Source organism: Paenibacillus rhizoplanae (assembly GCF_042684125.1).
Lineage (GTDB): Bacteria > Bacillota > Bacilli > Paenibacillales > Paenibacillaceae > Paenibacillus_AQ > Paenibacillus_AQ rhizoplanae.
This window is the reverse complement of the sequence record NZ_JBHUKY010000032.1, coordinates 1-57,671: the sequence shown is the minus strand read 5'-3', so window position 1 is coordinate 57,671 and position 57,671 is coordinate 1. Positions and strand designations below refer to the sequence as shown.

General features: G+C 51.6%; 42 protein-coding genes and 1 other annotated feature (1 of these 43 running past the window's edge). Of the genes, 9 read left to right on the top strand and 33 right to left on the bottom strand.

Annotated elements, in window-relative coordinates:
- The 3 genes in view from ACFSX3_RS18420 to ACFSX3_RS18410 are tightly spaced (at most 47 nt apart) and all read right to left on the bottom strand, a layout consistent with a single transcriptional unit that may run on beyond the window.
- Positions 1 to 4,032: the 5' portion of a hypothetical protein gene (locus ACFSX3_RS18420; protein WP_209993302.1), read on the bottom strand. 1,659 nt of this gene lie to the left of the window's left edge; 4,032 of the gene's 5,691 nt are visible here — the first part of the coding sequence; the start codon lies at positions 4,030 to 4,032; its stop codon lies beyond the left edge, outside the window.
- Between the two features lie 3 nt (positions 4,033 to 4,035).
- A complete protein-coding gene (locus tag ACFSX3_RS18415; RefSeq protein ID WP_209993301.1) occupies positions 4,036 to 10,854 on the bottom strand; it encodes a hypothetical protein in 6,819 nt (2,272 codons plus the stop codon).
- A gap of 47 nt (positions 10,855 to 10,901) precedes the next feature.
- Entirely contained in the window at positions 10,902 to 12,572 is a 1,671-nt protein-coding gene (locus ACFSX3_RS18410) for a clostripain-related cysteine peptidase (protein ID WP_379257744.1), read from the bottom strand.
- A gap of 422 nt (positions 12,573 to 12,994) precedes the next feature.
- On the opposite strand from ACFSX3_RS18410, the gene ACFSX3_RS18405 reads away from it, so the two are divergent.
- Positions 12,995 to 13,972 (top strand): tRNA dihydrouridine synthase, encoded by a 978-nt coding sequence (locus ACFSX3_RS18405; protein ID WP_209993299.1) that lies wholly within the window; start codon positions 12,995 to 12,997, stop codon positions 13,970 to 13,972.
- Positions 13,973 to 14,115: 143 nt separating this feature from the next.
- Here the strand turns inward: ACFSX3_RS18405 and groL are convergent, their stop codons facing one another.
- From groL to ACFSX3_RS18370, 7 genes are all read right to left on the bottom strand, one after another.
- Positions 14,116 to 15,750, bottom strand: coding sequence for a chaperonin GroEL (gene groL, locus ACFSX3_RS18400; protein ID WP_209993298.1), 1,635 nt, complete (start codon positions 15,748 to 15,750; stop codon positions 14,116 to 14,118).
- 68 nt (positions 15,751 to 15,818) lie between these two features.
- Complete coding sequence (gene groES, locus ACFSX3_RS18395; protein ID WP_036693725.1) at positions 15,819 to 16,100, bottom strand: co-chaperone GroES; 282 nt, start codon at positions 16,098 to 16,100, stop codon at positions 15,819 to 15,821.
- Between the two features lie 304 nt (positions 16,101 to 16,404).
- Positions 16,405 to 17,169 (bottom strand): twin-arginine translocase subunit TatC, encoded by a 765-nt coding sequence (gene tatC, locus ACFSX3_RS18390; RefSeq protein ID WP_209993297.1) that lies wholly within the window; start codon positions 17,167 to 17,169, stop codon positions 16,405 to 16,407.
- Positions 17,170 to 17,284: 115 nt separating this feature from the next.
- Entirely contained in the window at positions 17,285 to 17,527 is a 243-nt protein-coding gene (locus ACFSX3_RS18385; protein WP_209993296.1) for a twin-arginine translocase TatA/TatE family subunit, read from the bottom strand.
- Between the two features lie 131 nt (positions 17,528 to 17,658).
- Positions 17,659 to 18,144 carry a MogA/MoaB family molybdenum cofactor biosynthesis protein gene (locus ACFSX3_RS18380; RefSeq protein ID WP_209993295.1) on the bottom strand — a complete coding sequence of 162 codons (486 nt, stop codon included), beginning with the start codon at positions 18,142 to 18,144 and terminating at the stop codon, positions 17,659 to 17,661.
- A 91-nt stretch (positions 18,145 to 18,235) separates the two neighbouring features.
- Positions 18,236 to 18,673, bottom strand: coding sequence for a cyclic pyranopterin monophosphate synthase MoaC (moaC, locus tag ACFSX3_RS18375; RefSeq protein WP_339222602.1), 438 nt, complete (start codon positions 18,671 to 18,673; stop codon positions 18,236 to 18,238).
- Positions 18,582 to 19,364, bottom strand: a complete 783-nt coding sequence (locus ACFSX3_RS18370; RefSeq protein ID WP_379257747.1) for a 5-formyltetrahydrofolate cyclo-ligase — start codon at positions 19,362 to 19,364, stop codon at positions 18,582 to 18,584. Before ACFSX3_RS18370 ends, moaC begins: the two co-directional genes overlap by 92 nt.
- Positions 19,365 to 19,580: 216 nt before the next feature.
- On the opposite strand from ACFSX3_RS18370, the gene ACFSX3_RS18365 reads away from it, so the two are divergent.
- Positions 19,581 to 21,536: an ABC-F family ATP-binding cassette domain-containing protein gene (locus ACFSX3_RS18365; RefSeq protein ID WP_209993293.1), complete on the top strand. Its 1,956-nt coding sequence runs from the start codon at positions 19,581 to 19,583 to the stop codon at positions 21,534 to 21,536.
- Between the two features lie 467 nt (positions 21,537 to 22,003).
- On the opposite strand, the gene ACFSX3_RS18360 is transcribed toward ACFSX3_RS18365, so the two are convergent.
- The 9 genes from ACFSX3_RS18360 to ACFSX3_RS18320 form a co-directional block, all read right to left on the bottom strand.
- The gene (locus tag ACFSX3_RS18360) at positions 22,004 to 23,566 is read right to left on the bottom strand and encodes a 2-isopropylmalate synthase (protein ID WP_209993292.1); all 1,563 of its coding nucleotides are present in this window, start codon (positions 23,564 to 23,566) and stop codon (positions 22,004 to 22,006) included.
- Between the two features lie 75 nt (positions 23,567 to 23,641).
- Positions 23,642 to 23,934: a binding site (T-box leader), on the bottom strand.
- Positions 23,935 to 23,984: 50 nt separating this feature from the next.
- The gene (locus tag ACFSX3_RS18355; RefSeq protein ID WP_379257750.1) at positions 23,985 to 24,113 is read right to left on the bottom strand and encodes a hypothetical protein; all 129 of its coding nucleotides are present in this window, start codon (positions 24,111 to 24,113) and stop codon (positions 23,985 to 23,987) included.
- 269 nt (positions 24,114 to 24,382) lie between these two features.
- Positions 24,383 to 25,432 carry a tRNA (adenosine(37)-N6)-threonylcarbamoyltransferase complex transferase subunit TsaD gene (tsaD, locus tag ACFSX3_RS18350; RefSeq protein WP_209993291.1) on the bottom strand — a complete coding sequence of 350 codons (1,050 nt, stop codon included), beginning with the start codon at positions 25,430 to 25,432 and terminating at the stop codon, positions 24,383 to 24,385.
- A complete protein-coding gene (gene rimI, locus ACFSX3_RS18345; RefSeq protein WP_209993290.1) occupies positions 25,429 to 25,953 on the bottom strand; it encodes a ribosomal protein S18-alanine N-acetyltransferase in 525 nt (174 codons plus the stop codon). Before rimI ends, tsaD begins: the two co-directional genes overlap by 4 nt.
- Positions 25,950 to 26,747 (bottom strand): tRNA (adenosine(37)-N6)-threonylcarbamoyltransferase complex dimerization subunit type 1 TsaB, encoded by a 798-nt coding sequence (gene tsaB / locus ACFSX3_RS18340; RefSeq protein ID WP_209993289.1) that lies wholly within the window; start codon positions 26,745 to 26,747, stop codon positions 25,950 to 25,952. Before tsaB ends, rimI begins: the two co-directional genes overlap by 4 nt.
- Positions 26,744 to 27,235, bottom strand: a complete 492-nt coding sequence (gene tsaE, locus ACFSX3_RS18335) for a tRNA (adenosine(37)-N6)-threonylcarbamoyltransferase complex ATPase subunit type 1 TsaE (protein ID WP_209993288.1) — start codon at positions 27,233 to 27,235, stop codon at positions 26,744 to 26,746. The genes tsaB and tsaE overlap by 4 nt, the downstream gene beginning before the upstream one ends.
- 88 nt (positions 27,236 to 27,323) lie before the next feature.
- Positions 27,324 to 28,298 (bottom strand): DMT family transporter, encoded by a 975-nt coding sequence (locus ACFSX3_RS18330; RefSeq protein WP_209993374.1) that lies wholly within the window; start codon positions 28,296 to 28,298, stop codon positions 27,324 to 27,326.
- Between the two features lie 556 nt (positions 28,299 to 28,854).
- A complete protein-coding gene (locus ACFSX3_RS18325; protein ID WP_209993287.1) occupies positions 28,855 to 29,040 on the bottom strand; it encodes an H-type small acid-soluble spore protein in 186 nt (61 codons plus the stop codon).
- A 15-nt stretch (positions 29,041 to 29,055) separates the two neighbouring features.
- Positions 29,056 to 29,235: a hypothetical protein gene (locus ACFSX3_RS18320; RefSeq protein ID WP_209993286.1), complete on the bottom strand. Its 180-nt coding sequence runs from the start codon at positions 29,233 to 29,235 to the stop codon at positions 29,056 to 29,058.
- A 141-nt stretch (positions 29,236 to 29,376) separates the two neighbouring features.
- Here ACFSX3_RS18320 and ku point away from each other — a divergent pair, with 141 nt between their 5' ends.
- Positions 29,377 to 30,357, top strand: coding sequence for a non-homologous end joining protein Ku (ku, locus tag ACFSX3_RS18315; RefSeq protein ID WP_209993285.1), 981 nt, complete (start codon positions 29,377 to 29,379; stop codon positions 30,355 to 30,357).
- Entirely contained in the window at positions 30,350 to 31,348 is a 999-nt protein-coding gene (locus ACFSX3_RS18310) for an ATP-dependent DNA ligase (protein WP_379257755.1), read from the top strand. The genes ku and ACFSX3_RS18310 overlap by 8 nt, the downstream gene beginning before the upstream one ends.
- 4 nt (positions 31,349 to 31,352) lie before the next feature.
- Here the strand turns inward: ACFSX3_RS18310 and ACFSX3_RS18305 are convergent, their stop codons facing one another.
- From ACFSX3_RS18305 to ACFSX3_RS18295, 3 genes are read right to left on the bottom strand one after another with little or no spacing between them, the layout of a single operon-like run.
- Positions 31,353 to 32,180, bottom strand: coding sequence for a hypothetical protein (locus ACFSX3_RS18305; protein ID WP_209993284.1), 828 nt, complete (start codon positions 32,178 to 32,180; stop codon positions 31,353 to 31,355).
- A 37-nt stretch (positions 32,181 to 32,217) separates the two neighbouring features.
- The gene (locus tag ACFSX3_RS18300) at positions 32,218 to 33,414 is read right to left on the bottom strand and encodes a hypothetical protein (protein ID WP_209993283.1); all 1,197 of its coding nucleotides are present in this window, start codon (positions 33,412 to 33,414) and stop codon (positions 32,218 to 32,220) included.
- Complete coding sequence (locus ACFSX3_RS18295; protein WP_379313132.1) at positions 33,378 to 33,953, bottom strand: RNA polymerase sigma factor; 576 nt, start codon at positions 33,951 to 33,953, stop codon at positions 33,378 to 33,380. Before ACFSX3_RS18295 ends, ACFSX3_RS18300 begins: the two co-directional genes overlap by 37 nt.
- A gap of 397 nt (positions 33,954 to 34,350) precedes the next feature.
- On the opposite strand from ACFSX3_RS18295, the gene ligD reads away from it, so the two are divergent.
- A complete protein-coding gene (gene ligD / locus ACFSX3_RS18290; RefSeq protein ID WP_209993281.1) occupies positions 34,351 to 35,247 on the top strand; it encodes a non-homologous end-joining DNA ligase in 897 nt (298 codons plus the stop codon).
- A gap of 175 nt (positions 35,248 to 35,422) precedes the next feature.
- Here ligD and ACFSX3_RS18285 read toward each other — a convergent pair whose 3' ends face one another.
- Together ACFSX3_RS18285 and cls are read right to left on the bottom strand one after the other, a co-directional pair.
- Positions 35,423 to 36,331: a YitT family protein gene (locus ACFSX3_RS18285; RefSeq protein WP_379313114.1), complete on the bottom strand. Its 909-nt coding sequence runs from the start codon at positions 36,329 to 36,331 to the stop codon at positions 35,423 to 35,425.
- A 167-nt stretch (positions 36,332 to 36,498) separates the two neighbouring features.
- Positions 36,499 to 37,929, bottom strand: coding sequence for a cardiolipin synthase (gene cls / locus ACFSX3_RS18280; protein ID WP_209993280.1), 1,431 nt, complete (start codon positions 37,927 to 37,929; stop codon positions 36,499 to 36,501).
- A 277-nt stretch (positions 37,930 to 38,206) separates the two neighbouring features.
- Between cls and ACFSX3_RS18275 the strand changes: the two genes are divergently transcribed.
- Both ACFSX3_RS18275 and ACFSX3_RS18270 read left to right on the top strand, forming a co-directional pair.
- Positions 38,207 to 39,496 carry a M23 family metallopeptidase gene (locus ACFSX3_RS18275; protein ID WP_209993279.1) on the top strand — a complete coding sequence of 430 codons (1,290 nt, stop codon included), beginning with the start codon at positions 38,207 to 38,209 and terminating at the stop codon, positions 39,494 to 39,496.
- 28 nt (positions 39,497 to 39,524) lie between these two features.
- Positions 39,525 to 39,974 (top strand): bactofilin family protein, encoded by a 450-nt coding sequence (locus tag ACFSX3_RS18270; RefSeq protein ID WP_209993278.1) that lies wholly within the window; start codon positions 39,525 to 39,527, stop codon positions 39,972 to 39,974.
- Between the two features lie 51 nt (positions 39,975 to 40,025).
- Here ACFSX3_RS18270 and ACFSX3_RS18265 read toward each other — a convergent pair whose 3' ends face one another.
- The 5 genes from ACFSX3_RS18265 to ACFSX3_RS18245 all read right to left on the bottom strand — a co-directional run bounded on the left by ACFSX3_RS18265 (position 40,026) and on the right by ACFSX3_RS18245 (position 50,431).
- A complete protein-coding gene (locus ACFSX3_RS18265) occupies positions 40,026 to 40,814 on the bottom strand; it encodes an ABC transporter permease (RefSeq protein ID WP_209993277.1) in 789 nt (262 codons plus the stop codon).
- Positions 40,807 to 41,733, bottom strand: a complete 927-nt coding sequence (locus tag ACFSX3_RS18260; protein WP_209993276.1) for an ABC transporter ATP-binding protein — start codon at positions 41,731 to 41,733, stop codon at positions 40,807 to 40,809. The genes ACFSX3_RS18265 and ACFSX3_RS18260 overlap by 8 nt, the downstream gene beginning before the upstream one ends.
- Positions 41,734 to 42,299: 566 nt before the next feature.
- Complete coding sequence (gltB, locus tag ACFSX3_RS18255) at positions 42,300 to 46,895, bottom strand: glutamate synthase large subunit (RefSeq protein ID WP_209993275.1); 4,596 nt, start codon at positions 46,893 to 46,895, stop codon at positions 42,300 to 42,302.
- Positions 46,896 to 47,270: 375 nt separating this feature from the next.
- A complete protein-coding gene (locus ACFSX3_RS18250) occupies positions 47,271 to 49,625 on the bottom strand; it encodes a YhgE/Pip family protein (RefSeq protein ID WP_209993274.1) in 2,355 nt (784 codons plus the stop codon).
- A gap of 230 nt (positions 49,626 to 49,855) precedes the next feature.
- Positions 49,856 to 50,431, bottom strand: coding sequence for a TetR/AcrR family transcriptional regulator (locus ACFSX3_RS18245; protein WP_209993273.1), 576 nt, complete (start codon positions 50,429 to 50,431; stop codon positions 49,856 to 49,858).
- A gap of 296 nt (positions 50,432 to 50,727) precedes the next feature.
- On the opposite strand from ACFSX3_RS18245, the gene ACFSX3_RS18240 reads away from it, so the two are divergent.
- Positions 50,728 to 51,924 carry an MGDG synthase family glycosyltransferase gene (locus tag ACFSX3_RS18240; protein ID WP_209993272.1) on the top strand — a complete coding sequence of 399 codons (1,197 nt, stop codon included), beginning with the start codon at positions 50,728 to 50,730 and terminating at the stop codon, positions 51,922 to 51,924.
- A gap of 183 nt (positions 51,925 to 52,107) precedes the next feature.
- Here ACFSX3_RS18240 and ACFSX3_RS18235 read toward each other — a convergent pair whose 3' ends face one another.
- A complete protein-coding gene (locus tag ACFSX3_RS18235) occupies positions 52,108 to 53,010 on the bottom strand; it encodes a cell wall hydrolase (protein WP_209993271.1) in 903 nt (300 codons plus the stop codon).
- 76 nt (positions 53,011 to 53,086) lie between these two features.
- Positions 53,087 to 53,698, bottom strand: a complete 612-nt coding sequence (gene thpR, locus ACFSX3_RS18230) for an RNA 2',3'-cyclic phosphodiesterase (RefSeq protein ID WP_209993270.1) — start codon at positions 53,696 to 53,698, stop codon at positions 53,087 to 53,089.
- A 90-nt stretch (positions 53,699 to 53,788) separates the two neighbouring features.
- Here thpR and ACFSX3_RS18225 point away from each other — a divergent pair, with 90 nt between their 5' ends.
- Positions 53,789 to 54,745, top strand: a complete 957-nt coding sequence (locus ACFSX3_RS18225; RefSeq protein ID WP_209993269.1) for a D-2-hydroxyacid dehydrogenase — start codon at positions 53,789 to 53,791, stop codon at positions 54,743 to 54,745.
- Positions 54,746 to 55,051: 306 nt separating this feature from the next.
- On the opposite strand, the gene ACFSX3_RS18220 is transcribed toward ACFSX3_RS18225, so the two are convergent.
- Both ACFSX3_RS18220 and ACFSX3_RS18215 read right to left on the bottom strand, forming a co-directional pair.
- Entirely contained in the window at positions 55,052 to 55,294 is a 243-nt protein-coding gene (locus tag ACFSX3_RS18220) for a hypothetical protein (protein ID WP_209993268.1), read from the bottom strand.
- 413 nt (positions 55,295 to 55,707) lie between these two features.
- Positions 55,708 to 57,492: a methyl-accepting chemotaxis protein gene (locus ACFSX3_RS18215; RefSeq protein WP_209993267.1), complete on the bottom strand. Its 1,785-nt coding sequence runs from the start codon at positions 57,490 to 57,492 to the stop codon at positions 55,708 to 55,710.
- Between the last annotated feature and the right edge of the window lie 179 nt (positions 57,493 to 57,671).

Genomic DNA, 57,671 nt, shown 5'->3' with positions numbered 1-57,671 from the left:
CGCAGACACAGATTTAGGGTTTTGAGGGAGCAATGGATTTGTGAAAGTGAATGTTGAAGCAGTGATTTTCTTGCTCATTCCGCCTTGATGGTTAACAAGCATTGCCACCACATGATATTTCCCTTCAGGGAAGGACTCAGGAAGCGTGAATACGTGAGAACCTGATTCAATTTCATCTAACTCCAGGTTGCCGATACTAATTAAGGATGAAGTATCTTGAATGTTAGAGGATTCGATGGTTTTCATGATTGACGGGTCTTTCGTGACATAGACATTAAGTGCACCCGAATATTGGCCTTGCTTGTCCGTTGTCCAAGAAACGTTAAGTTCACGGCTTGTATTTGTGCTAGTAGAAGCACTAACTCCTGTAAGCTCTGGCATATAGTCAACACTGTTTACTGCAAAGTTGTCTATATAAACGTCAGGTGTTGAAACTGAAATGGACCAGTTCCCCCCAACAATCAGAGAGGGATCAGTGACTGAAATGTACAAATAATTAGTGCCATCTAAAGATTGAACAAGATAGTTTCCGTTGCCCTTATTATCGTCTTCAACCATGGTCAATCTTTTTCCATTTGGATTGGTGACAATGATTTCTGATGCAGAAGGCTTGATTAAACCACGAAGTGGAACTTCAAAGAGAAGTGCATCCTTTGTTGTCGGGTTAATCTCTTTTGTAACCCCATTCCCGGCCCTTGTCTTAGCGATGGCCTCCGTACTCAGTCTTCTCATATTCGTTCCATAGATCATGGTGGTTGGCACAAGGTTGCCGCTCTCGTCCAGCGCTTCCGAGTGGACATAGTGAACAGCTTCTCCTCTTGAAGAGAGGTCGATGGACCCGCCAAAGCTTAGATCACCGTTCCAATAATAGATAAAGCCAAGCTTCACCCCAATGACCTTAAAGTTTGCACCCACAAAGTCAGATGAGACTGCTGCCTCAACTCCTGCGATCTCCTTGCCCCCAAGCAGCGGGATGGAGTCTGGAATGAACAGCCCTGCATAAACATAACCATAAAAATAATCTTCCGTAATTTTAATCGTTATACCGCCACGAATGGCTCCGGCATGAATACTGATGCTGCCGAAGGCATTGAGCTGAAACGGCGAGATCCATTGAACATTCATTCCCGCTTGAATATTAAGAAGTCTTCCTTCTTCGTCTTTTTCTAACCGGCCAGTACCTTCAATGGCAAGACCCGATAGTTTTGCATCCAGCTTAAAGTCACCTACAATAATCGCATTAATTAAAAGCCTCGTTTGAAGATGTATGGTAAGGGGTGGAAGTTCACCTGCCGGTTCTCCGGCAACGGTGTCTGCAAGGTTCGAAATTCCTCCGCCAAGGCCTGTGATAAATACATAAGGTGCAACCACAGGAACCTTCATTGTAGTTGGCGCTAAAAAGAAGGTGAGCTTGTCCAGCATCATCTTGGGAACTTCGTTAATAGGAACCTTCTTCAGTGCCAGTGACCCTTCTACTTCCAGCATGGTAACGGAAACACCGGCATCAATGCTATAAATATCATCAATGGTGTTAATGGTTATATCCGCCTTAACACCGGCCTCGTTTCCTACTAATGGGCCTAATATATCTTTGGGCAGGGCTACAGATAGTGTTGTGTTAATACCAACAAAACCAATTTCGCTGTCTTTACTGCCATATAGAACATCTTGAACGTTCGCTGTTAGCGAGCCTTTATAATCATAATGCTCCTCACCCTTAGATGGATCAGCAGCTTTTAAAGGCATTGAAATTCTTCCGCCAAAGCTGATTCCGAAATCATCATCGTCCTGGGTCATCACACCATATTTAATATTGATCAAAAAACCTGCAATATTTTGCATCATAGAACCGGCATCTCCGAGCTGAAGTTCAAATGCTTGAGCAGTCTTCTCGGCAACAGCCTCCCGATCCAGGGTATATTTAGTTCCATTGCTCACTTCGAAATGCCACTTATTATGCCAAATATTAATCGAGTTGATCACTTTGACGGTGCCATCGCCTTCTAGCTTTGCACCCTTGTTGTCAACGGTCATCTTAAGAGCTTCGTTGCTGTCATAGGTCAGGATGCTGTTGATGGTAATATCGCCATCGGCTCTGCTGGCAGAGTAATATTTTTCTTTACCCGTATCCATAAGCCTGATTTTTCCGCGAAGGGTCAACAGAATTTCTGTTTTATTTTCTTCAAATGCTATTTCTTTGTGAAGAATGCCATCTTTTTTCACGCCGCCGGATATAAATTTCTTCATTACATCTTCGTTTGTAAAACTAATATAATCATATAACTGTCTGTTGTTTGCAGCGTCTGTGAATCGGACTAGCGAAACAATACCGTAGCTTGCACTTTTATCCGCTATTTTATTGGTGACGTCCACTTTAGTTGTTGCTTGGATTTTTGTACCGAAGGCATCGATCAGCTGTTGATTCGTAAATCTAAATTCAATGTCATACTTTCCAACCGCCAACGTCTGATTCGTTGAGAAGGCAAGCGTTTGACCTTCATCAATAAAACTTATTTTTCTTTTGTCAATCAGAACAGCCTCAGCGCTGGATGATGGAACAAGGTACAGACTCCATCCGTCACTTCCCGAAAGGGCCTCCATCAGAACCTTCATATCGCCAGAAACGGTAAGGTTTTTGTCACCTTCATAATAAACTGCCGCCGGGAAAACATGCTTCATTGAAACTTCCGGGAGCTTTCCTTCAACTGCTGGAATCAAAATGTTTGTGTTTGCACTATAGTCAACCACTTTATTTGTGCTAGCATCAATAATTTCTGTTGCGTTTAACGAAACGACCAGACGTTTTGATGTGATCATAGACTGTGTCTCTGCAATAATGTCAACATCCGGAATATCAAACACCGTTCCAATGTTAAGACCGCCCGAAATCTTCACCGTGTATTCTCGTGTATTCGTGGCTGCAAACACAAGTCCCTCTTCGAGGCTAAGCTTCACAATGGGTTCTATAAGTTCTTTTGCTCCTGAGACACTATTGTCAATGACTACATTTGCTTTAATAACACCATTGTTTTCATAAGCTTTTTTGTCGTTAGTAAGTAATACTTGTTCAGTGTGGATCCCTATGGATACATGCTCCTTTTTGGTTTGTTCAGCAAAGTTACCGATACCATAGAGCATTTCAGAAATTCTGACTTGACCCGGCTCAATTGATTTTTCATTCCAATAATAAGCCGTTGCAGTGTCAGGAACTAAATATTTGTTGGAGTAATTAGTAAAGTCAACACTAGGGTTTGGTGTATAATCGTATCTTGTGTTTGCAAGATTAATCCAGTGCCCGACAATCACCTTATCAACGTTCACATCCTTGTTGCCGCTCCAGCCGGACAAGAGGGCATAAGCCGTCTTGTTCGAAGCTGAAAGAGAATCAACATATCTAATTTGCTGCGGAAGGCTGTCACCGCTATATTCGGTTTCAACGATTGTCGGTTGCGACGGATTAACCAACACATAAGGTGCATCAATTTCTGAACCAAGCGCGTTGTCTAGAAGAAGCCGAATCCCCACCGTTCCGGCTGTGGCATTGTTATTTTTCACATCATATGAAATACCAATGTTACCAGTCCTTGAATTGTTAGGGTCTATCGAAATGGACACCTTTTGTGTAATGGTATAGCCCTTAATGTCCCATGCAATGGTTAAAAGTCTGTTTTGCTCTGAAACGACAGGTTCATGAAGCTTGGTATCGATCCCAAACCAGCCATATTCCTGGCCGAAAATAAAATCCTTTCCGTCGATACGAACGGTTGTGAAGGATGTTCCATTGCTCCTTGCCGTATCTTCCTTATAAAGAAGCGGAAGGTTGTTGTCAAACGCTTTTTGTGGATGACCATCAATGGTTTCGATGGAGAAACCACCTGTTTTTGAATTGATTGAATATTTCATAAATTCGTTCGCAATGGAATAATCCGCATTACTGGCGTCAGCATGAACAGGGAAACTTGCAAAAGTGAAAAGCATGGATAGAATAATAGCTGCAGCTATACTGCGTTTCATTGTTCTATAGAACGTCATTGCCTATTTCCCTCCTTGATTTGAGACATATACATGAATGTTGAAATAATCGCGTCTATCCGTTTGGATATATACGGTATACCAACCGTTCGTAACATTATCGAGGGTATACACTCCGCTTTTCTCCCGAAGGACCGTTCCTTTTGTCTTCATCTGACCTTGTGTTAAGACACCTTTTTCATAACGTGCATACGAGATCCCGGAAAAGTTCTTCAATGAAATTTCAACCTTGTTTCCAATAACGGACGCAGCATTTGAGCTGTCTGGCATAACGCCGTTCACAAGAGCTATGGTGTCATAAAGACCCACAAGGCGAACGGTCCGGCGAATGGTGGTTTGATTCCCTGCATCATCTCTTACGGTATAGTCGATATAATACGGGTTCGAGCGAACAAATTCATTTGCTAAGATGTTGTCAGGGTTAAACACCCGCCCGCCAGTTCCATAGCTTATGGTGACCCGGTTCGTCAGGTCGACCTTTTTACCCGCAACCATATCCCATGCTTCGAAGTCTAGAAGCTTAGACTTGTCATAGGCAATGGAGGCATCTTTTTTAGGCGTCATGCCTTCGATGAAGATTAGCTCTTCACCATTTTTAAGTTTTAGCACAGGGGGTGTTTTGTCGATTAGACCAATGTCAACACCATACGAGGTATAGGTCCCTGTTCTTCCTTCAAGGTTAAAATTGTAAAGTCCATTTTCTCTATAGTTCATTGACTTCTCTTGTTCCCAAGGATCGTTTCCGCCCACGAGTTTAGCATCTTTATCCGTGATTACCGTGACATTCACATTCTGGTTTGTTGCCGGGTTCTTGTCGATTCCCACAACATATCCTTCTTCTTTTCCAGAGGTGTCAACACCAACAACAATCTTGTTTTGATGATCCTTTTCCACCCACTCACCACTTTGGTTCTTTTCGAGATATTTGTATGTCCAGCGAACTTCTTTAACCCTTGGGCCGCCCACTTCAATTCCTTCAACCGTTACTAGAATTTTTTGCGTGATGCCTGTTTGGTCCCTAACTTGAAAGACGTGCTCTCCGTTAGTTTTAACATTGATTACTGCCTCTTTATAGGACAGGGCATCGCCGGACTCGTCCTTCACTTCAGTTAGAAGTGCATGTTCATATCCACGATAAGAAACGGTAAGCTCTGTTAGTTTTCTAAGAATGTCCAGCGGAACGCCGTCACTGTCACGGATTTGGTCAAAGGTTACATTCACGCTCAGCTTATCTTCAGCTAATGTTGCAGTGGCTTTGATTTGCGGCGGTGTGGACACAATATTCGATATGGTAATCACTTCCTGTCCTTCGTTGCCATAGTCGTCAACAAAGAACATGGACACTGTACCATTTTTTCTAAACCGAACAGCTTTTGTGCCGGGGATATGTACGATATCGTTGGCAGTTAGGCTTCCGGTAGGTTCTACACCGGTGACTGTAATCGTTTTGATATCCTTGCTGAACTGGGTCAACTCAACATTCACGCTTTGTGCAGTAATGGTGGTTGGTGGCGTGCTGTAAGTCCTTGCGATTGCAGTAGGCGTTACCTTGTTAATGTTTGAGACGGTGATCGGAGTCGTCCAACGGTTTCCAGCGTAGTCATAGGCTGTCACATTGTAAATTCCTGAGCTGTCCAGTTCAACGACATATTCATTCTCAAGCGGCTCCCCTTTGAAGGGATAAACCACATCGCCTTTCTTCACCTCTGCGAATGCTATTTCACCTGAATCATCCGTTAAAGTGATCGTTGCAAAGATATTTTGGTTCGTCTTGGCCGTATTGGATAACACATAGGATGTTCGGCCAATGGTATTATCAAACTGGTTATAGCTAACCGTATGAGAACCTGTGTTGCCCGATTGATCCCTAAACTCAAATGTGAAGGTATTATTATCCTCAGTTAGAGTCCTTGAGAAGGCTGCGTTGTTGTTTGTCATCGAAAGAGTTTTTCCGCCTCCGGTAAACTTGAGCGTTGCCATAACCCTTCTATAGGCTTTTCCTTCTGTGATTGGAACCCAGTTCCCAAGATAGTTCTCATAGCTGTATTCAACCTTGTAGTGTGTGTCTTGCGTGATTGGCGTTTTATCAATGTTTGACACGGTGACTGGCACGATCGTTTCTATTCCGGCTTTGTTTGTCACTTTGAAATATACCGTTGCATTCTGCTCGAAGGTTTCGGTATGCGAAACAATAGATTCAATGGGGCTAAAGCTTATGCCGTCATACGAACGCTCAAGTTTCAAAATCCCGCTTTCCGGGTCATATACAGAAAGTGTTGCGGTAACACTCTGGTTGGTTGACTCCGTCATCGAATAGTCCACCTTTGCAGCTGGTGCAGTTTCGTCAACCACTGTAATGGCAACATATTCATCTTCCATCCGGTCAGCTTCCATACCTTCTGCCGTGTATGACTCGAAATAAGCTGATTTTGTTGTTTTGCCGTCTCTTAGCGCTTCAAATACCAGCTTTGAATAAGCTGTTCTTCCTTCTGCTTCTGTAAATGATGGGTCAGGAACACTTAGCTCGGTATTGAGTTCTAATCCAGATAACACTGCATGTTCAACAAAGAAATATTGTCCGGAATACTTTGGTTCCGGAACGACAACATAGTAAAGCTTATCGCCCTGGTTATAGGATATGAACCCGCCGTTTTGGATCGTTTGACCATTTTTCTCTACATGACCTGAAATATCAAATCCTGTAACGAAATTAACATCAGGCGTGAATTCTAGAACGCTATCCCTTCCAACTTCATCCTGAATATAGAGGCTGATTTTATTATTGTTTTGAATTACAACCTCGTAGTCCATTACGTAGTCAGCCGATGTTGTTAAAAGTCCTGTATACAGAAGGTTCGACCTTGCCATTTCACCCACAACATCACCCTCTACAGGTGCGTTAGGCATCACGGTGACTGGAACGTTAAAATAAACGCTAACCGTTGCAGTGGTTTTTGTTGTTGCAGGGTTTGCGCTGACACTTACAATGGATGCCTCCGCGTCAACCAGGTCCAGTTTTGAGTCAAAGAACACTTTTTCAGTTACATTTCCTGCTGTGTCGACGGCTTTGACCCCAATGGCATAACTTCCACTAAGCCCCTTCAAGTCAATGGTGTAGGTTTTCTGTTTATTGCCTTCGCCATTAATGATTACCGGACTACTCTGCATTTCCACGGAATGGCTTGATTGAAACAACGCATAGTCCGTTTCGGTTAGAATATGGTTGTCTGCCGGGTCTTGAATAAGCGCGAATGAAACGGTTGTATCGTTCTTGTCTGAGACATCAACTGTAATCACACCATCTTGTCTTGCTCCTTTGGTCACGATGTTACTTGAAGCAAGCGCAGATGGAGCTGCCCGGTCAATGTTAGATACGGAAATAGGAACTAGAACACGATTCCCAAGCTCATCAGACAGGATCAGTTTTGTTGTGATGTTTTCGCTTACCGTTACTGTGAATGCACCGTCTGTATATGGAGAAACCGTGATTTTGTCTGCATCCTCTGGTGCAACTGTCAGTTTGCTAATCCCTGTGCCAGCATCACTTGCGATGATTGTTGCTGTCACGGATGCGTTTGTTGGCTGAATGGTGCTATAGTCCGGCAATTCAAAGGTTGGTGCCTGGCTATCATAAAGAATGGTAAGCGGTCTTGCTTCTGTTAAAAATTCAGGTTTGTCGTCAGCTGGAGCATTGATGAGTCCAAACTGGAAGTAGATGGTGTTGACACCTTCTTGAAGCGGAACCGGTGTGTCGAGTGTAAAGGCATAATTCCCACCGGAATTGTTGCTCGCTGTAAACTCAGAAACTAAAGCGCCGTTATCTGTTGGCATGCCGTCCGTTGTTGCATAATATACCGGTTTTTGATATTTCAATGCGCTATCAGAAGTCCATGCTGCATGCGGTTCATTCAAAACAGCATAGACACTATAGGTTCCATCCGTTGTTGTACCCATTCCGTTTAAAGTCTTTGGCTCCGTAAAGTTCAATGTGTCAATGATTGCAGCTTCTGACCTCATGCCAAAGTATGGGGAAACCTTTTTGCTTTCTCTGCCATGCGGGTCTTTGGCCACAACAACAATGCTGTACGCACCTGTTGGAAGTCCTGTCAGGGTCAAGGTCTGATTAACCTGGGCTATATTGTCACTGTCCATTGTCAGAGTCAGCGGATAGTTTGGCAACTCTTCAATTCTGATCTCTGAGTCTGGCTTAGATAAATAGTAATATGCACTTGCAATTCCACTGCGGTCTGTCACTTTCATGTTAAACTGTTGTGATGATTTGAAATGATCGTGCTGACTTCCTGCGGTATATTTAATCTCCGGGGAATAGGCGTCATACGTGTATACTTGTGAAAATTCGGCAGTGTTACCAGACTGTTTATTTTTCACACGATATTCCAGTATATATCTCCCGTCCATCAAAACTTTGGTTCCGCTAAGATTAGTTTTTTCAGCTGCACCAACATCATCGCTTGATTCGTATACTCTAAATTTTTGCGTAAAGCTTTTGTCATTGCCAGGATCAGAAATCCACCGATAACTCGTTTCAAGGTTTGAATTGCTTACGTCAAAGCTAATGTCAAAATACGGCTTTGGAAGACTTGAATCCTCCGTATGGAGGGTGTCGGCAACATTTCCATTGAAAATACTCACAGATTTTTTATAGTATCTTGATGCTTGCTCGTTTCTAGAATCGTTTCCAAGTGAGTCTACTGTGAAATAATAGAGAGTTCCCTCATAGTTGTCCCCTTTTGGAATGGATAGCATGGCAGTTGTGCTATCCCCTTCTGAGTCTACGAATGCCCACAGCCCTTGAGTTGAAGCAATTTCTGTGGAGGCAGGTTTAATTTGATTGATTGGCGTGTCAGGTGGCGCCGTAATTCCGTTCATAAAGGTATAATAAGTCCTTGACCAGCCGTTATTGCTTTGCTCAAGGTCGTTCATTTCAAAGCGATAGTCATTTCTTTTGCGAAGCTGTGCATCTTGCGGATGTACCGTTTCGTTTACGGTCACTCGCGGAGCCAGATTATCGATTTTGATATTTTCAATTTCTGCATATCCGGCATCTCCGCCAAGCGGATTGTCAGCTTGATCCCATCCATACAGCCGAAGCTTGAATTCGCCTTCCGCCCGATCGATTGGACTTAGTTTTAGGCTAACGCCATTGATAACCTGCGTGTTAATAGGTGCGGTAACTCTTGCTCTGTTTCCTGTACCGTCAAAGTTTGTGATTCGGGTCATGGCCGGTTCATAGGAATCACCAGTTTTCTTGTACAGCTCATAATTAAAATAGTTTTGATTCGACTCGCTGTGGGCGACATTTCCGTCTGGATAGAGTGTTTCGCTGGCAACCATATAAAATTCATGCAGCTTTTTGATGTTGTTTTGAATGGAATCTGCCCCCACCAGGTCATTTCCATTTTTATCGGTCACTCTTACAGTTGGTGTTTTTGTGTCCACTTTGTGAGTTGAGAAATAAAAACTTTGTGATGTTGCTGATTCTGGAGTTGGATTTTCCAAATGATAGGCCTGAGCCCGGCCTTTTTTCGTTAGATGGGTAGATACGTTGTCAAGCTGAAGCCTTATGCCCTCGCTTTCAACTGCACTAACATCCAGCGGCACTTGTCCGGTGAACTGAAGTTTGCCGTTTGGTTTGCCGTCATTGCCCTGCAGTTTGGTCATGGTTAGGTTGGCAAGCGGTGTTGTCGTATTGTTCCCAATATATAACAAAGGCGTGGCTTGGAAGTTGGTGATCAGCTCCGTTTTAATTTCTTGCGTCATGGCTTTTTTATGAATGGAAACCGCTTCAACTGTGATGTTAACATCTGTCAATTTCCGATTCAGATATCGGTTGTCCTGGCTCGGCGAATAGGTAACAGTCTGATTGATATCAGGGTTGCCGAGGTTATATATACTACGATAGAACGTATAAGTTACATCTTTATAATAGTAATCCGCTTGCCCTATCTTTGTTGTTAAATAGGTTTTAACTTCGGGATTTCCTGAGCTTGTATGGGCAAAGGTCCCCCCGAGACTTTCAGCATTGGTAGACTGGGCAAGCAGCGCCACCCTGTAGGTTAGCGAAATCTCTGCTTTGTTCTGTGCAACCATTTGATCGTGAAGCTTCTTGCGGTCAATATCTAACTGAAACGTTTTTGTTTTGGTTGGTTCCTGGAATGTTAACCAATCCCTGCCTACAGAGTCGTCCGAAACAGTATAGCTGAACACAGGAGCATCCTCATATTGCATGATGTCATAATAACCATATTGATCTCTGACATATTTGTTCCACTCTACACGTTCAGAGTCTGACGAATTCGCATCCAGATAGAACTCTCCTCCAAGCTCGTCAACATAGCCTATATCTGTGAATTTTCTTTTGGTTACGTCCGAAATGTCATGATACAGTCTGTCCTTGCCTTTTGTCCATGAGTGTATTGGAATGGTCATTACCTTCTCTGGATTGGTATTCCCCTCAAGATAGGGAAGATACAAATCCACAGATTCACCGTACCAGTCATTACTGCCCACCAGCCAAAAAACGAATTCATTCATTCTCCATGGTGGAATATTTTGCATTTTAAAGGTATGTTTTATATCAGACCAAGCGGGAGCTCCGCCAAGATTTGCTGCATGATCAGAGGGTAGTCCAGATTCATAGGTACTCACGCCCATGTGAATCTCATCACCTGTTCCGCCGTCATCGTTTCCTCCTGTTTTCACACCAAACATATAGGCGTACTCTGTTGCTACATTCGCATAAACAGGCGTTACTGATGCGAGAAGCGAAAGTACCAGCATCAAGCTTAAAATCTTCTTCATAAAATACCTCCTTGTTATAAGACCACATTCTGGATAACGATCAGCCTTTACAGCTTACCGTTGAAAATAGTTTCTATATACTTTGAGCTAAGGCCAATGGCTTGTAGTTCTTCTTTCATTTCATTTGTTTGTGCGATTTTTCTGTTAGGGAAATATAAAGCCACACCGTTGCGATGGTTATAGCCTGCTGAATTTCTTACTTCGAAGGCAAGTGCTTGGGCTGCAGCAGTGACTTCTGATGATTGGCCCATGAGCTCTATAAGATCATATTGATCAAATATCCCTTCGTTTTTGCCTAATAGCTCTGAGCGGTTTGCAAGGTCTGTTAGTGAGAGATCAAACTCTGCATGTTCTATGGCCTTAACCAAGGATTCCGCCTGAGAAAGCTTCATCATTGACATGGTTGTTTGCATCTTAGCTTCAATCCCCGAATGAAGGGTAAAGGAATCTAAAATTAAACGCCCTACTCTTTCAGTGCTAATCTGTGGGTTTCGCTCTATCGCACCTATCCATGTGGTATAGTACAAGCCTGCTGCGGGGGTTGAATCTTCAGAAGCTATGAGATATTTGCCCTGATCTCTAAGCGCATAGGCAGTTTCAACGGTGCCCATAAGACATGCATCAAAGACGATTAAGTCGAAATACATATCTGATGAACCGATTGCTTTGGAAAGCTCCGAAACCTTCATCGTTGTTCGTTCATTTAGCTCGTCTGCACCAAATCCGCCCATTGTACCATACCCATGATCCCATAGAATCAGGATATAACGCTCACTGGGTGCAACGGTTTTGCCCCATACAAGAAAATCCCTCAGTGTCCTAGGGTCTGATGCGGCGGTTTGGATGTGGCTTTCGTGCTTTTTAAGTTGTCCATGGCTAACTTCAAAGCGTTCGGACGCTCCATCGGCCATATATTTGTTGTGATATTTGAGCGTTCCGCCTGTTTGCATCAGGATTTTCGTATTTTGGTTTGGCTGACCTCGCAAAATTTCTTCCAAGTCATCGGTTAGCCGTCCTTGCTGTGATTCAAGGTCAGAACCCACTGCATATATTAAAATCGTCGCTCCATTAATATTTTTATCCTGCTCCAAAAGTGACCTTGCCTCGTTTAAAGCTTGCGTGGTGAAAACATCCGTTGCACTAAGGGTTTGACCAAGTGTTGCAATTTGATTTTTGGGTCTTGTGTTTAGAACATAACTGCTTATTTTTGCAAGCGTTCCCCGATTGAATCCACGTTCTTTTGTAAGATCTATTCCTAGAACTATTGAGGCGAAAGAAACCGCGGTTTCATAGGTAAAGTCGCCCTTTGTTTCTGAATATCCCAACACCCTTAATACCATTGAACAATATTGGTTAAGCGAGATAGGCCGGTTACCGCCAAAACGATATTCATTAATTCCGTTAACTACACCCTTGGCATAGGCATACGACACGTAGCGGCTTTCCCACCCCGTATCATTAAAAGGATTTTTGTAGGTGCTTTTCAGGGCCTCTTCTTCCTTCCCCCACAAACGCAGCATCATTACAAGGGATTCTGCTCTGGTAGGCACCCGCGACAGTTCATATCCATTCTCCGTTCCACTGAACAATCCTAAGTGATTAAGCGCTTCTGCATAGCTGGAGCTTTGTGCCGCTGCTGCTGATGGAGTTGTTGCAAGAAGAAAGATTAAAAAAATGATAAAACCTCGGGTTTTTGTCATCAAGTTCCGGCCTTTCAATTGGAATTCCCCTTCTTTGCTCCTAAATTAGCTGATTAACCCTATCAAGCTACAATTCTACATGGCGGATTAACCCCTGTGTGAAAGTTAAAGAAATCTTTAAGTTCGCGCTTGCCGCTCACTGCTGGCAAACAGCAAAAAGAGCCTGATCTCCAGGAGATCAGACTTTTACGGATACCTATTTTATTTCCATGGCATAAAAAAAGCTACTCACAAAGTTCAAATCGAACTTGTGAGTAGCTTTTTTTAAATCATGTGGGCAAAATTACATCTTGCCGCCGGGAACAGGTCGACAGGTTGCAGGATTGGAATCTATATCACTCTCACGTCAAACCACAACTATTCATACAAATTCAACAAAAATAATGATACTATGTATGATGGGTAAAAGACTTTGCTATGTTGCAACAGGAGAAGATAATATGAGTAACGAACCAAATTTTTGGCTGGATTTACCAAAACCGTTTTTTATATTAGCACCAATGGAAGACGTCACAGATATTGTATTTCGTCACGTCATTAGTGAAGCTGCAAAACCTGACGTATTTTTCACGGAATTCACAAGTACAGAAAATTATTGTCACCCTGTTGGAAAAGAAAATGTAGGTGGGCGATTAATGTTCACAGATGATGAGCAACCGATTGTCGCTCATATTTGGGGCAATAAACCTGCACTTTTTGAACAGATGAGTATTGATATGACAAAACTTGGTTTTCGTGGTATCGATATAAACATGGGATGCCCAGTACAAAACGCCGCAGCCAGTGGAAAAGGGGCTGGATTAATAAAGCATCCTGAAGTTGCAGCAGAAATTATTCAAGCAGCAAAAGCAGGTGGATTGCCGGTCAGTGTTAAAACAAGATTGGGTTACTCTAAAATTGACGAGTGGCGCGATTGGTTAGGACATATATTGAAACAAGATATTGCGAATCTTTCCATTCACCTTCGTACAAAAAAAGAGAAGAGCAAAGTAGCTGCACACTGGGAACTAATTCCTGAGATAAAAAAATTACGCGATGAAATCGCTCCAAATACGTTGTTAACTATTAATGGAGATATTCCGGACCGCGCAACAGGATTACAATTAGTAGAACAATACGGCGTTGATGGTGTCATGATTGGCCGTGGCATTTTCACTAATCCATTTGCTTTTGAAAAAGAACCTAAAGAACATAGCGCTAAGGATTTTCTCAATTTACTTCTTTTACAGTTGGAGCTTCACGATAAATATTCAACAGAAACCCTGCCACGTTCATTTAGACCACTTCTTCGCTATTTCAAAATCTATGTTCGTGGATTTAGAGGCGCAGACGAACTAAGAGAGCAATTAATGGATACAACGTCAACAGACGAAGTGCGTCGTTTAGTAAAACCTCTTTTAGATGAAGAATTAGATTGAAGAATATTAAAGATTTGAGCTATGAAAAAGAGACTTCCCACAAGTTCAATGAACTCATAGGAAGCCTCTTATTTTTGCATCATGTGGTCAAACGGTGTTTCCTTCTCAGGAAACCCTTGATGCATAAGGGTTTGTCACCCTTATTACATCATGCCACCCATACCGCCCATGCCGCCCATATCTGGCATTCCGCCACCAGCACCGGCTGGTTCTGGCTTGTCAGCGATAACCGCTTCGGTAGTCAGGAACATAGCCGCTACGGAAGCTGCGTTTTGCAGCGCATAACGGGTTACCTTGGCAGGGTCAACGATCCCTGCTTCGAACATGTTTACCCACTCATCGGTAGCAGCGTTGTAGCCGATGCCGATAGCTTCTTTTTTCAGGCGGTCCACGATAACGGAACCTTCTTGGCCTGCGTTAGCAGCGATGGTACGAACAGGCTCTTCCAGTGCGCGCAGCACGAGGTTAACGCCAGTTCTTTCGTCGCCTTCAGCTACAACAGCAGCTACAGCAGCATATACGTTCACAAGAGCCGTACCCCCACCGGATACGATACCTTCTTCAACCGCAGCGCGGGTTGCGTTCAGGGCATCTTCGATGCGGAGCTTACGCTCTTTGAGTTCAGTTTCAGTAGCAGCACCGACTTTGACAACGGCTACGCCGCCAGCCAATTTCGCCAGACGCTCCTGCAGTTTTTCTTTGTCGAACTCGGAAGTCGTTTCTTCCAGCTGGGAACGGATTTGGCTAACGCGTGCATTGATGTCCGCCTTGTCGCCGCTTCCGTCTACAATTGTAGTGTTTTCTTTGGTTACGCGCACTTGACGGGCGTTACCCAGTTGCTCAATGGAAGTGCTTTTCAGATCAAGTCCAAGCTTCTCAGTGATCACTTGGCCGCCTGTCAGAGCAGCGATATCCTGCAGCATAGCTTCACGGCGGTCGCCGAAGCCAGGAGCCTTAACCGCTACAGCATTGAATGTTCCGCGCAGCTTGTTCACGATCAGCATCGCCTGAGCTTCGCCTTCGATGTCTTCAGCGATGATTACCAGCGGACGCGCCTGTTGAACGATCTTCTCCAAGAGGGGAAGAATTTCTTGAGTGCTGCTGATCTTCTTGTCTGTGATCAGGATGTACGGGTTCTCCAGAACGGCTTCCATTTTGTCCGTATCCGTAATCATGTACGGGGAAATGTAACCACGGTCGAACTGCATACCTTCAACCACTTCAAGCTCAGTCAGGAATCCGCGGGATTCTTCAACGGTGATAACGCCGTCCTTGCCCACTTTTTCCATAGCTTCAGCAATCAGTTGGCCCACTTCTTCGTCAGCAGCGGAGATTGCAGCTACTTGAGCGATAGCTTGGGAATCCAGAATCGGCTTAGCGATATTCTGCAGTTCAGCAACAGCAGCCTTCACTGCTTTGTCGATCCCTTTACGCATAACCATCGGGTTAGCGCCTGCAGTTACGTTCTTCAGACCTTCGCGGATCATAGCCTGAGCCAGAACCGTTGCAGTTGTAGTACCGTCACCGGCTACATCGTTAGTCTTGGTAGCTACTTCTTTAACGAGCTGTGCGCCCATGTTCTCAAAAGCATCTTCCAGTTCGATTTCTTTGGCGATGGTTACACCGTCATTCGTGATCAGCGGGCTGCCGAATTTCTTCTCCAGTACCACGTTGCGGCCTTTAGGACCCAGTGTAACTTTTACTGCATTTGCCAAAGCGTCAACCCCGCGCAGCATTGCACGGCGAGCATCTTCACTGAACTTAATTTCTTTTGCCATTGTATAGTTAACCTCCTAATATAATTTGTGAATGTATTCTGAATCCGACTTATGAGAGACGCTTAAGACTAGTCAAGAATAGCGTGAATGTCGCTTTCTTTCATAATCAGATATTCTTTGCCTTCGTATTTGATTTCAGTTCCGGCATATTTCGAGAAAAGCACACGGTCGCCTTCTTTTACTTCCAGCGCTACACGGACTCCGTCTTTCAAAGTTCCGCTGCCTACAGCGATAATAGTACCTTCTTGCGGCTTCTCTTTGGAAGAGTCTGGAAGCACGATCCCGAAAGAAGTGGTTTCCTGTTGCTCGCTTGGTTCTACCAATACGCGTTCACCTAGTGGTTTAATCATGAAAAAATAGCCTCCTTTGAAATTATGTGATTTGCCTTGAAAACATAGATTGAGCTGCGGGGATCTGCGCCATCAGCATCCGTTACGGAATGCTGCTCCGGCCAATCCCGGTTTTTCAGCAGCGTTAGCACTCAACCCTCTGTAGTGCTAACAACAATTTTTATGATACTCAACTTGAAGACGGATTTCAAGTCCTTTTACGTAAAATCGTATTTGTTTTTGCCAAAATTATGGTTTCAGCGCTTGTCCGACACACACTTTACTCCATTCTATCCAACAAGGGGCATATTATGCCCCCATCCCTCTAATCTGCCTTCACATACCGCGCCTCCCGCTTAGCATCCTCAGCCAATTGCCTGCGGTAGACGAATGCGGACAGAAATACGCTGAATTCATACAGCACCAGCAGCGGAATCGTCACCAGAAAGTCCGAGATGAAATCAGGCGGCGTAATAACCACAGCAATGAACACAAGCGCGAAATAGGCATAACGGCGCATCTTGCGCAGACGCAGCGGGTTAAGCACCCTGAGCTTGGTCAGGAACATGACAATCAGCGGCAGCTCGAAGAGCAGGGCCAGCGGAATTACCAGGCTGAACAGAAACTCGAAGTATTCGGCGATGCCGTAGGTCTCCTCAAGCCCCATATTCCGCGTAATCGAGATCGTGAAGGATAAGGCCATAGGGAACACTATGTAATAGGCAAAAGCAATGCCGGCAATAAACAACACAAACACATATGGCACATAACGCAGGGCAGCGCTCCGCTCCACAGGCCGCAGGCCGGGGCTGATGAACGCCCATAGCTGGAAGACGATAAACGGCACAGAGAAGACCAGCGAGACTGCCATAGCGATCTTCATATACATCCCGATTCCGTCCCAGAAGGAGAACGCATGCAGAATGAAGCCTTGCGCAACATCGGCGCTTATAAGATACAAATAGATTGGTTTGGCGACGAATAAGCCGAGCACAAGTCCGGCCACGAACACGATCAGCACGTAGATAAGACGTCTGCGCAGCTCCGTCAGATGATCGACGAGGGACATTTCTTCCGCTTCCAGAGACATGACTGACACCACCCGGATTGATATGAATATGGTTATATACATTAGAGAAAAAAGGAGCGCCGCCCCGGTCTATAAGCAGACCTGGGAAAGACGCCCCTGCGTGGGAACCTTAAAATTATTCCGGCAGACGGCGGTCCTGCGGAAGTTCTGTTGCTACCGTCTGCGCAGCCACAGGAGCAGGTGTCTCGCTCCGCTTGGCCGGTTCCGGCTCGTTCACAATCTCCCGCGCGCCGTCCTTGAATTCACGGAAGGTACGCCCGACTGCCCGCCCCAGCTCAGGAAGCTTATTGGGACCAAAGAGCAGCAGCGCCAAGATAACCAACAAGATAATTCCGGGTGTGCCAATACCACCTAACATACCGGTTTCCTCCCATCCTTCTGTCCGTTCATGACAATAGTTAACGATAAAATAATAATACCATAACTTATATCACACATCCATCGTCTATCCTGAACGATTTAGACAAAAGTGAAGAGAGCAGAGTCCGATTACTGGCGGTATTGTCCCGTAACCATTAACAGAGCTTCCGGCAGCTGGTCCATAATCGCCGCCAGATTCTCATGTACCCCCTTCGGGGTACCGGGCAGATTGACAATCAGGGTTCTTCCGCGGATACCGCAGATTCCCCGGAACAGCATAGCTGCGCGGTTCTTCTGCATCACCGTACTGCGCATCGCCTCGGAGAGTCCAGGCACTTCGCGTTCAATGACCCGCCGCGTCGCCTCCGGCGTCACATCGCGGATGGCCAGATCGGTTCCGCCGGTTGTCAGCACCAGATCCGCCTTGAAATAATCCGTAAGCTCAATCAATGCAGCAATAATCTCATCCTGCTCATCAGGCACGATCCGGTATTCAATGATCTCGCCGCCCAGCTCCTCCTCCACCAGCTCCCGAATCACCTGGGCGCTCGTGTCTTCCCGTTCGCCCCTGGCCCCTTTATCGCTGGCCGTCAGGATTGCTGTTTTCCACGCCATAGGTTGTCCCTCCCTCTCTATGTACTATGTATGTCCGGCTGCTGAAGCAGCTGCCGCTGCGCCTTCGGCTGTATCATTCCCTGCTGCTGCTCTACTCTGCCTCCAGCGCGTAATCCCCATTCTTGCCGCCGCTCTTGGACACCAGCATCGTAGGTCCGATAATCATGTCCTTCTGCAGCGCCTTGCACATATCATATACGGTCAGCGCAGCTGCCGATACGGCAGTCAGCGCCTCCATCTCCACCCCGGTCTTGCCGGTAGTGCTGACGGTTGCTTCTATATATAGTTCATCTTTGTTGTTATCCATGAAGCGGATATCCACTCCGGTAAGCGGTAGCGGGTGGCACATGGGAATCCAGCTTGCGGTCTGCTTCGCCGCCATGATTCCTGCAACCTGAGCTACCGCTAGCACATCGCCCTTGCGGATCGTTCCCGCCTTAATGGCGCTCAGCGTCTCCGGGGCCATATGCACCTGGCTTCTGGCTGCTGCTGTCCGCTTCGTAACTTCCTTGTCGCTCACATCCACCATGCGGGCTCTGCCCTGCTCGTTGAAATGAGTTAATTCCATGTAGCCTCTCCTTCCGGCAATCCCAGATGCCGTTCTCCGTAATCAGCAGATCCATCAGGGCATCATGCTCTTCAAGCGGTACTTCGGGTACCAGCTGGAGGCCGTAGGCCAGACCAATCCACATAGGCTTGGCAGCCGTGCCGGAGACTCCGGCCTCCAGGGCAGTGCGCAAGCGGTCATAATAACCGCGTCCGTAGCCGAGGCGGCCGCCCCGCCGGTCAAAGGCCAGTCCGGGCACGAAGATGACCTCCGGCCAGCCGCTTCCCCGTCCTGCTTGCGCGATGGGGCCGGCAAGTGCAGCACTCCCGGCTGGCGGCTCCATGATCCCGTAGGTTCCAGGGACAAGCTCATCCCAGGAGCTTACCTGGTGAAGGCTTAAGTCCCCGCTCTCCCGGTTGACGCGGGGAAGCAGCACCTCATGCCCTTCCGCCCACGCCGCCGCAAGCAGCGGACGGCAGTCCAGCTCGGAGCGGAATGGCGCATAAGCAAGCAGGGAAGCTGCTCCTTCCTGTGAGAACCAGCTCCAGGCATGAGCGCTTACCCGGGCGGATAACAGCTCCCGCTGCTCCATGAGCAAGGCATCGCGGAGCGCGGTATTCCCGGCGCGAAGCTCGCGCTTCCGCCCGGCTAGCCGCATGCTGCTGTCCTGCATAGGCAGCCTCCTCCTTCACTTATTCCTAGCTTATCATAGTTTGTAAGCTCAGTTTACCACTCTTCTCACCGGTTCGCCAAGGTTGATTCATTCCCCTTGTTAGAAGAATGGACCTCGCACGGCTAAGCTTTTTCATGTAAACTGGAGAATAAGATTAGACAATCGCCGGGGCGCAAGCCGCCAAGGCCAATTTGCAAGGGCGGAGGTTTCATCAGAATGCTTCTTCAAGCGACAGGAATTACGAAATCATACGGTATACAAAGCGTGCTGGACGGCATCAGCCTCATGGTGAACGAGAGGGAGAGAGTCGGGCTGGTTGGCGTCAACGGAGCAGGCAAATCGACCTTTCTGCAGATTCTCGCGGGTGAGATGTCTTATGACAGCGGGCAAATTCATAAGTCCAAGGAAACTACGATAGGGTACTTAGCCCAGAACAGCGGCCTACAATCGGATAACACTATACAGGAAGAGATGCTCGCCGTATTTGCGCCTCTGCTGGAAGCGGAAGCCGAGCTGCGGCAGCTGGAGACGGACATTGCCGATCCGGCGCTTGCCGAAGATCCGAAGCGTTATGAGGATCTGCTGGAGCGTTATGCCAGACGCTCCGACTGGTTCAAGGATCACGGCGGCTATGAGATCAATACACGCATCCGCAGTGTGCTGCACGGGATGGGCTTCGGGGAGTTCGCACCGGATACTCCGATCTCAACGTTAAGCGGAGGCCAGAAGACACGACTGGCACTGGCCCGCATCCTGCTTCAAGCACCTGATCTGCTTATGCTCGATGAGCCGACCAACCATCTGGATATCGAGACGCTCACCTGGCTGGAGGATTATCTGCGCGGCTACGCCGGAGGCATCCTGGTCGTCTCCCATGACCGGTATTTCCTCGACCGCCTGGTAACGACCATCGTGGAGATTGAGCGCCATCAATCGCGCAGATACACAGGCAACTACAGCCGTTATATGGAGCTGAAGGCTGCGGAATACGAGATTCGTATGAAGCAGTATGAGAAGCAGCAGGACGAAATTTCGCGGATGGAGGATTTCGTGCAGCGCAACATTGTCCGGGCCTCCACCACCAAGCGGGCACAGAGCCGCCGCAAGGCGCTCGACAAGATGGAGCGCATCGACAAGCCGCTGGGCGACCTGAAGAAGGCCAGCTTCTCCTTCGAGCCTGACTTCATGTCCGGTAAGGAGGTACTACAGGTCCGTGAGGTCGCAGTCTCCTTCAGTCCTGAGGCTGCACCGCTCTTCCGCAATGCCTCCTTCGAGCTGCGGCGCGGCGAGACAGCGGCGCTGATCGGGCCGAACGGGATCGGGAAGTCCACACTGCTACAATGTATGACCGGCACCCGCGAGCCTTCCCGCGGAACCGTGAACTGGGGAACCAAGGTGAAGATCGCCTACTATGACCAGGAGCAGACCCGGCTGAATCCGCGCAATACTGTGCTGGAGGAGCTGTGGAGCGAATATCCGATGCTGGAGGAGGCCAGAATCCGCACGATTCTCGGCAACTTCCTGTTCAGCGGCGAGGATGTACTTAAGAAGGTAGCTGCGCTGAGCGGCGGCGAGAAGGCCCGGGTGGCCCTGTCCAAGCTGATGCTGCGCGGAGCCAATATGCTGATTCTCGATGAGCCTACCAACCATCTGGATCTCATTAGCCGCGAGGTGCTCGAATCGGCCCTGATCGATTTTGAAGGCACATTGCTGTTCATTTCCCATGACCGTTATTTCCTCAACAAGATGGCTGAACGGGTACTTGAGCTGCACCCGGACGGAATTGATCAGTATTTGGGCAATTATGACGACTATATTGAGAAAAAGCTTGAGCTCAAAGCAATTGCCGAAGAGGAAGCCGAGCTTGCCGCCGCCAAGTCCTCCCGCAGTGCCGACAGCGAAGTTACATCCGCAGAGAAAGGCGGCTCCCTCTCCTATGAGGCGGACAAGCAGGCCAAACGCGAGGAACGTAACCGCCTGCGCCGCATCTCTGAACTGGAGGAGAATATCGCGAAGCTGGAGGAAGCCATCTCGGGGATTGAGCATGAGATGACTAAACCTGAGGTGTATCAGGATTATATGGCACTGCAGGAGCATGAAAGTGAGCTGAAGGACAAAAAACGCGAGCTGGGAGATTTATTTAGCGAATGGGAGAAACTGGCTGAGGAATAATGTAAAGACGCTTCAAAAAAAATTTTAACAGTTTCCAATTTGTTCAAATGTAGTTATCCACAGCCCCATCCACAGTTTCCGTGCATAACTATCGTCTGAAAATAGCCCTTTGGGGCTTTTTTCATGCGTAAAATGGCTACTTTGCTTGTCAAGGACTTTTTATCCACCGAATTATCCACATTATCCACAATTCTCACAATTCTGTTTCATAGCATAACCTCCTGTTTATGGTGCTCGCAAAAAAGGCGTTATTGCTGATTTTACACGGTTTTTACACAAATCGTGCGGAATATGTGGATAACGTTGTCCACAGGTTGACAAATGCCGCATGGGGCAAAAATCTTGCTGGATAAAGCCCGCAAAAAAACGCATCTCCCAAGTCCGTAAAAAACGGCATTGGCAAGATGCGTTAAAGCAAAGGCGCTATAGCTGCTCCTGTTGCTGCTGATGCTTTGGGCTACCCCGCTCTAGCTGTTCACCGCTGAGCCGGGAGTGGGCACCTCCGATTCCGACAGCAGCGCCGCATTACAAGCGGCGATGTAAGCAATGCCTGCGGCCATCACAATATCGTGATGGATGGCCGTGCCCCGGAACTTGGTGTCCTTCCACTCCACCATGACGGCGGCCTCGGCCTGGGCATTCCCGCCGCTGCCGAGGGAATGCAGCTCCAGCCCGTCGAAGCGGATATCCTCGGCAATCCCTTGCCCTATAGCGGCAATGATTGCTTCCAGCGGACCGTCTCCGGTGCTGGTCTGGGTCGTCTCTGCGCCGCTTTGCAGATGGCGCACTGTCACTGCAGCCACGCGGCGCGGTGCGCTGCCGGCCAGGACCTGGACCTCGCCGAGCGCATAGACCTGCGCCTGCTGTCCTGTGGTGCTGCTGACCATCCGCAGTAGCTCATCATCGCTGACGGCCTTCTGGCGGTCGGCCGTCTCCTTGAAGGATTCGTAGAGCGCGTCCAGCTCCGCCGAATCCAGGGCAATACCGTACTTCGCGGCGCGGTCCTTCAGCGCATGCCTGCCGGAATGCTTGCCGAGGATAATCATGCTGCGCGGGATGCCCAGCCGTTCCGGGTCCATAATCTCGTAGGTGCTGCGGTCCTTCAGCAGACCGTCCTGATGGATGCCGGATTCATGCTGGAAGGCATTGCGCCCGACCACCGGCTTGTTGAAGGCAATCGGGAAATGCATCGCCCCGCTGATCATCCGCGAGGTGTCATACAGCTTATCCAGCACGATTCCAGTCTCGGCGCCGATAGAGTCTCCGCGTGTCTCCAGCGCCATTACCAGCTCCTCCAGCGCACAGTTGCCGGTGCGCTCGCCCACACCGTTGACCGTGACCTCAATCTGCGTGGCGCCGCCTTCAATGGCCGCCAGGCTGTTCGCTACGGCGAGGCCCAGATCGTTGTGGCAGTGGGCGCTGTAGATGACCTTGTCGCCGCCCCGGGCCCCAAGCCGCACACGCCGGAACATCTCTCCATATTCCTGCGGCAGCGCATAACCTACCGTGTCCGGCAGATTGATAATCGAAGCGCCCTCTTCAATCACCGCCTCGACCATCTCGATCAGATCGTCGATACCCGTCCGCGCAGCGTCCATTGCAGTGAACTCTACCACGTCGCAGAACTGGCGGGCATAAGCCGTCATCTCTCTGGCAACCGCTACAACCTCAGGACGGCTCATGCGCAGCTGATGGCGCAGGTGGATGTCGGAGGAGGAAATGAACAGATGAATCCGCCGCCGCGCAGCATCCCGGGTGGCCCGTACAGCAGCATCGATATCCCCCTTGACCGCACGTGCGAAGCCGCAGATCTCCACGCCCTGAATGTTGCGGGAGATCGTCTCCACCGCGGCGAAATCCCCCGGGCTGGATACAGGGAACCCCGGCTCCATGACATCCACTCCCAGGTCCGCCAGCTTGGCGGCCAGAATAATCTTTTGCTCAGGGGTAAGACTGGCCCCCGGGGCCTGCTCCCCATCGCGCAGCGTCGTGTCAAAAATCTGAATTCGTTTCTTTACCGGAATGATCATCTTAATTCCTCCTCAAATTAGGTTTATATAATGAAGGGCTGCCTCCTAAAAAGCACAAAGACCCCCCGTCTCTTATAAAGAGACGGGGGGTCAGCCCTCCGCGGTACCACTCTTTTTGACGCATAGGCTCCTGATGTATAGAAGTCCCGGCTGCGTCCAGCTTAGCATCAGATCTCCCTATCCTAGGTAAGAGGAAATTCGGGGGATCTGAATAGTCCGGTAACGGGGACATCCGTAGCAGCGTACCTGTAGCTCTTTCCGCTGCTCCGCTCACGGGCGAGATTCGCCAGCCTCTGGTGTCTGCGTCGCACCTCCCCGCAGCTCTCTGTTCACCTTAGCCGTCTACTACTCCCGATCCTTGCGTGTCATTCCTATTTATTTCCTTCTTATTTGTGCACAAAAAAGCCCGCCGTCTCATTCAAGAGACGACAGGCTGTTCACTGTCGCGGTACCACTCTTGTTGATATCCGAACCCGCTAACCTTCCAGCTGTTCTGCGATACCCACTCCATGTCTGCAAGGTTCCCGGAATGTTCCCACTCCGCCAAAGCCCTGACTGACCACCCTCTCACGGAGGTTAACCGTAACGATGTACCTAAGGTCGCCGGATTACATGCTGTACCGGCCAATGCCCCTGTTCAAAGAGCCCCTTGCTTCCACCGCTCCGCTCCCGGACGAGTTCAGGTCTCCATCGACTGCGTCGCACCTGCCCGCAGCTCTCTTATCCCGGAGTGACCTTACTGCTTCCGATCATTGTGTTTGTTCAAATATAAGATGATTGAATTGAACTGATTATACCCGGCGGCTTCTGCAAAAGTCAATAGGCAGATACCGACCACTTCTCCAGCGAATAGCCGGGATCGGCTACCATATCCAGCGGAATCCCGCCTTCATGTCTCCATTTCACGTAAGCTGCGGCACCAATCATCGCCGCATTATCCGTACAATACACGGGAGGAGGGATAATCAGCTCAATCCCTTCTGCCCCGCAGCGCCGGGTCAGGGCTTCACGCAGCCCCTTGTTCGCCGCTACCCCTCCGCAGAGCAGAAGCTGCTCCGCGTGGTATTCACGGACGGCACGGATCGCCTTCTCGACCAGCACTTCAACTACGGATTCCTGGAAGCCGCGAGCAATGCCCGCAACATCCGGCACAAGCCCCTTCATCTTGCTCTGATTCACCGCATTCAGCACCGCAGACTTCAGGCCACTGAAGCTGAAGTCATACGAACCCGGCTCCAGCCACACACGCGGCAGAGCGAAGGCTGCTTCCGCTTCATGCGCCAGCTTGTCCACATGCGGCCCTCCCGGATAAGGAAAGCCCAGGGCACGCGCTACTTTGTCGTACGCTTCGCCGACCGCATCGTCACGGGTGCGCCCGATGATCCGGAACCTGCCTTCCCGCTCCATATGCACCAGCTCCGTATGCCCCCCAGACACGACCAGCGTCATGCCCGGATACTTCAATTCCTTGACCAGCCGGTTGGCATAGATATGACCGGCAATATGATGCGTGCCGATGAGCGGCTTGCCCCAGGCCAGCGCCAGGCTTTTGGCAGCCACGACTCCCACCAGCAGCGCCCCCACCAGCCCCGGACCCTGCGTTACCGCCACAGCCGTCAGCTCCTGCGGACGTACGCCTGCCGTGCTTAAAGCTTCTTCAATGACCAGCGTAATCACCTCGACATGCTTGCGGGAGGCCACTTCAGGCACCACACCCCCGAATGCCCGGTGGGTCTCAATCTGGCTGGAAATGATATTGGACAACACCTCGCACCCATCCTTCACTACAGCTACAGAGGTCTCGTCACAGCTGGTTTCAATCGCCAGAATCAATACAGGCTCCCTTGCGCCCGTGTCTGTCTTCATTTCAAGTCCACGCTTCCTTCCGTTACAGCTTGCACCCCGTACTCCGGCAGATCGGCCCACATGATGAGCGCATCCTCGCGGTTGTCCGAATAATAGCCCTTGCGGGTACCGGCAGGCTTGAAGCCTTTTTTGCGGTATAAATTCTGGGCCACCTCATTGGAGACCCGTACTTCAAGCGTGATCGACTTCATACCGAGATAAGCCGCCGTCTTCATCAGCTCGTCCAGCAGCCGCTCACCCCATTTACGCCCCCGGTATGCCTCCAGCAGTGCAATATTAGTCACATGCGCCTCATCGACAATCGCCCACATTCCCGCGTAGCCGATAATATGCCCTGCCAGCTCCATTACCATATATTTAGCAAAATGATTGTGGGTCAGCTCGTTGCGGAAGGCTTCCTCTGTCCAAGGCATGGTGAAGGCCTCCCGTTCAATCACAAGAATCGCAGGCACATCCTCCAGCCGCATCAGGCGAAAAACAAGCTCAGTCCCCTGAGCTGGTCTACGTTCCGGTTCGATCATCGTGTATTCAGGCTCCCTTCGCTGCTGCGGCGCAGATTCGCCTCCGCCTCCGACAGCTGCGTATAATTGGGAATCAGCGTATGCAAATCTCCACTCTCTTCGTAGAGACCCGACTCCGCCAGGAATCCGGTCCAGCGTCCTTCCAGCTCATAAGGCAGTGCCTGGACGTTGGCGGCTTCCATCAGCGGAGCCAGCGTATCCGTACTTCCGTGCAGCGCCGTCTCGCCTACGAACCACAGGGTGTCCGGCAGATTGCCCTCAGCTGCGGCTTCCTTCAGGCGTACCGCCAGCTCTTGCACCCAGTCGGCCATCAGCCGGATGGCATCCGGCGCCAGCCGCCGGGGCGGCTTGTCCCCGTCCGCCGCGAATACAGCGGTGTACGCTTGTCCCCGCCGGGCATCGATAAGGGGAATGATCCAGTCTGTTCCTGCCGAACCAGATGCAGAAGCCGCATGATATCCGCCCCAGGCCAGCGCATGGAGGCTGGATACGCCGGTAACCGGAACGTTCCAGGCCCAGGCCAGCGTCTTGGCTGCGGTCACAGCGATCCGTGTTCCGGTATAGGAGCCCGGACCGATCCCGACCGAGATTCCGCCGATGGTATCGGCCGTAGTGGCAGACGCCTGGAGCGCCTGCTCAATAATAGGCAGCAGATGAACCGAATGGTTCCGCTCCCCGGAAGCATTGATCTCATGCAGCAGCTCCCCGCCGTTAGTAACGGCCACTCCCAGAACTGCCGTTGATGTATCCAGCGCCAAAAACCGCTTGCGCGGCTCATTATTCGAGTTCGTCATGTTTCTTTACCCCACTTCTGGATCAGCATCCGGCACACTTCGCCGTAAGACTCTCCGATTCCGGTCACCGTTATCTCCCGTTCATCCGGGCCGGCGGTCTTCAGCTCTATATGGAGATGCCGCGGCGGCATCAGGTCCTTAATAATCCGGCTCCACTCCACCAGACTCACACCATCGCCATAGAAATACTCTTCCAGCCCCAGCTCGTCCGCTTCCTGCAGCGATATCCGGTATACATCCATATGATACAGCGGCAGACGTCCTTCATACTCTTTGATAATGGTAAAAGTAGGACTATTCACAATGCCCTCCACCCCTAAATGGCGCGCATAGCACTGCGAGAACGCCGTTTTGCCTGCACCTAAATCTCCGTCAAGGCCGATGACCATCCCTTCCGATGACACGGCAGCAATGGCGGCGGCAAGTGCCTCCGTATCCTGAAGGCTGAATGAACGGTACGTAAACACCGTTTGTTTATTATTGTCCAAAGCTGCAACTACCACCTTTTTGAAGTCCCTAACGGTTAACAATATCCTTAATTATATCGGTATGCTACTTGCACCGCAACAGCCTCTGTCAGTCCCTTGAGACCGTTTGAGCCGCCGCAGGCTTCCCCGGATGCCGGGAGAACAGGCTATGCAGCACCATTCCGCCAATAATGATCGCAATCCCCGCCCATGAGAGGAAGGAAGGCAGCGGCGAAGCCAGCAGGAGCATCTCCCCCAGCAGAGCGAACAGTACCTCCAGTGACTGGGTCGCTTCCACAGCTGCCAGACTGCTCATGCTGCCTTGGACCAGATCGGTTGCCCGGAAAAATAGCACCGTCGCCACAATTCCCGAACTGAGTGCAACGATGACCGATTGTCCTACCTGAGAGGAGGAGGGCAGCCCTGTATCTGCCATGCCGTACAGGGCAATAGCCAGCCAGAAAGGCAGGCTGGCAAGCGTCATGCCGAGAATCCGCTGGAATACATCCAGCTGGCCGCCGCACAGCTCCATCATCTTGCGGTTGCCGAGCGGATAAGCGAAGGAAGCGATAAGTACCGGGACAATGCCCAGCAGGACCTGGGAAGGAGCGAGCTGCCGCGCCTGCTCTACTTGCAGCAGCGCTACTCCGGCGAGAATAATCAGGGAGAGGAGCAGCCCGCGCAGCGGGATTTTACCTCTTATGTATACTTGTCCTCCCGGTCCGCTGACCCATTCTCCGAAGAACGGAGCGAGCAGCGAACCGGAGATAATTGTGATCTGCCACGTTCCCGCGCTCAGCCAGCCCGGTGCATACGCAGCAGCGAAGCAGATGGGCGCGTAGAACAGGCCGAACCCGACAGTGCCCCACAGCAGCCAAGCCCCCGGACGCTCTCTCATCGCAGCCAGCAACGGCTTCAGCCTCCCTCTTCCGGCCACAATCGCCAGCAGCAGCGGCAGCGTGAACAAGTACCGCAGCGAGGCGCTCCAGGCCCAGCTTCCTCCCGCAAGCTCCATCCTCCGGTTCAGCACAAACGTCACCGCAAAAAACAGCGCCGAGCACACACCCAGCAATATCGGACGCACTTCCATCATCTCTTTTCGTCAAAATTCTTCTTCCAAATATAGGGGGTCACCACTCCCGGCGTCAATATCTGTGTCAGCTATAATTATGGACCGTTGCCAGTTGTAGCCATGGGAAGGTTGCTTAAGAAATTTACGCGAATAGGTTACTTAAGTACCTCTGAGTCCGCCTGATTACACATAACGAAATTTCTACCATTAAGAGCACTACAGTCCACAACACACCGCACCCACCTCGCTTCATGTACCCATAAGCCGCTCCACGCTCACTTTCACAAATTCAGGTGCACTTATACACCTTATTCGCGCTCTACGCCCACTTTCCACGAATTCAAGTGCACTTGTACACCTTATTCGCGCTCTACGCCCACTTTCCACAAATTCAGGTGCACTTTTACACCTCATTCGCGCTCTACGCCCGGCCCTGAGCATCACGGGTGTTGGCTGTCAGGCCACAAAAAAAGCAGGGTACTCCCCGCGATGGTCACACCGCCAAGAGAACCCCCTGCTCCAATGAGTATTTTACCTGGAAACCTACCGAACTTATTGTGCTAACCCGCTACTTCCCCTGCTCCTCCAACCGCTCAACACCAACAGTCTGCGTATTCGTCGGCCGGGAGCCTACCTGAACCGTTGCCATGCCGTTATCGGAATCGACATGCTCAATCCAGACCGGCTCACCGTCGAGATGCACCGCGATCTTGTCCTTGGAAGCGTAAATATCCTTCGCACGTGTTATATCCATTCTCTTCCTGCCTCCTTATTCCTCGTCATCTTCCGCCGGAAGCTCCCCTATCGTTGCATCGGCATCCAGCAGGCTTGCGTCCTCATCCAGTCCGGCATCCTCCGGGTCGGCAATAATATTGTCCCAATTGACTGCCTCTGCCGGAATATCCTGCTCGGATAACGCATCGCTCCAGTGATAGTGCTCCTTGTCCATAATGCCTCCTCTTCTCGCTATGTGCTTGTGCAAGCTGAGCAGCATTATTTTTTCCCATGACTCTCAAATAATGCATCCGGCTAGAAAAAGCTCTGCCGCCCCATACTAAGCCATACCACATCCCATCAGGAGGCGATTCTTATGCATACCGTTTGGAAAGGAGCCATCAGCTTCGGGCTTGTGCATGTTCCGGTCAAGATGTTCTCCGCCACGGAGGATAAAGACATCTCGCTGCGCTACATCCACAAAGAATGCGGCAGTCCGCTGTCTTATGTACGTAAATGTCCTGTCTGCGACAAGGAAGTCGCCTGGGAGGAGATCGGCAAGGGGTACGAATATGAGAAGGGCAAGTTTGTCCTGTTCGACAAGGAGGAGCTGGATCAGCTAAGCGAAGAGAGCAGCAAGAGCATCACCATACTGGATTTCGTGGATTTGACGGAGATCGACCCGATTTATTTCCAGAAGACCTATTATTTATCGCCCGATCAGGCAGGTGCCAATGCCTACCGTCTGCTGATGGAGGCGATGCGTCAGACCGGGAAGATCGGTATTGCCAAGATCTCCATCCGCTCCAAAAGCAGTCTGGCCGCCATCCGCGTCCTGGCCGATTGCCTGGCGATTGAGACGATCTATTACCCGGACGAGGTCCGTCCGGTATCACAGGTCCCGGGCCTGCCGGAGCCGGGCAGTGTGAACGACAAAGAGCTGGACATGGCCAAGCTGCTGATTTCACAGCTGTCCACCCCGTTCGAGCCTGCCAAATACACCGATGATTACCGCCAGCGGATGCTTGATCTGATCACGCATAAGATTGCAGGCGAAGAGTTCCATATTGCTCCCGCCCGCCAGGAGAATAATGTTATCGATCTAATGGCCGCCCTACAGGCCAGTATCGAGGCAGTGCAGCATATTCCTTCCGATCCCGGACCCGCCAAGGGGGGAAGCGGGGCTAAGCCGAAGACTGCTGCAGGAGCGAAGAAACGTCCGGCCAAGGCCACTGCCGCCACGACTACAACCGATACACCCGCCGCTCCGGTTGTAGATGAAGCCACCGGACCGATTCCGGTGATTGCCCCGAAGCCGAAGCGCAGAAGCGCGAAGAGCAAGGGCACCGGTGCCTAGCGGCCGGACGTCTGCACCCGCCGCCAAGCTGGACAGCTCCCTTCAGCTTCAGCCCGTCACTCCGTTTGAGCCTGTGTTAGCATCAGTGCTTCCAAGCGGGGACCAGTGGATCGCCCAGATCAAATGGGACGGCGTGCGGATGATCTCCTATTACGACGGGAGCCATGCCGAACTGATTAACCGCCGGGGCAACCGGCGCACGCTCCAGTATCCTGAGCTGGCCGGACCAGAGAGCTATTGCCGGGCCGGCTCCTTCATTCTGGATGGCGAGATCATTGCGCTCAGCGGCGGCAAGCCCTCCTTCCATGAGGTCATGCGGCGGGACAGCCTGAAGAACGAGGCTGCGATCCGGGCAGTGCAGCCGCAGGTTCCGGTGCTGTATATGGTATTTGATATGCTGTACTGTGACGGCATCTGGCTGCTGGACGAACCGCTTTACCGGCGGCAGGAGCTGCTGAAGGAGATGCTGCTGCCCCATTCCCATGTGCAGCAGGTGCCGAGCTACCCGGACCCCGCCCAGTTGCTCACCGCTGCGCGGCAAGGCAGTCTGGAAGGGATCGTCTGCAAGGATCTGGACAGCACCTATGCGCCCGGCGGCAAAGACAAGCGTTGGCAGAAGCTCAAGATTATCTCCGATGTCACCGCAGTCGCCGGTGGTGTCACCTTCCGGGACGGCATCGTGAATGCGCTGCTCTTCGGCCTGTATGATGATACAGGCGGGCTGCATTATATCGGACATGCCGGGGCGGGCAGAATGACTGTCCAGGACTGGCGGACGCTGACCGAACGGATTCCGGGGCTTGTCACAGAGCATATGCCGTTTGCCGCACTTCCGCAGCGAAGCTCAGGCTCCGTTTGGATTAAGCCTGAGCTGGTGTTTAAGCTGCATTTTCTGGAATGGAATCCCTCCGGCACCTTCCGCCAGCCTGTGATTCAGGCTCAGGTCGATCTGCCCGCCCATTCTTGTTCTTTAAGCCAGAGGGGGTTCTAGCTGCCTATTGCGGAGTAAGACTTCCGGCAATTTTCAGCAGTTCAGCCTTACTCTGCACAGTGTTCCGGGTATCCGTTAATGTGTACTCCCTGCTGCCGTCCGTGCTGCTCCACTGCAATTGAGATTTCAGCTTGTCATGATGCGGCCCGAACGAGGTGAACATCATCTCCTGCCCGTTAACCTGCACCTGCTCATCCTTGTCCCCCGGCAATAAGGCCAGTGTAACTCCAGCCGGAAGCTTGCTTGCAGGCTCGGCACGCAGGCTCAGCACCTCTCCCTTGCGGGTATACGTCAACGTAGTGACATGACCGCTCCATGGGAGCATTTTGGAGACGACCTTTTTACCGGCTGCTGTGGATTGTTGCTTGAGTTTCTCCCTGAGCTGCACATATTCTTCCTCATACGAAAAAGGAATGTCAGGGCTGATGACTGCCTCCTTCAGCACATAATTTTTCGGCAGCGAAGCCGGGGCCATTAATACACCTCCGCCCATCGACGATAATTTCTGCGCCGCTTTGCTTACAGACGTATAACTAAGAGGTACGTAACTGATATCCAGACTATCCAGCGTATTGATTTTGGCATCATTCACATACACGGCCCGGATTTCCCCTGCGTTCAAGGGAAGCTCGTTCGCCTTGGCCAGCAATGCATCGATTGGGGATAGCCCAGCGGGCTTACCCGGATTTTCGGTTTCTTCCCACAGAATGCCGTTGCTTTTATTTTTCAATTTATCAGGCAGCCTTCCCGCTGCTCCCACCGACCCCGCTACTGCGCTCAGCAGCATGGACAGGCATATTGCGGCAACAGCCGCTTTCTTATGCTGAATCATAATTCGATCCCTTCCTTCCAGTTCATTTGTTGTTCCCTCACCGCTGCACCATACCGGCGGCAATGCTCTCCCATTGCTCCCGGGTCAACCGCTTATCCGGCGGGTCCGTAATCAAAGCAAGCCCTCCGTAGGCGTTATCATACCAATACAGTATGCTTACTGAACTTCCGTTCTCTTCTCCAGCGCCTGCCCCCGGAATGAACAGCAGCTCCTTATCCTCGTAGGTCCATAGTTCAGCGGTTTGGCCGGGGGATACGTGAATTTGCGAAGGACCGGTTGTTGCTGCGTTATTCCAGAATAACTGAAGCTTCAGCTGCTGGCTGCCATCCTGATAGATCACCTCGGCGCTTGCGATATTCTCCAAGGGCCATAAAGTTGCAGCCAGCGGATTCCCGTCCGGAGCAGCTTCCGTTTTGGCCTTCAATGCCTCCAGTGCCAGCCTATACTCCGGCTCAAACGCAGAGGGGGTTTTGGCGAACAGCCGGCCCTCGGCAAACTGTAACCCGCCTATTCGCTCAGGCGGCAGTGCAAAGCTCCACTTGCCCGTTTGCTCCCGGGCGGCTGACAGCTTCGCGTAGTTGGTATACGTAACCGTTCTGCTAGTGAAAAATAGCGGTTTCCCATAACCCAGCCCGTTCATCAATGCAATCAATTCACTGTCATTGACATAATAAGCTGCTGTCTCTCCCGGCTGTAAATCCGCTTGCGCCTGTTGTTCATATTGCTCCCTTAGCTTAAAGAAACGTTCTCGGGCAGAGCTAGAGCCAATGTAGGCCGGCGTGTAGACCTTCAATTCTGCATTCTTCACCTGTGCCACAATTCTGCCGCCGTTATCCTTCAAGACCAGAGGCTGCCCCTCCGTCTGCCGGATGACCGCAAAGTCCGGGTGCAGCGTCCCCGTAGTTTCCTGGTCCGTCACATGGCGGAGAACGCTAAACCCAGCCAGCCCCAGCAGCGCAACTGCGCAGAGTCCGGCGGCCAGCCTTCTGCCCCGCTGTACCACAGGACGCTTCGCAGGCATTTGCTGCCTGGTTATCACAGGCCCCTGCCTAACCATTTCTGGCACCGCTTGCCCCGGTGAAGCTGGCGTTCCGCCGCCCTCTGATGCAAGACGCTGGTCATGGATGACCCGTACCCGCTCCATAACGGATGACTTAACATCAATGCTGCCCGCTGCCTCACCTGCGCCCATTCGTCTTATCCTTTTTTCTTCAGCAGTGAATTGCTCGTCCATGGTGATGCCTCCCCCTCTCTTTGCGATTGCAGCAGGTCGGTGAGCTTAACGATCGTACGCCGGTATCTTTTCTTGACCGCATCCTGATTCTTGCCCAGAATGACGGCGATTTCGGCAAAGCTCTGCTCTTCAAAAATCCGCAGCACCAGCAGGTTCCGCTCCTCCGGCTTCAGCCGGGATAGCGCTACAGCGAGCGGTTCATCGAACAGGAATCGGTCCATCTGCTGCTCCGGGCTTTCCGCATATTTCTGCGGCCGCAGCAGCAGCATCACCCGGCTCTGCCGCTGGCGCTGGCGGATAACCGCCAGGCAATGATGATAGGCGATTTTATACAGCCATGAAGAGAAGCTGACCAGCGGACGATACTTGCCGATATTTTGATAGGCTTTGACCAGAATCTCCTGCACGGCATCCTCCGCCTCTGCCCCGCTGCCTAGCAGACGGCTGCAATAACGGTACATCGGCTGCTGAAAAGCTTCAACGATCCGCCCGTACTGCTCCACTTCGCCGTTTTGAACCTTAACAACGAGGTGTTCCATTTCATCCAAAATCGTAAAACGCTCCTCTCTTCTAGCTAACACTCTTATAAGCGCCTGCTCGGGCCAAAAGGGACATTTTGCGTAAAAAAAGTACACTGGCTTGTCTTTGCCGGAATCCCGACTGAAAAACTAAAGTAAGGCAAATACTAAATAGATTGAACTTGGAATTTAAGTTAAGGGGAAAGTGGCGGAGGGGAATTTTGGAACTGGAGGAGCGGTAGCGACCGCCTTTGTCTGCGGATTTCAACCGTTAAAAACGGTATAAAATCATGAAATCTGCAGACAACAGCGGCCGGAAGTCCAAAACTTCTCTGGAGTCACGGATAACCCTTAAATATAAAAATCATTGGTTCAATCTATATAGGCAGACATAGACAAGCCTAAGGAGGGGTGTCCCATGCCAGCGGCCACTAAAGGAACTATTACCGTAGACGGGCAGCAAATCAGCATCACCAATCCCGACAAACCGCTTTGGCCCGAGATGGGCATCACTAAGCAGATCTATCTGCAAAAGCTTGCAGCCCTCTCGCCCTACCTGCTGCGCTATTGCAAGGACCGGCTGCTCACGGTGATCCGCTATCCCCACGGCGTCCCCGGGATGTCCTTCTATCAGAAGAACGCCCCGGAGCCGCTGCCGGAATTCGTCAGCACGGCGGTGCAGGATGATATTACCTACATTGTGCTGCAGGGCCTGCCGGAGCTGCTCTGGCTGGGCAATCTGGCCGCGCTCGAATTCCATCCCTCCCTCCATTATGCCGGCAGTACACTGCCCTGCGAATGGATGATCGATCTGGACCCTTCGCTTGAGGTCGAACCGCGGATTATGGAAGCTGCTGCTGTGGTAGGAGAGGTGCTGAGATCGCTCGGGCTGGCCTCGGTTCCCAAAACCTCGGGAGCCACCGGAGTGCAGATCATTGTTCCGGTTAAGCCGGGGGTCACCTTCGATGATCTGCGCCGGATCGGGCATTTCGTAGGCCGTTATGTTACCGAGAAGCGGCCCGATCTCTTCACCCTGGAGCGCCTGAAGAAGCATCGCGGGGACAAAATATACTTCGATTATCTCCAGCATTACGGCGGCAAAACACTCGCTGCCCCTTACACCCCGCGCGCCCGGCCGCTGGCTACTGTCTCCACTCCCCTCCTGTGGGAGGAGGTTGAACGGGGCGTCAAGCCTACAGATTTTAACCTGCTGAATATAGAAGAGCGGCTCAGCCGGTTAGGAGATCTGATTGCCAAGGTTCCTCCTCAGCCGGTCGAAGCAATTATTGCCAAGCTTCCCTCAGGACAGCAATAAGCCCGCAAATGCCATTCTCAGGCTGCGGGCTTACCCTGGCGTCCTTAATCAGGACGGAAGGTATTATTATATATGGGCATGCGGCGAAGCAAGTCAGGACCGCCGTATGGGTTACTCTGTCGTTCGTAAATATACCTTCCTTCGAAGCGTTCCGGCTGAACCGGTGACGCTAATGCTAATGAATTGCTTTTTTCTTGAATCGGCCGCCCTTAACATCATGGATATTGCCTATCGCGATGAATGCTTCGGTATCCCAATCCTCTACGATAGACTTCAGCTTCGCTTCTTCCAGACGGGTAATAACTACAAAGATCACTTTCTTGTTATCGCCGGAGAATCCGCCTTCACCATCAAGATAAGTCACTCCGCGTCCCAGACGCTCCGTCAGAGCTTCGCCGATATCACGGAATTTATCGCTGATAATCCATACCGATTTCGACTGATCCAGACCTTCAAGTGTAATATCTATCAGTTTAAAAGCAATGTAATAAGCAATTAATGAAAACATCGCATTGTTCCACCCGAACACAAAACCAGCGCCGGACAGAATAAACAGGTTGAAGAACATGACGACTTCCCCTACAGAGAACGGAAGCTTCTTGGACACAAGAATGGCTACAATCTCAGTTCCGTCAAGCGATCCGCCATAACGGACAACGAGTCCAACCCCCACTCCTAGGATTACCCCTCCGAATACTGCTGCCAGCAGCGGCTCAACCGTAATAGGATTCACAGGATGGAGCAGTTGGGTTCCAATGGACATCAGAACTACAGCGAATAGAGTAGATAAGGCAAACGTCTTGCCAATCTGCTTATAACCGATGACCAGAAACGGCAGGTTAAGCAGGGTTAACAAAATACCGAGCGGTATATTAAAAATATGGGACAACATAATGGAAATACCGGTGATTCCGCCATCAATCAACTTATTGGGAACAAGAAAAATTTCAAGGGCAACAGACATCATGGCCGCTCCGATGACAATCATCACAATCCGCTGGGCCAGTCTTGCCGTCTTGAACACTCCAGACTTCTGCGGCTTCTTCTGTTCTTCACTCGTAAAGATATGTTGGCTTACATTCATAGAACTCCCCCTATAAATAGTATATCTAAGAAGCTTACGAAAGCGAACGTACAGTCGTGCTTTCTCCCCTGTTCTTCTTATATTTCCATTATATCATAAAGGAACCTCAAATAACGCATGTAAATTGATATAACCTTCGATAAACGATGATTCCGCCATCTTTTCTCTCATAATAGCGGAGATAAGAGCTGACACAGACTTTCTATGCGTTTGACATTACGGCTGCGCTCCCGGAACTTTTTCGGATCAATGAATTCACTGTGCTTCAGGTCTCTGCTGAAGTCCTCAGCCAGCTCTGTAATAATCTCCGGACGGAGCAGCACCGCTGTCAGCTCGAAGTTGGAATAGAAGCTGCGCATGTCCAGATTGGCACTGCCGACGGTGGCCAGCAGGCTGTCAATAATCATTACCTTGGCATGCATGAACCCTGTGGTATAGCGGTAAAATTTCACGCCGGCGTCCTGCAGATTCTCCAGATACGACAGCGTGGCATAATAGACCAGCTTGTTATCCGGCTTCGCCGGGATAATGATCCTTACGTCCACTCCGCTAAGGACCGCATTCTTCAGCGCCCTGCTTATCGCAGGGTCAGGGATGAAATACGGCGAGGTCATCCAGATCCGCTGCCTTGCAGCACAAATAGAAGCGAAATACATCTCCTGGGTGGCATCTATCGCCGCATCCGGGCCGCTGGCGACAATCTGCACGGCATCCCTTCCGCTACAGTCATGATCCGGGAAGAAGCGCGGATGGCTGATAATATCACCGGCCGCCAGCCGCCAGTCCTTGAGAAACACATACTGCAGATGATAGACGGCATCCCCTTCCAGCCGCAGGTGCGTATCCCGCCAGTAGCCCATTTTCGGATTCTTGCCCAGGTAATCATCGCCTATGTTCATGCCTCCGGTGAATCCGGTTAGTCCGTCCACCACCAGGATCTTCCGGTGATTGCGGTAGTTGAACCGGCGGTCCGGCAGTGCAGTCAGCGGAGGCAGAAAAAAATAGACCTGCACCCCCGCGTTCTTCAGTGTATTCACAAAGCCCCGGCTTAGTTTATGGCTTCCCAGTCCATCGCACAGCAGGCGCACCCTCACCCCCTGGCGTACCTTGCGGATCATCAGCTCCTGAAACTGCTTGCCGATCCCGTCATCCCGGAAAATATAAAATTCCATGTGGATATGCTCCTGCGCACGCTCCATCGCCTCCAGCATGGACTTATACGCTTCCTGCGCGCCGGAGAGCACCTCACACCGGTTATGGCTTGTAACCGGATTGTCCGCCAGCCCCGAGAACAGGTGCAGCAGCTCAGAGCGGTGCTCAAAGCCGGGGTTTCCGGTGTCTTCCACCTGTTTGACCCTATGAATCTTACCGGCAACGTGAATGCGGATTTCCCGCAGCAGGGAGACGCACCGGTTGCCAAGCTTGCGGCTCTGCCAGTAATCACGGCCCAGGAAATAGTAGAACAGCAGGCCCAGCGGCGGGCAGCAGAAGGTGATACATATCCAGGCAAGTGCCCGCTGCGGACGGCGAAATTCGGAAGCGGTAATAATAGCAAGCTGCACAATAAAAAGACATAAGATAACGGCAAATATCCTCATTCCGGGCCTCCTGATCAACTGTAAGAACTATTACTATCTCTGCGGGCATAGACGGCGCTTGCTAACTTTCATGAGGAATCTGCCGCGGCAGAAGCCTGCGCTTACTACAGGTTTTGCCTTAACTCTCCTTCTTTATTCAAGTAAACCGTTGTCATGTTCACCTTAGTTATGGAATACATAGAGTAGTAGGACGAATCGGATAAGCCCCCTGCACCCCGACAGATGATATCAGTCAGTTCATACCCAGCGGCTTCCATGGCCGCAGTAAGGAGACGTTATGAAGAGTCAGCCAAGTCAGGAAAAGATTACGCTGCTCGTTATGCGTGAGGCCGGACGGCCTGTGAAGCAGCTGCAGATGTCGAAGCCCTTCGCTCTGGCGCTGCCTGCCGCAGCCGCGCTGTCCCTCTCCAGTCTGGTCACCTCCATGCATATCCATGCTTCCCGGTCCATCGCAGAGCTGGAGGCCGAAGCGGCCGCCTTATCACTGACCAATATCCGCATGGAGCTGAAGGTTGCTGATAAGGATCAGGCGCTACAGCAGCTGCGCGGCCAGGTAAGCGAGCTCTCGGAGGAAGCGGAGAGCATTAAAGACAAGCTGAAGAGTGTGACTGAGCTGGAAGAGCAGCTGCAATCACTGATCAACAAAGAAAGCACCTCTTCTGCTGCCGGTAGCGGTTCTAGTGCGGCTATCCGCACTGAAAATGCTGGCGCCAAGACCTACAGCGCAGATACGTCAACCTCAGCAGCTTCCGGCAACGGCAGGCAGCTGCTTGTGGCGGGCTTGCCGGATACCGGCGCTGCTGCCGCTGGAACCCATGGCAAAGTCAGCCGGTTAAGCGCCGGCCCGTTCATCCGGGAGCAGCTGGAAGCCGTCCCTCCTGCCGTATCGCCGCCTGCCGCCGTATCCCCTGCCGTTAACTTTCGGTTCCGGGCTGCTGCCACCGCACTGCGCCGGACGGTGAATCCGCAGGTCGGCGGTGAATATGTCGCCGTCTACGAGAATGATCCGCAGCGGCTGGTTGAGGAGACAAAGGACGACTTCGAGGAGATCCACAGCATCATGGATGAGATGATTGGCAGTATCTCCAGCACGATTACCCAGGCCGAAAAGGCACACAAGACGAGAGCGGATGTCCAAGCAAAACAAGCCCAGGAGAAGCAAGCCCGGCTGGCGCGGGCTGTGATGTGGCCTACCGGCTCGAAGGTCATCACCTCCAGCTTCGGTTACCGCTCCGATCCTTTTAAGGGCGTCTCTGCTTATCATTCAGGGATTGATATTGCAGGAAATATCGGAGATGCAGTATACGCGGCGCTGGGCGGTGTGGTTACCTCGGCAGAACAAATGGGAGCCCGGGGCAAATACATCATAATCAAGCATGACAATGGACTGGAGACCTGGTACATGCATTTGAACCAGATGACGGTCACCCCCGGTGAACGGGTCGGCAAAGGGGAGCAGATCGGCATGCTGGGCAGCACCGGGCGCAGCACGGGCCCCCATCTGCATTTTCAGGTCGTGAAGCAGAACAAGCCGGTGAATCCGCTCAATTATGTTAAGCCTTTATAGGTTCAAGAATATAAGGAGGAATGCGGGAATGTGGAACAGACGTCAATCGGGTGCTTCGCTGAGGTCAACCGACTCGCTGATCGGACATGGCGGCACGCTTGAGGGGAAAGTGCATTGCGATACGAACCTGCGGATTGAAGGGAATTTCAGCGGGGAGATTCTATGTGAGGGTACTGTGACGGTCGGTGAACAGGGCACCGTCCACTCCAGCATTGAGGCGCAGGAGATCATTATCGCCGGCAAGGTCTATGGAGATGTAACCGCCCAGCGGAAGCTCATTCTGACCGGAACGGGACAGCTGCACGGCAATATTGCCGCCGGTTCCTTGAGCATTACGGAAGGCAGCCTGCTGAACGGGGCTGTGGCCATGACCGAACAGCCCGCCCCTGAGACAGCGGGCGGGCTGCATACGGTCACTGCCAAGAAGACTGCAGGCAAGCGCAGAGAGAGCAAGCAGAGTAAGCTGGAGGGCGCATGAGCCGTAAGCTCTCAGCCTGTACACCTAAACTGGCAAGCTCCTTCTTGCTCTTTACGCTGCCACATCCCTTTTACGGAACACAATCCAGGATACCGCCATGAATACAACATAATACACAGCCAGAACGGCAATCGCAAACCCTAGCGTTGCTCCTCCGGGACCGGTATCCGACACCAGATAATTGCTAAGATTCATATGGGCAAAAATCAGATAGTTCGCCCACTCATAGCGGTCGGGGTTGAAGATGGCGATAAAGATATCCTTGGTAAACATGATCGACAGCGACAGCACAATCGCCAGGCCGCTGGAGCGGAATACGCTGGAGATCATGAAGGCAATGGCTGCTGTCAGGAACAGCTCAATGTAGCTGCACAGAATCAGCATGAAGACATATTCTCCTTGCCCCCAGCCCATCACCGAGTCCCCCGTAATCCCTGCAGCCCCGGAAGAGAAAATGAAGGCGGAGCCATAGCCGAATAGGATCAGCACGCCCGTGCTGACAAGGCTGAAGATGACCAGCGAAATATATTTCGAGAGCAGAATCTTGGAGCGGCTCCAAGGGCGGATCAGCAGCAGCTTAATCGTTCCCCAGGTGAATTCGCCCGCCACGGAGTCGGCAGCCACTAAAGCTGTGAAGATGGTATTCAGGAAAAAAGCGATGGCTACGGTAGTCCGGAAGCTGTCCCATAACCCGACTACATCGCTGCCATTCGTGGTGAAGTGAACCAGCGCCGGAAACAGCGCGCTCATCAGCGCCAGAAGAACCAGCATAATCCATGTCCGCAGACGTCTGAATATTTTGATATTCTCATTATGTATGAGAGAAGCGAACTCACCCAATGCCTTCACCTCCTGTAATTTCCAAGAATTGATCTTCGAGCGAACGGGACATCGCTTTGATGCTGTAGACCTTAATCCCGGCAGCTACCAGCTTGGCATTCAGCTCGGCAATCTCATCCCGCACCGCATCTACAGCTATTCCGCCTTCCATGATCACGCCTTGGCCGATCTGCGCCAGTGCAGCCTCAGGGTTATCCACCTCGAAGAACGTCTGGCTCACCGGTACCGCTGCATCCCCAACAGTCTTAAGCTGCTTCACATCGATCAGGCGGCCGTTCTGGATAATCGCCACACTATCACACATCAGCTCCATCTCCGACAACAGGTGACTGGAGACAAACACGGTTGTCCCCTCAGTCTGGCACAGCTTGCGCAGATAGTCACGCAGCTCACGGATCCCCTGCGGGTCCAGTCCGTTAGTCGGCTCATCCAGAATCAGCAGCTTCGGCCGGTGCAACAGAGCCTGGGCCACCCCCAGCCGCTGGCGCATCCCTAAGGAATAGGTCTTGACCCGGTCATTGATCCGCTGACTGAGGCCAACCAGCTCCACTACTTCATTGATGCGCTCTTTGGTCACACCGGGCACCATGCGGGCGTACTGGCGAAGATTCTGGTATCCGGTAAGGAACTTGTACATTTCGGGATTCTCTACGATGGCCCCCACATTGGCTATGGCCTCTTCAAAATGGTCTTTGATGCTTCGTCCGCAGATTAAGATATCCCCGCGGCTAATGGAGATAAGTCCTACCATCATACGGATGGTAGTGGTTTTACCGGCTCCGTTCGGCCCGAGGAATCCGAAGATTTGCCCGGGTGGAATGTCGAGTGTCAAGTCGCTGATCAGCGTTTTGGAGCCGATCTTTTTGGTGACCCCCATCAGGCTGGCTACTGGCTTTACCACTTCTGCCGTATTCGGCATAACTTCACTTCCTTTCGTCGGTTTGGTGTGAAACGGGCATAAATAAAAATATTAAAGTTTCCATCGTAACTGCGGAGAATGTTTGGACTTCCGGCCGCTGTTAGGTTTGGATTTCCTCATTACACCGCTCATAGCGGTAGAAATCCAAACCTAAAGGCGGACGCTACCGCTCCTCCAGTTCCAAACTTCCCCTCCGTTACTTACACTTTATTGTTATATCCAAAACCCGTTTCAACCATTTATATATTTTACCACACCTTCCCTTTTCCCTGAAATTAGGAAAGAAATGCAGTGAAAGCCAGTGGAAACGGCTTGGCACAAAATCACCCTCGCGTCAGTACAATGTATGCTGTTTTTCACATACACTTGGCCCGCCCACCCTCGCGTCAGCACAATGTATGCTGTTTTTCACATACATTTGGCCCGCTTACCCATCAGACGAGACCATAATTTCCTGTAAGAAAAACATAAGAGGCCACCTCTTTCCATATGGGAAAGAGGTGGCCTCTTGAATTGATAATGCGCTCCGTCAATGCCGAAGCATATCACTTATGAAATGTAGAACATTAACCGCCAACACGCGCAAGCTCACGCATATTCGCTTCAAAAGCAGCCATCAGTGCAGCTTCACCGGTCAAACCGTTCTGCTCCACCTTGCGGATCTGCTCCAGCATCCGTTTGTAATCCTTCGGAATCACCCGGGCAAATCTCGGCAGGGCCTCAGCCCATGAGTCCAGAATCGCCCGGCCCACATTACTGTCTGTAAGCTCAGTATGGCGGCTAATCAAGGCATGCAGTTCAGCGCTTTCGTCCGCTTCCTCCACACGCTCCAGCAGCACCATCTCCAGGTTACAGCGTTTGACGAAGGTGTTGTCAGGATCGTATACATAAGCGATACCGCCCGACATCCCTGCTGCAAAGTTACGGCCCGTTGAACCCAGTACAACCACACGGCCGCCGGTCATGTATTCACAGCCGTGGTCGCCCACGCCTTCAACGACTACATTCGCCCCGGAGTTGCGGACAGCGAACCGTTCACCGGCAATGCCGCTCACGTAAGCTTCGCCGCCAGTCGCTCCGTATAGTGCTGTATTTCCGATGATGATATTATCTTCTGCCGCGAAGGTAGCCTTGCGTGAAGGCCGGATAATCAGCTTGCCTCCGGACAGCCCTTTGCCGACATAGTCATTCGAGTCGCCTTCAACGGTAATAGTGACGCCCTTCGGCACGAATGCGCCCAGACTCTGTCCCGCTGATCCGGTGAAATGCAGCCGGATCGTATCGTCCGGCAACCCGGCTGCGCCGTATTTGCGCGTCAGCTCACTGCCGAGAATCGTACCCACCGCACGGTTCACGTTCGTAATCGGCAGAGAAGCTTCCACTGCCGTACCGAATTCCAGCGCAGGTGCAGCAATGTCAAGCAGATGCGTCATATCCAAGGTCTCTTCCAAACCGTGGTTCTGGAATTTGCTGCGGAAGCGTGTGCTTCCTTCCGGCATAGCCGGAGTGTGCAGCAGGCTGCTCAGATCGACGCCCTTCTTCTTCCAGTGCGTGGATGCCTTAACTGCATCCAGGCAATCGGTGCGGCCAACCATCTCTTCAATCGTCCGGAAGCCCAGCTCGGCCATAATCTCGCGCAGATCCTGTGCCACGAAGGTCATGAAGTTCACCACATGCTGTGGATCACCCATGAAGTTCTTGCGAAGCTCAGGGTTCTGGGTAGCTACGCCAACCGGACAGGTGTCCATCTGGCATACACGCATCATGATACAGCCTACGGCTACCAGCGGTGCAGTAGCGAAGCCGTATTCTTCGGCACCCAGCAGAACGGCTACCGCGAGGTCCCGCCCGCTGAGCATCTTGCCGTCGGTTTCCAGCACGACACGGTCGCGCAGATTGTTCAGCATCAGCGTCTGGTGGGTCTCCGCCAGGCCCAGCTCCCAAGGCAGTCCGGCATGACGGATGGAGTTCATCGGCGAAGCGCCGGTTCCGCCGTCATAACCGCTGATCAGGATAATATCGGCGCGGCCCTTAGCCACACCTGCGGCAATAGTGCCAACGCCAACCTCAGAGACGAGCTTCACATTAATACTGGCACGCGGATTGGCATTCTTCAGATCATAGATCAGCTCGGCCAGATCCTCAATGGAATAGATATCATGATGCGGCGGCGGCGAGATCAGTCCTACACCTGCCGTTGAACCACGGACCTCTGCAACCCAAGGATACACCTTGCGGCCCGGAAGCTGTCCGCCTTCACCCGGCTTGGCGCCCTGCGCCATCTTGATCTGAATCTCGTCAGCATTCACCAGATAGTTCGAGGTAACGCCGAACCGTCCGGAGGCCACCTGCTTGATCGCACTGCGGCGGGAATCGCCGTTAGCATCCGGAATGAAGCGCGCCGGATCTTCCCCGCCTTCACCGGTGTTGCTCTTGCCGCCGATGCGGTTCATCGCAATGGCGAGCGTCTCATGTGCTTCCTTGCTGATCGAGCCAAAGGACATGGCACCGGTCTTGAAGCGTTTCATGATCGATTCAGCCGATTCTACCTCATCCAGCGAGACCGGAGCATTGGTGCTCTTGAACTCCAGCATCGAGCGCAGCGTCTGGTGCTTCTCGCTTTCGCCCTGAACGAGTCCTGCATACTTCTTATACATCTCATAATCACCGCTGCGCACGGAGTGCTGCAGAAGATGAATGGTCTGAGGGTTGAACAGATGCTCTTCCCCGTCACTGCGCCACTGGTATTCACCGCCGGAATCCAGCACCATATCGTTGCCGTCTTTGTCGGTGAAGGCGCGGTTATGGCTGGCAAGTGCTTCTTGCGCCACTTCCTCCAGGCCAATTCCGCCGATACGCGAAGGCGTCCAAGTGAAGTAACGGTCCACGAATTCCGAATTCAGCCCGACCGCTTCAAAAATCTGTGCCCCCCGATAGGACTGAATCGTGGAGATTCCCATTTTGGACAGGATTTTGACCACGCTCTTCGTAGCTGCCTTGATATAGTTCTTCACAGCCTTCTCATGCGAGATTCCGCGGAGCAGGCCTTGGCTGATCATGTCATCCAGACTCTCGAAGGCCAAGTAAGGATTGACCGCACTTACACCATAACCCAGCAGAAGCGCATAATGATGAACCTCACGCGGTTCGCCGGATTCCAGCAGAATGCTGACCTTGGTCCGGGTTCCCGAGCGGATCAGATGGTGATGCAGGCTGGAGACTGCCAAAAGCGCAGGAATTGCCGCATTCTCGCGGTCTACACCCCGGTCGGACAGAATAAGAATATTATGGCCCTTGCCCATGACGCGGTCTGCCGCCTCATTCATCCGGTCAAGGGCGATTCGCAGCCCCTCTGCTCCCAGCTCCGCCGGGAAGAGAATCGGAATGGACATCGACTTGAAGCCCGCACGGCGGACATGACGGATTTTGGCAAAATCCTCGTTCGAGAGAATCGGAGAATCCAGCGAGATCTGCCGGCAGCTCTCCGGTTCTGCCTTCAGCAGGTTGCGTTCAGGTCCGATCGTAGTCGCTGTGGACGTTACCAGTTCTTCACGGATCGCATCAATCGGCGGGTTGGTGACCTGGGCGAACATCTGCTTGAAGTAATTGTACAGGCGCTGCGGACGGTCTGATAACACGGCCAGCGGTGAATCGTAACCCATGGAGCCGACAGCTTCGGCGCCTGTGGAGGCCATGGGCTCCAGCACCTTGCGCAGATCCTCGAAGGTATAGCCGAAGGACTGCTGCAGCTGCTGCACATTATCATGCTTCGGATTCGGCAGCTCCGGTGCATCCGGGAGCTGATCGAGGCCGATCAGATGCTCATCCAGCCACTCTTGATAAGGCTGCTCGGAGGCGATCTCGGCTTTTACCTCTTCGTCCGAGATAATCCGGCCCTGCTTCGTATCCACGAGCAGCATCCGGCCCGGTCTCAGCCGGTCTTTGTATAGTACATCTTCTGCCGGAATGTCGAGGACACCCGCTTCAGAGGAGAGAATAATCAGATCATCTTTGGTGACATAGTAACGCGCAGGACGCAGGCCGTTACGGTCAAGGATGGCCCCGATCTGTACACCGTCGGTGAAGCCCATTGCGGCAGGCCCGTCCCACGGTTCCATCAGGGTGCTGTGGTATTCATAGAAGGCTTTCTTCTTCTCGTCCATGCTGTCATGATTGCTCCAAGGCTCAGGAACCATCATCATCGCCACATGGGGCAGGGAGCGTCCGCTCAGGTAGAGGAATTCAAAGGTATTATCGAACATGGCCGTATCGGAGCCGTCCGGATTCACCACCGGCTTAACCTTGCTGATGTCTTCTCCGAACTTCTCGCTCTTGAACAGCGACTGGCGGGCATGCATCCAGTTCACATTGCCGCGAAGGGTGTTAATTTCACCGTTGTGGATCATGAAGCGGTAAGGGTGGGCACGTTCCCAGCTCGGGAAGGTGTTGGTGCTGAAGCGGGAGTGGACCAGCGCAATTGCTGATTCCAGCGTATCTTCCTGAAGATCCAGATAGAATTGTCCTACCTGTACGGTAGTCAGCATGCCTTTGTATACGATCTTCTTGCAGGAGAGACTCGGCACATAGAAGGATTCGCCCTCTTCTGCCCCGCCGTAGCGAATCGCCAGCTCTGCCCGTTTGCGGATCACATACAGCTTGCGTTCGAAGGACAGGTCATCCTTGATTCCCTCCGAGCGGCCGATAAAGACCTGGCGTACATATGGCTTCGCAGCCTTGGCCGTCTTGCCGAGCATTTCGTCAAAGGTCGGGACATCGCGGTAACCGAGTACCTGCTGGCCCTCTTCCGCGATAATCTCGCTCAGGAGTGCCTCATGGCTGGCCCGGATCTCCTCGTTATGAGACAGAAAGATCATGCCCACGCCATAATGGCCCGGCTCCGGAAGCTCAAAGCCCAGCTTCGCGGCTTCGCCGGCAAAGAAACGGTGAGGAATCTGCAGCATAATGCCGGCTCCGTCTCCAGAGTTCGGCTCGCTTCCCTGGCCTCCCCGATGCTCCATATTGAAGAGCATAGTCAGCGCATTGCTGACAATATCATGGGACGGCTTGCCTTTAATATGCGCGACAAATCCCATGCCGCAAGCGTCTTTTTCGAACTGGGGATCATAAAGGCCCTGTTTGCCGGGCAGTTCAGTGTGTCTCATCACATGCAACCTCTCTATTATAAAGTAGACGGAATTCCAGGAAAATTTTTCAGCGGAAAATCTTAATATTTATTCAGGCAGAATTGGTGTTATTATTTTATCATCGAGCTGACATGAGCGCAATTTAAACTTTTTTATGAGCTTGATTAACAAATACTTTTACATTGCAGCTTTAGCGAATAAAAGCGTAAAAAAACTGTCGAATGTATAATTATGCATAAATGACGAATAAGCGCTTATGCATTGAAAGCGTTTCAACCATTTTCCCGGCCTGAAAACGGCACTTCCATTAGCTATTTATATTTATGAATAAACCAAAAGCGCCCCCTAAGGGGGCGCTTTTGGTTCGTATGTTTTACAAAGAATGTTGTTGCTTTATACAGTCAAAACTTGTTCACTTTTCAGCACAGCTTCATTGCCGCGGTCACGGGTCATGAAGTAGGTGAAGGTAAGTGCCAGGAAGATTATTCCATAAGCACCTAGTGTTCCTGCATCAGCCCACATGGAGCCGAAGTCTCCAGTAGAAATTACTGCCTTGAAGCCTTTGACACTGTAAGTCATCGGCAGCAGCGGATTGAAGATCTTCATCCAGTCTGGAATCAGCTCCAGCGGGAAGGTTCCTGCGCTTGTAGTCAACTGGAAGATCAGAATCAGAATGACTACGAAGCGGCCCGGCTGATCCATCCAGGTAACAATAGCTTGAATCATCCACATGAAGGCCAGGCTGGTAATGAACGAGAAGGCGTAGAACAAGGGTACATTCTGTACTTCAAGTCCCAGACCATACAAGACAATCAGGACCGCCAGCAGCGCCTGCAGCACACTCATCAGGGAGAACGTAAGTGTACGGCTCATGAACCGGTTGAACCGGCTGGCGCCAATGACTTCGGATTCACGCATAGGGATAACAATCGTACAGATCAGAGCACCTACGAACAATCCGAGGGACAGGAAGTAAGGAGCGAATCCTGTACCGTAGTTAGGCACCTTGTTAACCTTCACTTCTTCGATCTGGACCGGCTGGGCGAACATGGATACCAGTCCATCGGTCTTGTTCACCGATTTGGTCTGTGATGCCGCATCGCCCAGTTTGCTTGCCAGCTCACCGGAGCCTGTCTTCAGCTCATCCAGGCCATCCTTCAGCTGCCCTGCTCCGTCACTCAGCTTCTTCGAGCCATCGGCTACCGAGCTAAGACCGCTGCCCAGCTTGCCTGCGCCAGCCAGCAGCTTCGTGGTGCCGGCTTCAAGCGCCCGGCCCCCGTCTGCCAGCTTCACGCCGCCCGCTGCAGCTTCGTCCAGCTTCGCGCCGAACTGCTTCATGCCTGCGGCCAGCTTCGCGCCGCCGTTCTCCAGTGCGCCTGCTCCGGCTGCCAGCTGATTCTGGCCATCCAGCAGCTGCGAACTGCCTGCGTAGAGCTTCTGTGCTCCGTCATGCAGCTGGCCTATACCTGCATCCAGCTGCTGTGAACCGCTGTGCAGCTGATTTGCTCCCTCAAGCAGCTGCCCCTGGCCGCTGTTAAGGGCAGCAGCTCCGTTCAGGAGCTGCTGCTGGCCCTGGTCCAGCTGCGCCGTGCCCGCAGCTACTGCCGCGCTTGCTGCCAGCAGCTTCTGCACCTCAGGGCTTGCCGCAAGCGTCGGATTCGACTTCGCCAGCGCCTGCAGACCGTCAGCTACAGCCTTTGCTCCGGCTGCTGTCTTGGCACTGCCATCCTTCGAAGCCGTAAGTCCGGCTTCAAGCTTCGCACTGCCGTCGGCGGAAGAACTTAATCCGGCCGCAAGCTTCGCGCTGCCGTCCACGACTGCCTTCGTACCTGTCTGAAGCTTCTCTGTGCCGACTACAGCCGACTGTGTTCCGGCCTGTAGCGAAGCCGTACCGGCTGCAGTCTTCTGCAGCCCGGCATTCAGCTGCTTGCTGCCCGCTGCCGACTGCGTTACACCCTCCTGCAGCTGCTTATGTGCTGCGGATAACTGCTGCAGTCCTCCGGCCAGCGTGCTGCTGCCGGTTTTCAGAGCGGCTGCTCCATTATTCAGGTCGCTCACGCCCTGCGTAAGCGGCGCTACACCATCCAGCAGCTTGCCAGTGCCTTCGGTCAGGACAACCAGATTGTCCTTCAGCTTCAGAGCGCCGTCATCCAGCTTGGTGGCGCCGTCTGCGATCTTGGTCGCACCGTCTCCGGCTTCGCCCAGACCGTTTGCGATTTTGGTGATTTTATCAAACACAGAACTGGTATAAGCTTCCGTAATCTTGGCGGATACCTTGCTCTTGATATCCTTCACTGCCGTGCCGCCAATCTGGCCTGCCAGGAAGTTGTAGCCTTCATTCGGCTCGTAGATGATCTTGGCCGGCTGCGGATCTGCATCCAGCAGTGTAGTTGCCTTGGCCGAGAAGTCTTCCGGAACCACAATCGCCATATAATAGGTATTATCTGCAAGCCCGGCTTCCGCCTGCTCCCTGCTGACGAAATTCCAGTTGAACCCGTCCGTCTTCTTCAGCTCCGTGACCAGATCTTCTCCGGCGGTCAGCTTGGTGCCTTCATAATCAGCACCTTTATCCTGGTTGACAACCGCTACCGGAAGCTCGTTCATTTTACCGTAAGGGTCCCAGAATGCCTTCAGGAACAATCCGCTATACAGAACAGGAATAAATAGAATGGCAAACATGGAAATACGCATCTTGGGATTCTTGAATACCGCGCCAAGATCCTTCATAAACACGGATAAAGATTTCATTCTGGTTCTCTCCTTATGATCATATGCTCTCTCTTGAAAAATACGATGACTTGCTGTGAAATGATAGTTTCGTGAATGTTACAGTAACACTGGATGACTGTTTTCCCCATTCGGTCAATTAAAGGCAAAAAAAAATGAGTCTACCCTGATTCAGAACCATCCGCCTCATCGATCACCACTCAGGGAAAGCGCAGCTGTACGAGACGCCATCCCTATACCGGACTTAACTTCTACTGTGACAGCCCCTCTGCCAAAAACAGATGAAAGTAATGCTTGATCTGTTCTTTGGTCAACGGCACATGTACCTTGCTCAGCTCAGCAGTAAGCGCGATATATAGCCTGAACATTACCACCGACACAATCTGTGGATCGCAGGGTTTGATTTCCCCTTGACGAATGGCCTGCTCCACCTCCCGTTCCAGATATTCAAGCACCACACTCTCGATCTTGTCGAGTCCTTCACCAGCCTGCGGCGTTCCGAAGTCAAGACTCTCCTGAGACAGCTTAATGAATAGCTCGTGTTCGCTCCGAAATTCCAGCAGGGCATCCAGCACACGGTGCAGATTATCAAAAAACGGCTTATCGCGCCTAATCTCCCGCTCGGCGATCATTTTCATCTCGAGGATGACATCACGCAGGATTTCATCAAATAACTGTTCCTTGTTCGTAAAAAAGGTGTAAATCGTCCCTTTGCCGACATTGGCAATCTTGGCGACCTGATCCATTGTAGTTGCCTTATAGCCGAATAATGAAAAAGATTTCGTCGCCGCCTGCAGCACCTGCTGCCTTCGATCTACCACAGCCATTCATACACTCCCTTTCCTTGAGGATCGTCTAGCAGCCTTGTTCTGACCAATTTACTGATCCGGTCACTCGGTCAAGACCAACTTTATCACTTTGCCTATAGTTTTGCAATAGTTTGCAACTTTTTTTTATTTTATTGCAGTGTTTTAACTTTCTATTTACGTCTTATTTGTATAATGTGAGAAAAGAAGCAAAATCCCTAGTATAATATTAGGAGAAGCATGTACGCGCAAACCGCAAACGGACTAATAAAGATATCTATTTAATCTACCCATAATGGAAAGTTGCAGGTGAACTTATGCGAAAGAAAAGAGTACTGCTGTTTTCGGAAGGCTTCGGCACGGGCCATACAGGGGCAGCCTATGCTCTGGCTGAAGGAATACGACTGCTGAACCCCGATGTTCAGTGCCGGGTCTTCGAGCTCGGAAAATTCCTGAATCCTACGGTCGCTCCTTGGATTCTTTCCGCTTACCGCAAAACTGTCAGCAGCCAGCCGAAGCTGGTCGGCATGATGTATAAGACCCAATATCATAAATCACTCAACCGGTTGACCCAGCTGGCCCTTCACCGGATTTTTTATAACCATGCTTCTCAGGTCATTGAGCAGCTTAAGCCGGATCTGATTATCTGCACGCATCCGATTCCCGCTGCGGTCATCTCCAGGCTGAAGCGTCAGGGGCTGGATGTACCGTTCTACACGCTGATTACGGATTATGATGCCCACGGCAGCTGGGTGAATGCGGAAGCCAACCGATATCTGGTATCGACCTCAAAGGTTAAATCCATTCTTACAGGACGCGGCGTCCCCTCCGAGCTGGTGACCGTGACCGGAATTCCGGTGCATCCGAAATTCTGGGAGTCCCAGGGTAAGACTAAGCTGCGCAAAGAGCTGGGGCTCGCTGACATCCCGACTGCGCTTATTATGGGCGGCGGCTGGGGCCTGATGTTCGGCAAGGATATTATGAACTCGCTCACCGCCCGGATCAATGAGATCCAGCTTATCTTCTGTATGGGCAGCAACGACAAGGCTATAACCAAAATGCAGGCCAACCCCCTGCTGAACCATCCCAATGTAAGGATTCTCGGGTACAGCAGTGAGATTAACAAGCTGATGGATGCCTCCGATCTGCTGATCACGAAGCCCGGCGGAATGACCTGCACTGAAGCCCAGGCCAAGGGTATTCCCATGCTGTTCTACAATGCCATCCCGGGACAGGAAGAGAAGAACAGCCAGTATTTCGTTGAGTTGGGGCTGGCCGAGATGCTTGATCCGGGCGTCGTGGATAAATGGTTCTCCATGCTCCTAAGCGAATATGCCGGATTCGGAGGACCGCAGAAGCGCAAGACCTCTCCGGACCTCCAGCAGCCGCAGCACTGCGCTGCCACCATCCTCAAGATGCTGGGAAAGCCTGCTGCCGAAGCGGTTTTCTCCGAGGCGTGGAGCGCCCCGCCGCCCAAGGCACGGAGCGAAGAAGCCGTCTATGTCACTCCTTAAGCGGGTTACCCTACCCGAACTGCAAAGAGCCTCCAATCCAGCCGTAAGCTTGGATTTGGAGGCTCTTTGCGCGGAGCTGACAGATATAGCAGCCAGCGATATCCCTGATGTGGCTGCGTCAGCCGGTAACACCATAAGGGCGTAATAGAATAGACGTATAGCGTCTGATGTATAGAGTTTTTTTTATTTATAGAAAGTATGATTGCCGATGGTCTTGGCGAGTGTCCGGGAATGATGCACGGTAAGATCCTGTGCCAGCGTCAGCGACAGGAAAAAATACGTATCATCTGTAACTTCTTTGACCCCCATAAGTGCTGCATTCACAGCCTTAATGCTGTCCGCATTTGGCTTGACGCGCTTAAGACGCCCATTGCCTACAGGACTGAACTGCCTTTTCTGATAGATTACTTCTCTAATCGTGTCGGGAAAATTGGCTGACCGCAGCCGGTTTAGAACAACGTTGGCAACTGCCACTTTGCCCTTGTACGGTTCGCCTTCTGCCTCTGCCATGACGATTTTTTGCAGCAGATGCAGGTCTTCTCCGGATACGGCGTAGCTCCAGGTAGCTTCAGCTTGCTGCTCCTTGGGTAGTAGCTTGGTCCGGGAGAAGAACAATGTTGCGGGGGGATGTTGCTGAGTTACAGCTTTGCTTACATTCACACTCTTCGTCCCCGTTGCCGCGATCCTCAGCGCTTGCGCCACTGGCGGCGATGCTTTCACCACAGTTACCTTAGGCTTAGTCAGAATCGAAGCCGGCTTAGGCGCATCCTTGCGCTGCAGCTTCTCGGGACTTAACCATCCTGCACTCACTGTGCGGGTCCAGGTATGGACAGGCTTGGCAGCTGTGGTGTAGAGCATGGGTGTATGGATTGCGGCTGAATGGCTTGTCCTGTGCAGGACGGATGCGGCTTGCGGAATAAGCTGCTCCACAGACTGGTGGCTTGCAGAGTTCAACTTACCCATTTCTATTACATTCTCCCCGGTAGCAGCAGATCCTTCGGGGTTCATCAAACTTATCGCTGAGAAAGACACTAGGATTACACCAACCAGCAGCGCAATATAGCGGCTCTGTTTGAAAATCAACATGTTTTACCTCCTATTTTACGGCACATTCCTATTGTATGTAACCGAAAATGGAAGCTTTGAAAACTTTCTTGTCGATTTATGTTGAGAAAAATGTAAATTTTTCAGTCATTTCATACATAGGAATGGCATGCATCCTGGTAGCATACACCACAAAAGCATCTACCGTCCAGCCTATCTCTGGAAGTAATTGGCCCGAGGGCTTGGTGTCCATCCGTAAATTTTCCAGCTGCTCCAGCGTAAACGGATCTTCTCCGCGATATTTGCGGGCTACTGTCAAATGGGGATTGTACGTTCGCATCTCTGGAGTATATCCTAGAGGAAGGGTTGCAGAAACCACCTTTTGTTGCAGCTCCTTCAGCGGCTCCAATTCGCCGGAAACCCCGGCCCAGAGCACTCTTGGCGAGTCTGGAAGACCGAAGGTGCCCCATTCGCCGAGCTTCAGCTGAAAGCCTTTACTTGAGCGCGCAACCTTCCATAGTGCCTCATAGAGTGATGGAATATTTTCCCTGGAGGTATCTCCAAGAAATTGCAGCGTAATATGGAAATCTTTGAAATGTGTCCATCTGGCAAATTTAAGTCGGGACGACACATGGGCAGACTCATTCTTCAGATATTCAAGCAGCGTATCAGGCAGCGGCACCGCAACGAACAGGCGCTCCACTTCTTGCTCCGGGTCCAAATGACTCATGCGAATTTCACCTTTCCAGGCAGATTTGTTATGCTTATCTATACTTATCGTCTATTTCTCTACTGAAATGTAGAACAGGAGGGAACCAACATGACTAAATCCATCGTTTGTATGCAGCAGCTGTCAGCCGCTCAGCAGGAGCTGATCCGCGCCGCTGCACCAGAGTACACCCTTACCCTTGGAGATTCCAGGAACCCTGATCTGGAGCTGCTCTCCGGCGCAGAGATTATTATCGGCTGGGGCAAAGGCATCCGTGACACCGTGCTGCGCCAGGGCTCGCCGCTCCGCTGGGTACAAGCCTGGTCTGCCGGAGTAGAGAAGCTTCCGCTGGAGGCCTTGAAGGAACGCGAAATTCTGCTGACGAACGCCAGCGGCGTGCATGCGCAGCCGATTACCGCTGTCATCCTCAGCTTCATGCTAATGTTCACGCGGAATATGCACACGAATATCCGCAACCAGCAGAACCGCCGCTGGCACTCGGACGGGCAGGAGAGCGAGCTGACCGGCAAGACGATCGTCATCGCCGGAACCGGTGCTATCGGCAGCGAGACCGCCAGAATCGCCAAAGCCTTCCGGATGAAGACGATCGGAGTCAGCCGATCCGGACGGCCGGTAGAGAGCTTCGACCAGATATTCACCACCGGGGAGCTGAAGGACTCCGTCCGCGAGGCGGACTTCGTGGTCAACACCCTGCCGCTAACCGACGAAACCCGCGGGCTGTTCGATGCTGAGGTCTTCTCCGCCTGCAAGCAGGGGGCCTACTATATTAATATTGGCCGTGGCGTGACCACGCATACGGACGATCTGATCGCTGCACTGAACAGCGGTCAGCTAGCCGGGGCGGGCCTCGATGTCTTCGAGACCGAGCCGCTGCCGGAGGACCACCCGCTATGGGGCATGGAGCAGGTAATCATCACCCCTCACTGTGCCGGGGTAACTGACCGCTATGCCGACCGGGTGGTCGACATCTTCGTGGAGAACATGCAGGCCTATCTGGAATCCGGCAAGCCTTCGCGCAACCTGGTGGATTATAGCCGCCAGTACTAGGGGGCTTGGGCGGCTGAGCTGGCGGGTTGGAGAGCTAGGGGGTTGGCAGGCAAGGCCGTAGCTTGGCGGGTTGGCTGGCAGGCCGTAGCTTGGCGGGTTGGCTGGCAGGCCGTAGCTTGGCGGGTTGGCGGCTAGTTGGTCGGCTGGCAGGTCATAGCTTGGTGCGTCGGTGGGTTGGCGAGCTAGGGGTTTGGTTGAGTAATGGCAATTTTGTTACCTCGCAGACTCACAGTTTAGAGTTCTAACGGTCCCTTGCGGCCAAATGTTGCACATATTGCAACTCGGGTATCGCCAATTTGGGCTATTCTAGCGGAATGTTGCATGAAATGCAGGAATTGTCCCGTTCATCTGCCAACTGGAGAAGAATTGCTGACATTTGTGCAACAATCTCTCATTCACCTCATATTGATCAGGTAAATGTTGCAAATTGTGCAGGATTCCAAGCGGACTCATTAGCACTAGCACTAGCACCAGCACCAGCACCAGCACCAGCACCAGCACCAGCACCAGCACCAGCACCAACATCAGCATTAGCACCAACATCAGCATTAGCATCACCACCAGCATTAGCATTAGCATCACCAACACCCACATGTCGATAAATGCTCAGCTCGTTCAGCTCGTTCAGCTCGTTCAACTAATTTCAGCAATTCAGTTCATTCAGTGATTCACGTATTCACGTATTCACGCAAAACAAAGAGCCTCTGCAGAACTAAGCAGAGGCTCTTTAAATACTTCCATCCCTAAATAGATTGAACTTGAAATCCCCCCATTAGGGAGCAGTGGCGGAAGAGAAGTTTGGAACTGTAGGAGCGGTAGCGTCCGCCTTTAGATTTGTATTTCTACTGCTTACAGCAGTTTAAATAAGGAAATACAAATCTAACAGCGGCCGGAAGTCCAAACATTCTCTGCAGTCACGGCGTATCCCTAATTCCCGAAATTTCGCCGCTTCAATCTATCCCCTACACCTTAAATCGGCTAACCGACTCCCGGAGCTCCGTAAGCAGCAGCTTCAGCTCCGCGATGCCGTTAGCCACGGCGGTGGTTGAGCTGAGCTGCTCATGCGCAGAAGCAGAGGTCTCTTCGACACCTGCCGCCGATTGCTGGGAGAGTGCCGAGATATGCTGGCTGAACTCATTCATGGTCTCGCTGGCACCGGTCATTTGCTGCAGGTCCTGGCCCATCTCATCGATGGTCACCGCCATCATACGGACCGAGCCGTTGATTTCAGCCAAGGCATCCCCGGTCTCCACAATCTGCCGGCTGCCTTGCTCGGTCTTGGCTACTCCGCCGCGCAGCTGCTCTACCATGGTTCTGGAGTCGAGCTGGATACCCTGCGTAATCTCTGTAATCTCCGAGACCGTCCGCTGCACATCCTCCGACAGCTTCCGTACTTCCTGTGCGACAACCGCGAAGCCGCGTCCGCTGTCACCAGCCCGTGCCGCTTCAATGGCGGCATTGATCGCCAGCAGATGGGTCTGCTCCGAGATGCTCCGGATGGCCCCCACCAGATGGAAGATGCCTTCATTCTTGCGGTTCAGCTCTTCAACGGTGCCCATAGACTGCGAGACTGCATCGGCAATCTCGTTCATCTGCGCCACGGAGCTTTCCATAAGCGCCCGGCCTTTTTCGCCCTTTTGCCGGACCTGCTCTGAATGATTGGAGAGATCCGTACCTCTGCCCGCAAAATTCTCGATTAACGCATTTAACTCCTCTACCGCCTTGGAGGCATCCACTGCTGCTTCGGCCTGGCTGCCGGAGGCTGAGGCCAGCTCTTCCATCGTCAGTGCGATCTGGCTGCTGCCCTCCTTGGTATCGGCAATCGTATGCATCAGCTCATCGCCCTGCTCCGAAATAATCCTCGATACATTTCGGATCTGGCTGACCATTTCGAGCAGCGTGCGGTTCGTTTCATTCACGGTTGTAGCCAGCAGACCAATCTCATCCTTGTTGCCAATCAGTGTCTCCTCTGCCGTCAGATCCCCGCTTGAGATCTGCTGCAGCTGCTTCGTTACCTTCTTCAGCGGGTTGACGATCGTTCTGCGGATGAACATGTTCACCAAACCGATAACGATCAGGACAATCAGCACAGTCCCAATATTCATTCTCCCGGAGGTATTAAAAATATCCGTGGAAACCTTGCCCTCATCCTCAGCATCCTTCTGGCTGTGCGCCACCAGCGCATCCAGATCTACCTGCATGGAATTAAAAGCGTCAATCCCTTTCCGCGATACCTCCAGGGCTAATTTCTCGTCATTTGAGCTGCTGAGCAGGATCGCCTGATTGTTGACAGTCAAGAACTCACCCCATTTCCCGACGAGCGACTGTAATTGCTTCAGCTCCTGCTCTCCTTTCAGATTGGCTTTATATTCCTTAAAAGTACCCGCTACTTTGCCGATAAATTTGGACCGCTCTTCCGCAAGCGCGTTTTTGTCCGCGTTGTCAGTGCTCAGGATATGCTGCAGGCTAAGGGCCATAACATGCTCTGTGAGGTAATTGACATTGTGTATTTTGTTCAGCTCGGGAATGATATTTTTAATAATGTTCCCGGTGTTCTTCTGCATATTGTTCATTTGATAGAGCGAAACCCCGCCGCTGATCATAACGAATACAGCCAGAGCCGCATAACCGTAGGCTATCTTGGAGCCGATGCTTTTTCTGCCCCGGAATAGACTTGCCTGCTGCTCCTTGTCTGCTCCCTTCCTCCCTTTTCCTAACAGCTCCTTCAGTCGCTGACCTATACCCACACCTGTGTGCCCCCTTGATAATGTCTGGATGTTTACACCATTTTCCATCTGATTTCATTTATTTTCATAAAAAAAGCAAAAAAAACTACGGTTGACTAATTTGCTAACATAATTTGTTTTCAATCTGTTTAAGGTAGGCCAATGGGTCTCGACGAAAACGTCGGCGTTTCGTAGTTTCG

Coding starts and splice junctions, on each gene's coding strand:
- ACFSX3_RS18250 (WP_209993274.1), bottom strand. CDS start 49,625: ATGAAATCTTTATCCGTGTTTATGAAGGATCTTGGCGCGGTATTCAAG.
- tatC (WP_209993297.1), bottom strand. CDS start 17,169: ATGTCTCTGGAAGCGGAAGAAATGTCCCTCGTCGATCATCTGACGGAG.
- ACFSX3_RS18300 (WP_209993283.1), bottom strand. CDS start 33,414: ATGGACGAGCAATTCACTGCTGAAGAAAAAAGGATAAGACGAATGGGC.
- ACFSX3_RS18275 (WP_209993279.1), top strand. CDS start 38,207: ATGAAGAGTCAGCCAAGTCAGGAAAAGATTACGCTGCTCGTTATGCGT.
- tsaB (WP_209993289.1), bottom strand. CDS start 26,747: ATGACGAACTCGAATAATGAGCCGCGCAAGCGGTTTTTGGCGCTGGAT.
- ACFSX3_RS18365 (WP_209993293.1), top strand. CDS start 19,581: ATGCTTCTTCAAGCGACAGGAATTACGAAATCATACGGTATACAAAGC.
- cls (WP_209993280.1), bottom strand. CDS start 37,929: ATGAGGATATTTGCCGTTATCTTATGTCTTTTTATTGTGCAGCTTGCT.
- thpR (WP_209993270.1), bottom strand. CDS start 53,698: ATGAGTCATTTGGACCCGGAGCAAGAAGTGGAGCGCCTGTTCGTTGCG.
- ACFSX3_RS18360 (WP_209993292.1), bottom strand. CDS start 23,566: ATGATCATTCCGGTAAAGAAACGAATTCAGATTTTTGACACGACGCTG.
- ACFSX3_RS18380 (WP_209993295.1), bottom strand. CDS start 18,144: ATGGCGTGGAAAACAGCAATCCTGACGGCCAGCGATAAAGGGGCCAGG.
- groL (WP_209993298.1), bottom strand. CDS start 15,750: ATGGCAAAAGAAATTAAGTTCAGTGAAGATGCTCGCCGTGCAATGCTG.
- ku (WP_209993285.1), top strand. CDS start 29,377: ATGCATACCGTTTGGAAAGGAGCCATCAGCTTCGGGCTTGTGCATGTT.
- ACFSX3_RS18325 (WP_209993287.1), bottom strand. CDS start 29,040: ATGGATATAACACGTGCGAAGGATATTTACGCTTCCAAGGACAAGATC.
- ACFSX3_RS18415 (WP_209993301.1), bottom strand. CDS start 10,854: ATGAAGAAGATTTTAAGCTTGATGCTGGTACTTTCGCTTCTCGCATCA.
- ACFSX3_RS18245 (WP_209993273.1), bottom strand. CDS start 50,431: ATGGCTGTGGTAGATCGAAGGCAGCAGGTGCTGCAGGCGGCGACGAAA.
- ACFSX3_RS18240 (WP_209993272.1), top strand. CDS start 50,728: ATGCGAAAGAAAAGAGTACTGCTGTTTTCGGAAGGCTTCGGCACGGGC.
- ACFSX3_RS18260 (WP_209993276.1), bottom strand. CDS start 41,733: ATGCCGAATACGGCAGAAGTGGTAAAGCCAGTAGCCAGCCTGATGGGG.
- rimI (WP_209993290.1), bottom strand. CDS start 25,953: ATGATCGAACCGGAACGTAGACCAGCTCAGGGGACTGAGCTTGTTTTT.
- ACFSX3_RS18305 (WP_209993284.1), bottom strand. CDS start 32,180: ATGATTCAGCATAAGAAAGCGGCTGTTGCCGCAATATGCCTGTCCATG.
- tsaD (WP_209993291.1), bottom strand. CDS start 25,432: ATGAAGACAGACACGGGCGCAAGGGAGCCTGTATTGATTCTGGCGATT.
- ACFSX3_RS18405 (WP_209993299.1), top strand. CDS start 12,995: ATGAGTAACGAACCAAATTTTTGGCTGGATTTACCAAAACCGTTTTTT.
- ACFSX3_RS18295 (WP_379313132.1), bottom strand. CDS start 33,953: ATGGAACACCTCGTTGTTAAGGTTCAAAACGGCGAAGTGGAGCAGTAC.
- ACFSX3_RS18270 (WP_209993278.1), top strand. CDS start 39,525: ATGTGGAACAGACGTCAATCGGGTGCTTCGCTGAGGTCAACCGACTCG.
- ACFSX3_RS18385 (WP_209993296.1), bottom strand. CDS start 17,527: ATGTTAGGTGGTATTGGCACACCCGGAATTATCTTGTTGGTTATCTTG.
- ligD (WP_209993281.1), top strand. CDS start 34,351: ATGCCAGCGGCCACTAAAGGAACTATTACCGTAGACGGGCAGCAAATC.
- ACFSX3_RS18235 (WP_209993271.1), bottom strand. CDS start 53,010: ATGTTGATTTTCAAACAGAGCCGCTATATTGCGCTGCTGGTTGGTGTA.
- gltB (WP_209993275.1), bottom strand. CDS start 46,895: ATGAGACACACTGAACTGCCCGGCAAACAGGGCCTTTATGATCCCCAG.
- ACFSX3_RS18370 (WP_379257747.1), bottom strand. CDS start 19,364: ATGCAGGACAGCAGCATGCGGCTAGCCGGGCGGAAGCGCGAGCTTCGC.
- ACFSX3_RS18320 (WP_209993286.1), bottom strand. CDS start 29,235: ATGGACAAGGAGCACTATCACTGGAGCGATGCGTTATCCGAGCAGGAT.
- ACFSX3_RS18220 (WP_209993268.1), bottom strand. CDS start 55,294: ATGCTGATGTTGGTGCTAATGCTGATGTTGGTGCTGGTGCTGGTGCTG.
- ACFSX3_RS18225 (WP_209993269.1), top strand. CDS start 53,789: ATGACTAAATCCATCGTTTGTATGCAGCAGCTGTCAGCCGCTCAGCAG.
- moaC (WP_339222602.1), bottom strand. CDS start 18,673: ATGGTGGATGTGAGCGACAAGGAAGTTACGAAGCGGACAGCAGCAGCC.
- groES (WP_036693725.1), bottom strand. CDS start 16,100: ATGATTAAACCACTAGGTGAACGCGTATTGGTAGAACCAAGCGAGCAA.
- ACFSX3_RS18285 (WP_379313114.1), bottom strand. CDS start 36,331: ATGAATGTAAGCCAACATATCTTTACGAGTGAAGAACAGAAGAAGCCG.